Source organism: Chitinophaga sp., from assembly GCF_035761305.1.
Classification (GTDB): Bacteria; Bacteroidota; Bacteroidia; order Chitinophagales; family Chitinophagaceae; genus Chitinophaga.
This window is the reverse complement of the sequence record NZ_DASTRI010000120.1, coordinates 1-57,671: the sequence shown is the minus strand read 5'-3', so window position 1 is coordinate 57,671 and position 57,671 is coordinate 1. Positions and strand designations below refer to the sequence as shown.

50 protein-coding genes (1 of these 50 running past the window's edge) are annotated in these 57,671 nt (G+C 49.1%); 7 read left to right on the top strand and 43 right to left on the bottom strand.

What is annotated here, in order from left to right; translation table 11 throughout:
- The 4 genes from VFS25_RS10485 to VFS25_RS10470 all read right to left on the bottom strand — a co-directional run.
- Positions 1-3,106, bottom strand: the 5' portion of a protein-coding gene (locus VFS25_RS10485) for a SusC/RagA family TonB-linked outer membrane protein (RefSeq protein WP_326462088.1). Its footprint begins 146 nt before the window's first position; the window shows 3,106 of its 3,252 coding nt (coding positions 1-3,106); it begins with the start codon at positions 3,104-3,106; its stop codon lies off the left edge, out of view.
- Between the two features lie 290 nt (positions 3,107-3,396).
- Positions 3,397-4,575, bottom strand: coding sequence for a FecR family protein (locus VFS25_RS10480; RefSeq protein WP_326462087.1), 1,179 nt, complete (start codon positions 4,573-4,575; stop codon positions 3,397-3,399).
- Between the two features lie 59 nt (positions 4,576-4,634).
- Positions 4,635-5,216, bottom strand: a complete 582-nt coding sequence (locus VFS25_RS10475; RefSeq protein WP_326462086.1) for an RNA polymerase sigma factor — start codon at positions 5,214-5,216, stop codon at positions 4,635-4,637.
- A gap of 218 nt (positions 5,217-5,434) precedes the next feature.
- Positions 5,435-7,525: a glycoside hydrolase family 76 protein gene (locus VFS25_RS10470; protein ID WP_326462085.1), complete on the bottom strand. Its 2,091-nt coding sequence runs from the start codon at positions 7,523-7,525 to the stop codon at positions 5,435-5,437.
- A gap of 608 nt (positions 7,526-8,133) precedes the next feature.
- Here VFS25_RS10470 and rpsF point away from each other — a divergent pair.
- Genes rpsF through rplI form a run of 3 tightly spaced genes read left to right on the top strand, consistent with a single transcriptional unit; the run spans position 8,134 to position 9,214 of the window.
- The gene (rpsF, locus tag VFS25_RS10465) at positions 8,134-8,487 is read left to right on the top strand and encodes a 30S ribosomal protein S6 (RefSeq protein WP_326462084.1); all 354 of its coding nucleotides are present in this window, start codon (positions 8,134-8,136) and stop codon (positions 8,485-8,487) included.
- A gap of 4 nt (positions 8,488-8,491) precedes the next feature.
- A complete protein-coding gene (gene rpsR / locus VFS25_RS10460) occupies positions 8,492-8,758 on the top strand; it encodes a 30S ribosomal protein S18 (protein WP_089906128.1) in 267 nt (88 codons plus the stop codon).
- Positions 8,759-8,767: 9 nt separating this feature from the next.
- The gene (gene rplI / locus VFS25_RS10455; RefSeq protein WP_326462083.1) at positions 8,768-9,214 is read left to right on the top strand and encodes a 50S ribosomal protein L9; all 447 of its coding nucleotides are present in this window, start codon (positions 8,768-8,770) and stop codon (positions 9,212-9,214) included.
- 286 nt (positions 9,215-9,500) lie between these two features.
- Here the strand turns inward: rplI and VFS25_RS10450 are convergent, their stop codons facing one another.
- From VFS25_RS10450 to VFS25_RS10350, 21 genes are all read right to left on the bottom strand, one after another.
- Positions 9,501-10,574: a dipeptidase gene (locus VFS25_RS10450; protein ID WP_326462082.1), complete on the bottom strand. Its 1,074-nt coding sequence runs from the start codon at positions 10,572-10,574 to the stop codon at positions 9,501-9,503.
- Positions 10,575-10,623: 49 nt separating this feature from the next.
- Positions 10,624-11,727 (bottom strand): D-TA family PLP-dependent enzyme, encoded by a 1,104-nt coding sequence (locus VFS25_RS10445; RefSeq protein WP_326462081.1) that lies wholly within the window; start codon positions 11,725-11,727, stop codon positions 10,624-10,626.
- A gap of 208 nt (positions 11,728-11,935) precedes the next feature.
- Positions 11,936-12,397, bottom strand: coding sequence for a RidA family protein (locus VFS25_RS10440; protein ID WP_326462080.1), 462 nt, complete (start codon positions 12,395-12,397; stop codon positions 11,936-11,938).
- Between the two features lie 115 nt (positions 12,398-12,512).
- Complete coding sequence (locus VFS25_RS10435; RefSeq protein ID WP_326462079.1) at positions 12,513-13,790, bottom strand: ABC transporter permease; 1,278 nt, start codon at positions 13,788-13,790, stop codon at positions 12,513-12,515.
- A 237-nt stretch (positions 13,791-14,027) separates the two neighbouring features.
- Positions 14,028-15,401: an NADH-quinone oxidoreductase subunit N gene (locus tag VFS25_RS10430; RefSeq protein WP_326462078.1), complete on the bottom strand. Its 1,374-nt coding sequence runs from the start codon at positions 15,399-15,401 to the stop codon at positions 14,028-14,030.
- Between the two features lie 153 nt (positions 15,402-15,554).
- Positions 15,555-16,991, bottom strand: coding sequence for an NADH-quinone oxidoreductase subunit M (locus tag VFS25_RS10425; RefSeq protein WP_326462077.1), 1,437 nt, complete (start codon positions 16,989-16,991; stop codon positions 15,555-15,557).
- A gap of 27 nt (positions 16,992-17,018) precedes the next feature.
- Positions 17,019-18,926: an NADH-quinone oxidoreductase subunit L gene (nuoL, locus tag VFS25_RS10420; protein ID WP_326462076.1), complete on the bottom strand. Its 1,908-nt coding sequence runs from the start codon at positions 18,924-18,926 to the stop codon at positions 17,019-17,021.
- A gap of 92 nt (positions 18,927-19,018) precedes the next feature.
- Positions 19,019-19,336, bottom strand: coding sequence for an NADH-quinone oxidoreductase subunit NuoK (nuoK, locus tag VFS25_RS10415; RefSeq protein WP_326462075.1), 318 nt, complete (start codon positions 19,334-19,336; stop codon positions 19,019-19,021).
- Between the two features lie 130 nt (positions 19,337-19,466).
- On the bottom strand, positions 19,467-19,961 hold the full coding sequence (locus VFS25_RS10410; RefSeq protein ID WP_326462074.1) for an NADH-quinone oxidoreductase subunit J: 495 nt from the start codon (positions 19,959-19,961) through the stop codon (positions 19,467-19,469).
- A 42-nt stretch (positions 19,962-20,003) separates the two neighbouring features.
- Positions 20,004-20,513, bottom strand: a complete 510-nt coding sequence (nuoI, locus tag VFS25_RS10405; protein ID WP_326462073.1) for an NADH-quinone oxidoreductase subunit NuoI — start codon at positions 20,511-20,513, stop codon at positions 20,004-20,006.
- 18 nt (positions 20,514-20,531) lie between these two features.
- A complete protein-coding gene (nuoH, locus tag VFS25_RS10400) occupies positions 20,532-21,566 on the bottom strand; it encodes an NADH-quinone oxidoreductase subunit NuoH (protein WP_326462072.1) in 1,035 nt (344 codons plus the stop codon).
- Between the two features lie 89 nt (positions 21,567-21,655).
- A complete protein-coding gene (locus VFS25_RS10395; protein WP_326462071.1) occupies positions 21,656-22,756 on the bottom strand; it encodes a 2Fe-2S iron-sulfur cluster-binding protein in 1,101 nt (366 codons plus the stop codon).
- A 24-nt stretch (positions 22,757-22,780) separates the two neighbouring features.
- Entirely contained in the window at positions 22,781-24,142 is a 1,362-nt protein-coding gene (gene nuoF, locus VFS25_RS10390; RefSeq protein WP_326462070.1) for an NADH-quinone oxidoreductase subunit NuoF, read from the bottom strand.
- 32 nt (positions 24,143-24,174) lie between these two features.
- The gene (locus tag VFS25_RS10385) at positions 24,175-24,660 is read right to left on the bottom strand and encodes an NAD(P)H-dependent oxidoreductase subunit E (protein ID WP_326462069.1); all 486 of its coding nucleotides are present in this window, start codon (positions 24,658-24,660) and stop codon (positions 24,175-24,177) included.
- A 133-nt stretch (positions 24,661-24,793) separates the two neighbouring features.
- On the bottom strand, positions 24,794-26,011 hold the full coding sequence (locus VFS25_RS10380; RefSeq protein ID WP_326462068.1) for an NADH-quinone oxidoreductase subunit D: 1,218 nt from the start codon (positions 26,009-26,011) through the stop codon (positions 24,794-24,796).
- Between the two features lie 107 nt (positions 26,012-26,118).
- A complete protein-coding gene (locus tag VFS25_RS10375; protein ID WP_326462067.1) occupies positions 26,119-26,622 on the bottom strand; it encodes an NADH-quinone oxidoreductase subunit C in 504 nt (167 codons plus the stop codon).
- Positions 26,623-26,653: 31 nt separating this feature from the next.
- Positions 26,654-27,217, bottom strand: coding sequence for an NADH-quinone oxidoreductase subunit B (locus tag VFS25_RS10370; RefSeq protein ID WP_326462066.1), 564 nt, complete (start codon positions 27,215-27,217; stop codon positions 26,654-26,656).
- 84 nt (positions 27,218-27,301) lie between these two features.
- A complete protein-coding gene (locus VFS25_RS10365) occupies positions 27,302-27,673 on the bottom strand; it encodes an NADH-quinone oxidoreductase subunit A (RefSeq protein WP_326462065.1) in 372 nt (123 codons plus the stop codon).
- Positions 27,674-27,952: 279 nt separating this feature from the next.
- A complete protein-coding gene (locus VFS25_RS10360) occupies positions 27,953-29,689 on the bottom strand; it encodes a tetratricopeptide repeat protein (RefSeq protein WP_326462064.1) in 1,737 nt (578 codons plus the stop codon).
- Between the two features lie 158 nt (positions 29,690-29,847).
- Positions 29,848-31,566, bottom strand: a complete 1,719-nt coding sequence (locus VFS25_RS10355; RefSeq protein WP_326462063.1) for a tetratricopeptide repeat protein — start codon at positions 31,564-31,566, stop codon at positions 29,848-29,850.
- A gap of 37 nt (positions 31,567-31,603) precedes the next feature.
- Positions 31,604-32,518 (bottom strand): substrate-binding domain-containing protein, encoded by a 915-nt coding sequence (locus VFS25_RS10350; protein ID WP_326462062.1) that lies wholly within the window; start codon positions 32,516-32,518, stop codon positions 31,604-31,606.
- A gap of 585 nt (positions 32,519-33,103) precedes the next feature.
- Here VFS25_RS10350 and VFS25_RS10345 point away from each other — a divergent pair.
- Positions 33,104-33,562: a low molecular weight protein-tyrosine-phosphatase gene (locus VFS25_RS10345; RefSeq protein ID WP_326462061.1), complete on the top strand. Its 459-nt coding sequence runs from the start codon at positions 33,104-33,106 to the stop codon at positions 33,560-33,562.
- A gap of 25 nt (positions 33,563-33,587) precedes the next feature.
- A complete protein-coding gene (gene hisS / locus VFS25_RS10340; RefSeq protein ID WP_326462060.1) occupies positions 33,588-34,937 on the top strand; it encodes a histidine--tRNA ligase in 1,350 nt (449 codons plus the stop codon).
- Between the two features lie 109 nt (positions 34,938-35,046).
- Here the strand turns inward: hisS and VFS25_RS10335 are convergent, their stop codons facing one another.
- From VFS25_RS10335 to VFS25_RS10315, 5 genes are all read right to left on the bottom strand, one after another.
- Positions 35,047-37,056 carry a protein-disulfide reductase DsbD family protein gene (locus VFS25_RS10335; protein WP_326462059.1) on the bottom strand — a complete coding sequence of 670 codons (2,010 nt, stop codon included), beginning with the start codon at positions 37,054-37,056 and terminating at the stop codon, positions 35,047-35,049.
- A gap of 86 nt (positions 37,057-37,142) precedes the next feature.
- Positions 37,143-37,598, bottom strand: coding sequence for a protein-disulfide reductase DsbD domain-containing protein (locus VFS25_RS10330; protein ID WP_326462058.1), 456 nt, complete (start codon positions 37,596-37,598; stop codon positions 37,143-37,145).
- 44 nt (positions 37,599-37,642) lie between these two features.
- A complete protein-coding gene (gene purQ / locus VFS25_RS10325; RefSeq protein WP_326462057.1) occupies positions 37,643-38,335 on the bottom strand; it encodes a phosphoribosylformylglycinamidine synthase subunit PurQ in 693 nt (230 codons plus the stop codon).
- Positions 38,336-38,488: 153 nt separating this feature from the next.
- Positions 38,489-39,466, bottom strand: coding sequence for a hypothetical protein (locus VFS25_RS10320; protein ID WP_326462056.1), 978 nt, complete (start codon positions 39,464-39,466; stop codon positions 38,489-38,491).
- A 15-nt stretch (positions 39,467-39,481) separates the two neighbouring features.
- Positions 39,482-40,999: a hypothetical protein gene (locus tag VFS25_RS10315; protein ID WP_326462055.1), complete on the bottom strand. Its 1,518-nt coding sequence runs from the start codon at positions 40,997-40,999 to the stop codon at positions 39,482-39,484.
- Between the two features lie 379 nt (positions 41,000-41,378).
- On the opposite strand from VFS25_RS10315, the gene VFS25_RS10310 reads away from it, so the two are divergent.
- Entirely contained in the window at positions 41,379-42,305 is a 927-nt protein-coding gene (locus VFS25_RS10310; protein ID WP_326462054.1) for a TIGR01777 family oxidoreductase, read from the top strand.
- Positions 42,306-42,376: 71 nt separating this feature from the next.
- On the opposite strand, the gene VFS25_RS10305 is transcribed toward VFS25_RS10310, so the two are convergent.
- From VFS25_RS10305 to VFS25_RS10275, 7 genes are all read right to left on the bottom strand, one after another.
- A complete protein-coding gene (locus VFS25_RS10305; RefSeq protein ID WP_326462053.1) occupies positions 42,377-43,606 on the bottom strand; it encodes an anthranilate synthase component I family protein in 1,230 nt (409 codons plus the stop codon).
- Positions 43,607-43,717: 111 nt separating this feature from the next.
- On the bottom strand, positions 43,718-44,164 hold the full coding sequence (locus VFS25_RS10300; protein WP_326462052.1) for a hypothetical protein: 447 nt from the start codon (positions 44,162-44,164) through the stop codon (positions 43,718-43,720).
- A gap of 183 nt (positions 44,165-44,347) precedes the next feature.
- Positions 44,348-45,628: an adenylosuccinate synthase gene (locus tag VFS25_RS10295; RefSeq protein WP_326462051.1), complete on the bottom strand. Its 1,281-nt coding sequence runs from the start codon at positions 45,626-45,628 to the stop codon at positions 44,348-44,350.
- A 135-nt stretch (positions 45,629-45,763) separates the two neighbouring features.
- Positions 45,764-48,010, bottom strand: coding sequence for a RelA/SpoT family protein (locus VFS25_RS10290; RefSeq protein WP_326462050.1), 2,247 nt, complete (start codon positions 48,008-48,010; stop codon positions 45,764-45,766).
- Between the two features lie 19 nt (positions 48,011-48,029).
- Positions 48,030-48,791, bottom strand: coding sequence for a 2'-5' RNA ligase family protein (locus VFS25_RS10285; protein ID WP_326462049.1), 762 nt, complete (start codon positions 48,789-48,791; stop codon positions 48,030-48,032).
- 45 nt (positions 48,792-48,836) lie between these two features.
- Positions 48,837-49,580, bottom strand: a complete 744-nt coding sequence (locus tag VFS25_RS10280) for a response regulator transcription factor (protein WP_326462048.1) — start codon at positions 49,578-49,580, stop codon at positions 48,837-48,839.
- Positions 49,581-49,815: 235 nt separating this feature from the next.
- Positions 49,816-51,249 carry an alpha-L-fucosidase gene (locus VFS25_RS10275; RefSeq protein WP_326462047.1) on the bottom strand — a complete coding sequence of 478 codons (1,434 nt, stop codon included), beginning with the start codon at positions 51,247-51,249 and terminating at the stop codon, positions 49,816-49,818.
- Positions 51,250-51,382: 133 nt separating this feature from the next.
- Here VFS25_RS10275 and VFS25_RS10270 point away from each other — a divergent pair, with 133 nt between their 5' ends.
- A complete protein-coding gene (locus VFS25_RS10270; RefSeq protein ID WP_326462046.1) occupies positions 51,383-51,550 on the top strand; it encodes a DUF6728 family protein in 168 nt (55 codons plus the stop codon).
- Between the two features lie 54 nt (positions 51,551-51,604).
- On the opposite strand, the gene lpxB is transcribed toward VFS25_RS10270, so the two are convergent.
- From lpxB to VFS25_RS10240, 6 genes are all read right to left on the bottom strand, one after another.
- Positions 51,605-52,720 carry a lipid-A-disaccharide synthase gene (lpxB, locus tag VFS25_RS10265; protein WP_326462045.1) on the bottom strand — a complete coding sequence of 372 codons (1,116 nt, stop codon included), beginning with the start codon at positions 52,718-52,720 and terminating at the stop codon, positions 51,605-51,607.
- Between the two features lie 162 nt (positions 52,721-52,882).
- Entirely contained in the window at positions 52,883-53,197 is a 315-nt protein-coding gene (locus tag VFS25_RS10260) for a hypothetical protein (protein ID WP_326462044.1), read from the bottom strand.
- A gap of 19 nt (positions 53,198-53,216) precedes the next feature.
- Entirely contained in the window at positions 53,217-53,993 is a 777-nt protein-coding gene (gene surE, locus VFS25_RS10255) for a 5'/3'-nucleotidase SurE (protein WP_326462043.1), read from the bottom strand.
- 52 nt (positions 53,994-54,045) lie between these two features.
- Positions 54,046-54,822 (bottom strand): ABC transporter permease, encoded by a 777-nt coding sequence (locus VFS25_RS10250; RefSeq protein WP_326462042.1) that lies wholly within the window; start codon positions 54,820-54,822, stop codon positions 54,046-54,048.
- A 5-nt stretch (positions 54,823-54,827) separates the two neighbouring features.
- Positions 54,828-55,715 carry an ABC transporter ATP-binding protein gene (locus VFS25_RS10245; protein WP_326462041.1) on the bottom strand — a complete coding sequence of 296 codons (888 nt, stop codon included), beginning with the start codon at positions 55,713-55,715 and terminating at the stop codon, positions 54,828-54,830.
- A 34-nt stretch (positions 55,716-55,749) separates the two neighbouring features.
- A partial coding sequence (locus VFS25_RS10240) for a 3-hydroxyacyl-CoA dehydrogenase family protein (RefSeq protein WP_326462040.1) occupies positions 55,750-57,671 on the bottom strand: 1,922 nt, incomplete at its 5' end.

Here is a 57,671-nt window from a genome sequence, read left to right as displayed (position 1 = left end):
CTTTTTGCAGCCAGGCCTTTGGCAGGTCGTAAGAAATGCTGAGGTTGCGCAGCCGCACAATGTTATAGTTGGTCCAGAAAATATCGGATTGTGAATAGAACCTTGCATTATAGGTAGCGGCGGATGTAGTGAACTTAGGCCTGCTTGTAAAGGCTTCGTCACCCGGTTTTTGCCAGCGGTCCAGCACCTGTGTTAAAGGGTTCACGCCTATTGCGCCTACACGGGATGCGCTGATGGAATTGTCAAAATTGCTGATATGCGTGTACTCTATAAAAAAGCTCAGGCTAATGCCTTTATAGCTGAACTCATTTGACATGCCGCCAAACAGAGGATTATTGCTGCCTATGATATAGCGGTCGTCGGAAGAAACCGCGCCGTTCTTGTTCATGTCGTCCAGTACAGGTACGCCCTTGTTGCTAAGCCCCAGGAAGCGGTAAGCCTGCCTAACGGTTAAAGGCTGCCCTACAAAGTACTGGCTGGAGTAGGAGGTTTGCTCAATGTTCGGGAAATCGAGCAGCTTGTTGCGGCTGATAGAAAAATTAAACAGCGTACGCCAGGTAAAGTTCTTAGTGGCAATATTGCTGCTGGTAGCCTGAAACTCCCAGCCTGTATTTTGCAGCAGCGCCGGGAAGTTGGCCGGGTAGCTGCCGTAGCCGGACTGCGGGGAAATAACGTAGTTAATGAGCTGGTTATTGGTACGGTTGCGGAACCAGGCTACACTGAACAAAAAGCGATCATCCTTAAAACCTGTTTCCAGCGCGGCTTCCAGCTTACGGTTCTCTTCCCAGCGATAATCGGGGTTGGCCAGGTTGGTAGGGAACAATGTATTAGACTGGTACGGCTGCCCGCTGGCGTAAGTGGTAATGTAGCCGTAATCATTGATCTGGTCATTCCCGTTAATGCCATAGCTGGCGCGCAGCTTACCAAAGCTCATAAAAGGCAGCGCTTTCTTCACAGCGCCATTCTGTGTGAATATCCAGCCAACGCCGGCAGCTCCAAAGTTGCCAAAACGTTTGCCGGGTCCAAACCGCGAAGAACCATCACGGCGGAAGCTCAGGTTTGCCAGGTACTCCTGGTTCCAGTTATAGCTGATGCGGCTGAAGAAAGAGTTGTATGCATAGCTGGAGCTGTAGTTATAAGTATAAATGCTGGCAGCAGAGCTGATGTTATCCAGCAGCGCATCATTGGTAAAACCTGTACCGTTGGCGCCTAATGAGCTGGTAGTGGTTTTTTGCCAGGTGCCGCCTACCAGTACCTTCAGGGTATGCTTGCGGGCATAAATAGTATAGTCTGCCTGTGGCTCCGCAATCCATGTTTTCACATTGCTGTTGCGGATATTCAGCCGCGCATCTGCATTATTAGCCTGCGAAGCAGAAGGGAATTTCAGCGTCTGGTCCAAAATAGCATTGTCCAAACCGGCTGTTAATTTCAGGTTCAGGTGCTTAACGGGCGAATAGCGTATTGCGATATTACCGTTGTAGGTGTTAGTGGTGTTATCTGCCGGCTGCATCAGGTAAGCCAGCGGATAGCCGGAAGGCCCGTTAAAATTGGGAGTACCATCTTCATTATACATAGGGTAGCTGGGCGGCAGCGAAACGAAAGACATCAGGTTACCTGAAATAAGCCCCAGGTACGTGTTGGTAGCGGCAACAGATGCATTTACGCCCAGCTTACCGCCCATGGCATGATGATCAATATTTAAACGTATTGATTTACGGTCGGCGCCAAGGTTGCCGGGAAATACAGTACCATCTTTATGATAGCCGCCATTTATAAGGAAGGTGGTATTGGCATTACCGCCGGAAATGGAGGCATTTATATCATGCGTAACAGCAGTACCACCAATAAATTCCTCCTGCCAGTCTTTAGTGTGCAGGGTGTCCCAGGTAAACAGGTCCGGCGCGCTGCCGGCAGTAGGCGTATGGCCATCGTTGGCAAAGGCTTCGCGGCGCATAGCGTTGTACTGGTGCACATCCATAAAAGGCAATCGGCGGGCAACGGTACCTACGCCGGTGTATGCATTTACAGAAAAACTGGTTTTGCCGGCTTTCCCTTTTTTGGTGGTGATCAACACTACGCCATTGGCGCCGCGTGATCCGTAAATGGCGGTAGCTTCCGCGTCTTTCAGCACATCAATGCTTTCAATATCTGCGGGGTTAATGTTCAGCAATGTGCTGATATTCTGCACAGGGCCTCCCAGGTTAGCCTCATACTCCCGTAGTGGAATACCATTCAGGATGTATAAAGGAGAAGTGCCCGCACTTATAGAATTGATACCGCGTATAGTTACCTGCGGCACGGCACCGGGCAGGGAACCATTGCTCATATTGATCTGCATACCGGGCACCCTGCCCTGTAAGGCCAGCAGCACGTTGTTGACCGGTTGCCTGGCAATTTCTTCTGCGCGGATGGTGGTAACATCACCCAGGCCCATACGGCGCGTGGTTTGCCCGTAAGCAATTACCTGCACCTCATCCAGCGGCGATACTGATTTTCCCAGCTGCACTATCAGCTGCCCGTTGGTAGTAGTAATAAACGAGCCATGCATTGGCAGGCCGGTTGGATGTATTTTGCCATTGCTTACCCGCAATGTCATAGGAGCATAGCCTACCGCTGATATTTCAAATACAAAAGGATCTTCCACATCGTTTATAGAAAAATAGCCTTCGTCATCGGCCAGTATTACCTTACCAATTCGCTTAATGGAAATAGTGGCACGTGGAATAACTTCGTTATTATCGCTCATTACACGCCCCGATATGCTGATACGGGCAGCGCTGGCTGTATCAACGGCACCGGCAGCAGGTGGCGCCGGCTTCAGGGAAAGCACGATGGTCTTTCCTTCTATTATATAGCTCAGCGGCTGGTCTTTCATTACTACATCCAGGAAAGCTACCAGCGGCATGTTCTGCACATCCAGGCTTACCGGCCGGGCATCATCCAGGTCGCCGCGGTTTGAGAATACTACATACCCTGTTTGCTGCTCAATGGTGGTAAACACCTGTTTTAAGCTCAGGTGCCTGCCGGAAAGCGTTACCGACTGCGATAAGCCGGTGGCATGCACGCCCATGAATGCAACAGTTAATAAAACGAAAGTCAATTTCATGACTAACAGGATTTTGGCTATTGCCCGGTTCCCCTCCTGCCTGCTCTTGTACATAGGTATAGCAAGCCCGGGCCAATTAGCAGTTTTTTGCATAATTTGCATTGGTTTGGTTGATAATAAATGAATGTTTAAGCAACTGTCATTTGGATGAACCAAACTACCGCCGGGAGTGGGTCGAAGCACTCCCGGTTTCGTTTTATGGTTGGTCAATCCTCTGGCTGATCTATTCGCAGGCCTGCGCCCGCATCTGTTTTATTCCCCCTTGTTTTAATGTATGTTCAATGGCGGCTTTATGGCATAACAACCAGCTTGCGGCCCTGTTCAATACGGAAATGTACCCGGGTAGCCTCCAGCACTTTTAATAACCCGGAAAGCGGTATATCCCTGCTTACCTTACCATAAAAATATTTGTCGGGCACGCCTTTTTCATATACAACCTCAATATCATACCAGCGTTCCAGCTGGCGCATTACTTCCTGCAGACTGGCATCATTGAAATTAAAGATGCCGTTCTTCCAGGCCATTACCTTATCTATATCGGCCTGCTGTACACGAATAGGTGCGCCGGGCTGTAACCGGCCCTGCTGGCCGGGCTGCAGCACAACCGGTGTAACAGCGTTATTACCCTGCAGGCGTATGCCGCCCTGCAGCAGCGTGGCCTTTAAAGCATCTTCATCATCGTAGGCATTTATGTTAAAGCCTGTGCCCAGCACCACTATTTCAGCGCGCCCGGGTATATTTACCTTAAAAGGCTGTGCGGCATTTTTAGCTACTTCAAAGTAAGCTTCGCCGGTTAGCTCCACTACCCGCTCTTTACCTGTAAATGCAGTGGGATATTTCAGGGAGCTGGCTGCGTTGAGCCACACCTTAGACCCATCCGGCAACACCAGGCTAAACTGCCTGCCTTTGGGTGTAGCCATTGTATTATACACCCAGCTGTTTTTGCCGGATGGGGTGTAAGACAATTGCCCGTTTTGCATAACTACCTGTGCACCCTGCTGTAATGCGATTATACCGTTACCCGCGCTATCCAGCACCAGCCGGCTGCCGTTAGCCAGCGTTAATACAGCGCCGTTTTTACCGGGTGCAATATCAACAGGGAGGGTATGCGCCTGCTGCTGCGGCAATTGCCGGTGCGGCCAAAAGTAAACAGCGCCTGCCGCCAGCAACAGCAGCACTGCCGCCGCCCAACCCCAGCGGCGCATAAAGTGTATGCGGTGCGCCACTTTTACGGGGCCGGCATTAATGCGTGTGAGTATTTCCTGCAGGTTTTGCTGCTGCCGGCGGTTACGTTGCGCATAGCGGGCCAGCATGGGCATGAGCTCATTACCGGTGGTAAGCTGCCGGTACTTTTCCCGGTTGGCGGCGGATGCCTGCAGGTACTGATCAAGCAATGCCTGCTCCTCCTGCGTAAGCGCAGCAGCTATTGATTTTAAAATGATCCTGGCCAGCTCCTGGTCCTGTTCCATAAACCCGCTTTGTATATACTACAACTCCCGCATGCGTTTCAACCACAAGCCGGAAAAAATTATTTTAAAAATATTAAAAGCCACAGCAGGGATCGTGCTTTCAGCTGTTTGCGGATGAAGGCAATGGCGCGGCTGCGCTGGTTTCTGACGGTTTGTACGCTCAGCTGTAAAAGGTTGGCCACCTCCTGGTAGTCCAGCTGATCCTTATATAGCAGGTTAAATATTTTTTTGCATTCCCCGGGCAGGTCTTCTGCTATCTGGAAAATAAGCTCCAGGGCGGCTGTTTCCAGCTGCTCATTCTCAAAGTTGGCGATGTTCAGGTCTATCATCTCGCCATACTGCCGCAGGTGTTTGGCGTAGCGGCCCTCCCGCTTCAATACGTTCAGGCTCTCGTTTTTTACAGCTTCAAACAGGTAAGCTCTCAGGTGTGTGTAAGTGCTAAAGGAAGGATGTGCTTTCCATATTTTTACAAAAACATCAATCACTATTTCCTCCGCTGCCTGCCGGCTCAATACCAGCTTTTCCGCAAAATAGCATAGCTGCCCGTATAAACGGGCATGCAGCTGTGCAAGCGCTTTTTCCTCCTTATTAAGAAACCCCGCCAGTATCTCCGTATCGCTGTATGAAACCGGATTATCCAATTGGTAGATTTTCAAACATTTTTCATGACATCCCGGATCAAAATACGGGAACCAGGCATCCTAAAATAACATCAATCCAGCAGGATAACAAAATGTAAGCTCATAAATACCAGCTGAAATGAAAGTTAAGCGCAGCAGATACTATGCTGCGCTTAACTTTTACATGCAGCATTTGAAATTTGCATTTTGTTGCCTAAACCCGGAAAGCCCTCTTATAATTAATGCTTCAGCAGCTTACGGGTAAAGGTGCGGCCGCCGGTGCGTACCTGCAGAATGTACATGCCTTCGGGCAAGCCGGAAAGGCTGGCCTGCTGCCCGTTACCGATGTACTGCGCCTTTACCTGTACGCCGTTCAGGTTATACAGCCGCACCTGCAAACGGGCGGCTGTGCCGGCGCCTGCCACCTGAATACGTACATGATCGCTGAAGGGGTTGGGGCTGACAGTGAGCTGCAGCGCGGCGTCCTTTACCTCCGTTGCAGCAGCTATGGGCGCAGCTTTACGGGCGGCAGCGGGCGGCGTGTAAAAACGGTCGGCCGGTACCACTTCCCTGGCTTGTGAGGGGCTTGACCACTCCAGCTTGCAGCCGGCGCCACCGTAATTTTCAAAATACTCCAGCTTTATATCGTACAGTTGATCTGCATTAAGCGTAACAGTGGCGGTGTACTCCACATTCCAGTTATCGATCCACTGGTCAATTACCAGCTGGTTGTTGATCCACAGGCGGCGGCCGTTATCGCTGTTCAGGTAAAAGGTATAGGTTTCCGAATAGCGTGGCTTAATACGGCCTGTCCACCGCACGGAAAAGCTATCGGCCCGGATAGTGTAATCCGGAGCGCCATTACCCCAGTTAAAATTGATGTTCTCGTCATTGCGCGTCAGCTTGTAGGTATTAAAATTCATCCCCTGGTAATATTCTCCCTTCAGGCCATCGCCGCCGGTGCGGTTTATACGGATGGAAGATGTACGGTCGTTCCAGGTGCTGCCCACCCACGGCGTGTTAGCGGTAAAAGTGGCGCTGGCGCCCGCGTAATTATCATCCTCATACAGGGTAACAGAATAGCCGTCCGGCATGGTAAAGGAGGTAATATCATCATTCAGCGCTCCCCTGGCTATAATATCGTTATATGTATAGCTGCCGGGAGTAAATCCTGCGGAGTAGCCAGCGTAGTTCAGGTCTTTGTAAAAGAAGGCCTGATCCAGCGTGGCAGCAGCTTCCAGCATCATCACACCGCTTAGCTGCGTAGCGTAATCAGTAGTGGCGCCGGGTTGTGTGGTCCAGTTGGGGCTCACCAGGCCGTTGGAGGGATTAATACCCTGCCCGTTCAGGGCCTGTGCGCTGCTCTTCAGCGCATTAATATAACGCTGCCGTGTGGCTGCAGGCAGATTGCCTTCCCTGGCCAGCAGCGTAAAGTAGCGGATAAAAATGCCTTTGAACAGGCCTCCGTCGCCGCCGCCGGTTTCATTGGTGTAAAACACGCCGTTGTACAGGCGGTTGGTCATGGCATATTCCGCGGTTTTTACCGCATCATTCATGTAGGTGCTGTTGCCGGTAACCTGGTACAGCTCCAGCGCAGCGCCTATCCAGGTGCCTACGTTATAGGAAAATACCCAGCCGGGATTGGTGTTCACGGTATTAGTACCGGCATCATAGCTGTCGTACACCTCCCCGGTAGTTGGGTTTACGAGCACGCTTTTCATCCAGCTGTAAATGTTTTGTGCAGCGGTAAGCACGGCTGCATTGCCGTTCTGCTGGTACAGGCGGGCGGCAAATATTACGGCAGGCGCATTGGCGCAAGCATTAAAGGAGTTAGGCGTATTCTTGTTCCATTGAATGGCCCCGTTCCTTTCTGCATGCATACCGGTTTGAATGTCGGTCCACAGGATATTGGCGGCATTCATAAAAGCCGTGTCGCCGGTATGCTGGTAGGCGCGCAGGGAGGAAATGGCCAGCCATTCCATGTCGTCATAAAAAGTATTGATGTAGGTATTGCCATTGGTGGCTTTAATACCGTACAGCAGGTTTTTCATCCTGGTTTTGTAGGTGTTGCTGCGGGTGCGCAGGTAACCATCGGTAAGGGCATCGATGCCATTAGCGTTCCACCAGTAGTTAAAACCGGTGTTGCCGCCGTTGTTCTGGATGTAATACTTTCCGTTGGAGGAAATAAAAAGATTGTGCATGCTGTTTTGCAGCATTTCTGCCGGGCCGTTAAAAACGGACGATTGTGCGCTGGCCAGCGGGGCATAGCCGCACAGGAAAATAAGCAGCAGGGCACACAGGGCCGTGCGGTTGGGTAATAACATTGTCATGCTTCAGTGGAATTTTAGGGTGAGCGATGAGGTTCATGGATTATGAGGGTTTTCCGGGCTTTCCCTGCAAAGATAGTGAGGGAAGACATAGGTTGCACGGTTAGGCTACCCGGGGCCAGCTGGTAGTGAGGAGGCATTTAAAAACACTGCTGCAATGGTATTTCCGCCGGCCGGCAGCGGTATAAATGCATCATCCGCCCGTACAGCCGCTTGCAGCCGCTAATTTATGTACCGGGGGCAACTGAAAGCGTTTAAAAGCGCCGCGGCAATAGGTGAACAATGCCGCAACGGTTGCGTAAAATGCCCATAAGCCGGCTCCCCCTGATATAAAATAATTGCCGGTAGCCATTTTATTTTGGCGGGAACAGGTTTAAAACACTTATTAATTACTGTATAAACTTATAACTATCAAATCATTATAATTATCAAAAATTCCTGAATCGAAATTTACCGCCCATAAAAGGCATTTCCGGCGCCGGACTGCCCGGAATCCCCGGAAAGTGGCGCTAATTCGGGCTTGGGAATTGAAAATAGTATTGTATCTTTGCCGTCCCAATTTTATTGGGTATTTAAAGTAAATTTTTAAACAACTTTCAAAAAACAGGGAAATGAACAATTACGAATTGATGGTGATCTTTACCCCTGTGCTTTCTGAGGACGACTACAAAGCCGCCCAGAAGAAATTCGCTGATTTCGTTAAAGAAAACGGCGGAGAAATAGTGCACGAAAATCCCTGGGGATTAAGATCACTGGCGTACCCAATCCAGAAAAAGACCACGGGCATGTACCTGGTACTGGAGTACAAGGCGCCATCCGACCTCAATGAGAAGCTGAAGATTCAGCTGAACCGCGACGAAAATGTATTACGCCACATGATCACAGCGCTGGACAAGTATGCCGTTGAATACAATGGCAGAAAAAGACATGGCGTGAGTGCTGATTCTAAAACCGTAGAAGCTTAAAGTTATGGCAGTAAAACAAGAAATTAAGTACTTAACCGCCGTTAAGACCGAGAAGCGCCAGAAGAAATACTGCCGTTTCAAGAAAATGGGCATCAAGTATGTGGATTACAAAGACGCGGAATTCCTGAAAAAGTTCCTCAATGACCAGGGTAAAATGCTGCCCCGCCGTATTACAGGTAACTCTCTGAAATTTCAGCGTAAAGTAGCCCAGGCTATTAAGAAAGCTCGTCAAATGGCTTTATTGCCTTATGTTACTGACCTTTTAAAGTAAGAAAAAGTTATGCAAATTATCTTAATACAAGACGTTGATAACCTGGGCCAGAAAAATGAGCTGGTAACCGTGAAAAACGGCTATGCCAGGAACTTCCTGATCCCGCAGCGGTTTGCAGTAGAGGCCAGCCCTTCCAACATGAAGCAATTACAGGAACGCCTGAAAGTGCAGAAAGTGAAAGAAGAAAAGCTGCTGTCTGAAATTGCAAAAGTGGTTGAAGTGCTGAAAGCAGCGCCTGTTAAAATTGGCGCTAAAACAGGTACTTCCGGCAAAATATTCGGTAGCGTAACCGGTGTGCAGATTGCACGCGCTATTAAAGAGCAGAAAGGTTATGAAATTGACCGTCGCCGCATCCACATCCTGGACGATGTAAAAGAACTGGGCACTTACAAGGCAAAGATCGATTTTGGCAAAGGCAATGAAGCTGAGCTGGAATTTGAAGTAGTAGCGGAGTAGTCCTGCGGTTCCATATTTTTTAAAAGAGGGTGTATCAAAATCTGATACGCCCTTTTTTTATGCAGGCGCCTGACGGAGCAGGGTTTCAATTACGCGGCGCTTGGCCCGCCGTCGAAACGCTTTTTATACTTCCCCTGTTTTTATTTTATACAGGCTGTTTGTGCCGACATTCCTCTGCTGTTAGGCCAAAAGCAATGGCCATAACCCGTGCTTTTATTTGCTGAGATGCTACAAATAACATGCGCCAGGATATGGCCATTTATGTGTCACTTATTTCACAGGGGCTTTACTTCCACGCATTGCGTAAAAAGCGCAGCCAGTTGCCGTGCATTACATTTTCAATATCTGCTGCAGCATAGCCGCGTTTTTCCAGCAGCGCAGGCACGGTTTGCAGGTCGGCAATGGTTTCCAGGTCATAGGGGCACTGCTCTTTACCAAAGGCGCCATCCAGGTCGGAGCCAATGCCCACGTGCAGCGCATTGCCGGCCAGCTGGCAAATATGGTCCAGGTGGTCAATCATAACTTCCAGTGAGCAGTTCATGGCCTTAGGGTCTGATACCCCTCTTTGCCAGCCCGGCACCATCATCCAGGCATCCAATGCACCACCAATTACTGCATTACGTGCAATCAGCTCTTTTATCTGCTCATCGCTGAACTGGCGGTTGTGATTCACCAGTGCGCGGCAGTTATTATGGCTGGCCCATACAGGACCGTTAAAATGGTCCAGCGCATCCCAGAAGCTGTCGTCGCACAAGTGGGTAGCATCCAGGATGATATTCAGGCGCTCCATTTCTTTCAGCAGCTCATGCCCCATGGGCGTCATTTTACCGGTAGCATCCGTACCCTGGGCATAGCGCCCGGGGCCATAATGTGCAGGGCCAAGCGCACGTAACCCGTATTCGTATGCCCATTGGAGGTAGTAGGTGTCTACAATAGAGTCGGCGCCTTCCAGGCTCAGGATATAGCCTACCGGCTTTTGCGCATTGGGTTGTTTGCTGTTGTTCCAGAGCGCCAGGTGCCTCTCCAGTGAAGACAGGTCTGTAATGGCTACCATTTCCCCGGCTTCTTCCATAGCCTGGTACCAGGCCAGCTGCCCCTGTGTTTGGGCCCAGGCCTGCTCGGGCGAAAACCAGCCCGGCAACGGATTATCCGGCGCTACAAAACGGGCAATCTGTGTGGCTACCACCAGGCCTATATTTCCTTTGCGCAGCTCGGGCAGGGCAACCACGCCTTTACCACGGTCCGGCTTATCTGTTAAGCCCTGTTCTCTTGCCCTTATTTCGTTTACAGGTAACCGCAGGTTGCGGTTCCATTCCATGGCATTCATGCTCAGGTCCAGGTGTGCATCTATTACAAACACGAGTTGATGTTTTAGTATGGGCTAACTGTTTTAAGCGAGCCGCATATTATTAAGCTAATATAGTTCTGTTTCTTGCTATTACCGGCCATTGACCATTGGCGGCATTATGTACAACAGTGTATGCTTTATCGTACAGGGCCACAGTGGGGCATATATGATAAGGAACGCCGTATAATGCAGTGCCTACCGGGTATGCGGCAGCATCGGGCACCTTTACAACCAGGTGCTCTTCGCTTTGCGATACCGGTACAGCTTCCGGCGCATTCAGGAAGTGTATGCGGTTGGTTAGTATGTTTTCCGCGGCTACGGCCTTATGTCCCACATCCAGGCAAAGCAGCCCTTCTGCAGGATGGGATATTACACGTGTAAGCACCAGCGCAGCAAGGTTGTAGGTTTGATCCGGCAGGTGCTGCCGGTAACCCCAATCCCAAAACACAAAGGTGCCCGGGCTGCATTCTATTCCGCTGCGCTGCGCATGTATGGGAAAAGTAGGTGTGCCGCCGGCCACAATTACAGGCGCCGGCAAACCTTTATCTATAATGGCCTGCGCCAGCGCCGCTACCGGCTCATAGGCCAGGTTGCAGCGTTGGGTACGTATTTCAATGGCCTCATCGTGCAGGTGCCCGTCATATGCATGCAGGCCCACCGGTGTAACGCCTTCCATTGATGCCAGCTGTATATATAGCTCCAGCGCCTCACTACCGGGTGCGATACCGGTACGCTGCTGTCCTACATTCAGATCCAGGTACACAGGTATGCTCAGCTTTTGCGCCTTGAAATAGCCGGCAATAGCGGTTGCCGCATCCAGGTTATCTACCAGGCAGGAGAAAGACGTTTGCGGGTACTTTTGCACCAGCGCTGCCAGTCGAGCTATTTTAGGGCCTACAGGCTGGTAAGCCAGCAGCGCATCCGCTGCCTTTACCATCCCCAGCATTTCGGCTTCTGCTATGGTGGCGCACTTGAATTTGTGAATACCGGCATCCTGCATCAGCTGCACCACTTCCGCTATCTTAACCGTTTTTACGTGTGGGCGTAGCCGTTGTACATCACCTACCCTGCTTTTTACCAGCGCAATATTCTCCTTTATCCGCTCCGGGTAAACCAGCAGGGCCGGGGAGTCGATCTGGGGCTCATTTTGAAGTGTGTACCACATTGGAATTAAGAATTAAGAATGAATAATTAATAGATTGTGTTTTGCTGATTAAATACATTATGCCTAAAAAGAACGAATAAATAGCACGCTTCCTTCATTATTAATTATTCATTGTTCATTATTAATTAACCTGCATTGCTGATTGAACAAACGAATAAATAGCACACCTTTCTTATTATTAATTATTCATTGTTCATTATTAATTAGCTCAGTGGAGCTCAAACAGCGCCTCTATTTCCACGGGAATATTATCCGGCAGGGAGCCCATGCCTACAGCGCTGCGTACGCCAATACCATTCTCCTCTCCCCATACTTTGGCAAACAGCTCGCTGCAGCCATTGATCACATATGGGTGACGCGCAAAATCCGGCGTACCATTTACCATACCCAGTACTTTGATCACACGTTTAATTTTATCCAGGCTCCCCAGGTTAGCTACCAGTGTTGAAAGAATGGTTAAGCCTACCTGCCGGGCCGCCATTTTGCCCTGCTCAATATCCAGCTGGTCGCCAATGCGGCCAATAATCAGGCTTTTATCATCCTGTACGGGCCCGTGGCCAGACACGTACACATATTTTCCATCCATCAGTAACGGCTTGTAAACTCCCAATGGTGTTGGCGCTGGTGGCAGGGTTAAACCCAGCGCTTTAAAGTTTTCTGTTGCACCCACAGTAAAATAGTTTTAAGGTTTTACCAATGCGATAAAGCTATGAATAAAAAAAATTTTCAGCCCGGTTAATTTTCATGTACCGGGCTGATAGTTATGAGGATAATAAATCTAATATTTACTCGTAGCGTAACGCTACAATGGGATCCAGGCGTGAAGCCTTAATGGCCGGATAGATACCGGAAATTAACCCTACCGTTGCGCAGAGGGTAATGCCCAACGTAATCCACAACCAAGGTACTACAAAACTGGTTTTTAATAACAGCGACATTACATTGCCGATGATCATACCCAGGAAAACACCCAGCAAACCACCCGCCACACTAATAATAATGGCTTCGTAGATAAACTGTTTGCGGATGGTGGGCGCTGTAGCTCCCAGGGCCTTGTTCACGCCTATTTCACGGGTGCGTTCCGCTACAGATACCAGCATAATGTTCATTAGCCCGATGGCTGAACCAAAAAGGGTTATAAACCCTATTACCGCCGCTGCAAGGGTTACCGTGCTTAAGCTGCTGAACAGCATTTCCGCCAGGCTGTCGCTTTTGCTGATGTAAAAATTGTCGCTTTCATTCAGCTCCAGGTGCCGTATAATGCGGAACAGGCCAGTGGCCTCCCCTACTGCGGCATCCATCTGCTGCACGCTAAGCACCTGCACTCCAATCTGGTAAGAAGCGTTGGGCCGGTCAAACACGCGGCGGGTATTGTTTACTGTAGTTAGCACAATATTATCCGCGCTCATAATATTGCTGCTGCCTTTAGAGCCTAACACACCAATTACACGGTAGCGCACATCACCTACACGTATGGTATTATTTACCACATTTTTCAGGTTGCGGCCAAACAGCTTTACAGCCACATCATGCCCCAGTATGGCTACGTTGCGGCCGGAAGACACATCCAGGTCATTAAAATTACGGCCCTGCTCCAGCGTATAGTTGGAGAACGATACATAATTTTCATCACCGCCTATTACCTGCACATTGGGATTGGTTTTCTTATCATCCTTATACACCGTGGCAATGCCGGTGGCATTAAAGGAAATACTTACCATGGAAGGAAAGGTGAACCGTTGTTTAAAATCCATGGCCTCCTCATAGGAGATGCGTTTATTACGGTTAGAGGCTTTTATTTTTTTCTTCTGCTTGTTATTGCCTTTGGTGGCATTATCTCCCCCACCCATGCGGATCATCATTTCCCGGTTGCGGATAGAAAAGCTGTTGGCGCCCATGCTGGCAAAGCTGCTGTACAAGCTGCCCTTAATACTGTCAATAGCAGTAAGAATGCCTACCAGGGCCATAATACCAAAAGCAATAATAGCTACTGTAAGACCGGTTCGCAGGCGGTTGGCAGTAACGGAGCGGTACGCCAGGGAAAAAATGTCACGAAATTGCATAGTAAAGGGTTCCACACTAAAGTTAATGTAAAAAGGCGAAGGGTCAAAGTTAGCCAGGGGGAAACGTGAAGAACGGCGAAACCACCCGCGCGAAAGGTGTAAACAGCGCCGCGAAACAGCCACGGCATGATAAATATATGCTGCGGCTGAAAGCAGCGAACAATTCCATGGCCTGTGGCAAAAAAAAACGGGATGATGCTGTGCTCACCCCGCCTTTTCTTTTTTATATTCAATTACTTATGCCCACTGCAGCAATATGCCGGGATATACGCCCAGCACAATTACAATAATAACAGCAATAACCAGCGCCGTTTTAAAGGCGGGCGTATAAGGCAGTACCTCCGGCTCCCCGGCTTTGAAATACATAGCCATAATAACACGGAAATAATAGTATACGCTGATAGCAGCACAGATCACAGCCAGTATTACCAGCCAAAGCAGCTGCCCCTGCTGCACTACAGCAGCCAGCACAAAATACTTGGCGAAAAAGCCCGCCGTTAAGGGAATACCTGCCAGCGAGAACAGGAATATAGTAGCTGACAGCGCCAGCAGCGGCTGTTTGCGGGCCAGGCCGTTAAATCCTTCAAAAGTATAATCCTTTACCTTCATTAACACGGCAAACATGCCAATGGTAGCTACGCTGTAAGCAGCTGCGTATAAAATAATGCCCTGGGCGGCAGACTCATTCAGCGCAATTACAGCCAGCAGCATAAACCCCGCCTGCGCAATACTGGAATAGGCCAGCATACGCTTTACACTTTGCTGGAACACTGCAGTAAGGTTACCCAATATGAGGGTAGCCGCAGCAATAATGGCCAGCACCAATAGCCAGTGTGTGCTGATAGCGCCGCCGGTAAAGCTTACATGGAACAGGCGCAGGAAGGCAATAAAGCCACCTGCCTTTACCACTGTAGCCATAAAGGAAGTAAATACGGTAGGCGAACCATCATACACATCGGGCGTCCAGAAATGGAACGGCGCGGCAGACACTTTAAAAGCCAACGCAAATATCAGCAGCATAATACCGCCAATGATCAAAGGATGCAGCTCGCCGGTGCCTATTGCCAGGTCTTTAATATTGAACGTACCGGATGCGCCGTAAATGAGCGCAATGCCCATGAGCAGAATGCCGGTAGAAAAAGAGCCCATTAAAAAATACTTCAGGGAAGCTTCATTGCTTTTCAGGTTTCTTTTATCAGCGCCGGCCAGTATGTATTGCGGAATGGAAATGATCTCTATAGCCAGGAACAACATCAGCAGGCTGCTGAAACTGGTGGCCAGCATAATGCCTGACAGTATAAAGAATATTAACGCAAAATAATCTGCCACATGCTCCCCCACCTTTTCAAATTCACTGCCCGAGAGCAAAAAGTACAGCAATGTAGCGCCCAGCACCACTGCATTGAACAGGATGCTGAACCTGCTTATTTCCAGCATGCCATACAGGCTATGGGGGCCGCCCTGTAAGGTAGCTACCTCCAGCACGTTAGCCACAAAGGACACCATCACCAGGACGATAGCAAAATATTTAATAAGCTGCTTATTGCTAACGAATAAACCAACAAACATCAGTACAACACCCGATAAAGCAGTAGAAATTAATGCGTTCATATTGCGGTACAAAAAATTTTAAATGTAAAATGTAAAACCTGAAATATAAAAGTCCGCAGGCAGCATATCTGTTATAGCAGTAACACTCCCGGTAAACTTATCCATCAACTTTTACATCTTACATTTTGCATTTAGCATTTTACATTTTAGATTCTAAAATACTTTATTCACAATCTCCGTTGTGCTGCCTACCAGGTCCAGCATGGGTTTGGGATATACGCCCAATACCAGTATCACAATAACAACCAGGCTCAGGGCCAGCAGCTCTGAATTCTGCAGGTCGGTAGTAGTGGCGGTTAAGGCATTGCCTTCGCCGAATATTACCTTTTGCAGCATATTCAGCGTATAAACCGCTGCGAGTATAATACCCAGGCCAGCTACAGCCATTAACCATATATTGTACTGGAACAACCCGCTGAACATCAGGAACTCGCCCACAAAACCATTGGTAAGCGGCAAGGCAATGTTGGCCAGTGCTATAATTACCAGGAAGATGGACATACGCGGCGCATATTGTGCAATACCGCCCAGCTGATCCATGTTTTTCACCTGCAGCCTTGACTGGATAATTTCTACCACAATCCACAACCCGATAATGTTGATGCCGTGGTTGAACATCTGAATTTGTATGCCCTGCAGGCTTTGTTCGTTATTGGCAAATATGGCGGCGCACATTAATCCAATGTGCGCTATGGAAGAATAAGCGATCAGGCGTTTAAAATCCTGCTGCACAATGGCAATGCAGGAAGCGTAAATGATGCCTGTTACAGCCAGCACCATTACCACATCGGCCCACATAAAAGCACCCTGGGGCAGTACCGGCAGCAGCCAGCGGATAACGCCGAACAAGCCCATTTTCACCATTACCCCGGAAAGGATCATGGTTACCGGCGTTGGGGATTGCTCATAGGTATCGGGCTGCCAGGTATGAAAAGGGAAGATGGGCATTTTTATGGCAAAAGCCACAAACAGCAGCCAGAATAACCAGGACTGCTCCTGCACCGGCAGGTTCAGGTTAGTAAAGGTGGTATAGCTGAAAGACCGGTCGGGTGATTGCAGGTACAGGTAAATAATACCCACCAGCATCAGCAGCGACCCGGTAAAAGTGTAAACAAAGAATTTAAACGTAACGGGTACACGCTTTTCACCGCCCCACATAGAGCACAGGAAATACACCGGTATTAAGGCCAGCTCCCAGAAAACGTAGAACAGCAGTGCATCATAAGCGGTAAACACGCCTACCAGCCCGGCCTGCGTTAACAGCATTAAGCCGTAAAAGCTGCCCGGGTTTTCATAATTGCGGTTGTAGATAGTGATAAAAACGAGCAGGAACGCAATAGCAGTGAGCAAACAAAGCATTACTCCCATACCATCCAGGCCTACATTAAACTGCGCGCCCAGCTGCGGGATCCAGCTGGCGGTTACATGCAGGGTTTCCGGGGCTGCCCGGAACTGGAACAATGCGCCTGCCACTACAGCTAAAGACGCCAGGGACGATATGAGGCCCAGCACCTTCGGTCCTGACCCCTTCAGGCCAAACGCAAGCAGGCCTGTTACCAAAGGGATCAATATTAGTAAAACTGTCAACATAATTTTTTTCGTTCGCTTGTCTATCTATTATAACAACAATCCTATCACAAATAATACGATGATGCCAATTACCATGGCAAAAACATAAAAGCCTACCTGGCCGTTTTGCAGGCGGCGTGCCTGCTGGCTGCCCCAGGTTACCCCGCGGCCCACGCCATTCACCAGGCGGTCAATACCGGCTTTTTCAAGCCCATCCCGGAAAAAGCGTGACAGCATGCCCAGCGGCTTTACGATCACGGCGTCATACAGCTCATCCACATACCACTTGTTCTCCAGCACTTTGGTAAGACCCGTAGCTTCGCGGCCGGTATTTTCATAGCGGATGTATTTGCTGCGCGCCAGGAAAATAAAGACGATCACCAGTATGGAGCTGATGCCCATTAACAGCCATTCCATGCTGTGCTCCAGGTGGTGCGCTTCTGCAAACGGGGCAGAAGGCGCAAATATAGGCGACAGGTACTCTGCCAGCCAGTGCTTTACGCCAAATACTTCCGGCAGGCCAACATAACCGCCTACTATAGACAGCACTGCCAGTATCACCAGTGGAATGGTAACAGCAGCGGGGCTCTCATGCAAATGATGCTCCTGCTCATGCGTTCCGCGGAAGCTGCCGCAGAAAGTAATGTAGTATAAACGGAACATGTAAAAAGCGGTCATTAACGCGCCGGCTAATGCCAGTATGTACATGATCTTATTATCTGCAAATGTGTGGGCCAGTATTTCATCTTTGGAGAAGAAACCGGAGAAGCCCGGTATACCTGATATGGCCAGGCAGCCTACCAGGAAGGTCCAGTTGGTGACCGGCATAAATTTCTTCAGGCCACCCATTTTACGAATATCCTGCTCGCCGCCCATAGCATGTATTACGGAACCGGAGCCCAGGAACAGCAGGGCTTTAAAGAAAGCGTGCGTCATTACATGAAACACGGCGGCGGTATAAGCGCCCACGCCCAATGCCAGGAACATATAACCCAGCTGGCTTACCGTGGAGTAGGCCAGCACCTTTTTAATATCATTCTGCGCCAGCGCAATGAAAGCTGCCAGCAAAGCAGTAGCCAGGCCTATAACCGCTACTACTGTTTGTATTTGCGGGGCCAGTGTATACAGCACATTGCTGCGGGCCACCATATAAATACCGGCAGTTACCATGGTAGCCGCGTGTATAAGGGCCGATACCGGCGTAGGACCGGCCATAGCGTCGGGCAGCCAGGTGTACAGCGGTATCTGGGCCGATTTACCCATGGCGCCTATGAACAGCAGCGTGGCAATAATAGCTATCTGCACGCTGTAATTGCTGTGTGCTCCCAGGCCGGCTGTTTTGCTGAACACCTCAGAGAAAGTAACGCTTTTGAACATTACCACCATTCCAAAAATACCCATCAGGAAACCCAGGTCGCCAATGCGGTTCATTACAAAAGCTTTTTTAGCAGCCTTGTTAAAGGAGGTATTTTTGAACCAGAAACCGATCAGCAGGTAAGAGCATAAGCCCACCCCTTCCCAGCCAATGAACATCAGCACATAGTTGGCGCCCAGCACCAGCAGCAGCATGGAAAATACAAACAGGTTCAGGTATGCGAAGTAACGGGCAAAGCCTTCGTTACTTTCATCATGCATATAGGAGGTGGAGTAAATATGTATCAGGGAGCCTACCCCGGTAATGATCAACAGGAACAGGGCGCTCAGCTGGTCTACCTGGAAGGCAAAGGGAATATGCAGGCTGCCTACGCTAATGAAGTCAAACAACGTTACTACCTGCGTGCTGAAACCAGGCTGCCGTACCTCCAGGAATATCATTACACTAACAGCAAAAGCAGCCAGTATAACACCGCTGCCTACAATACCTACCTGGGATTTGGATAAATATCGCCTTCCTAATCCATTAATCAGGAAACCTAATAATGGTAAAACTGGTACCAGCCAAACGAGATTGATCATTTATCAGTTACGAATTACGAATTACGAATTATGCTGAACGCCGAATGCTGTTTTTTTGCTTTATGCTTTCCGCATTTTGCGTTCCGCGTTCTTTAGTTTTTAAGTCTGTTTAAATTATTAATGTCCACCGAGTGGGTATTCCGGTACACCATCACAATAACAGCCAGGCCCACTGCTACTTCCGCTGCCGCCACCACCATAATAAAGAACACAAATATCTGGGCTGCCGCCGCATCTGCACGGCCGGCATCGGCCCACATTTTTGAAAAAGCCACCAGCAGCAGGTTCACGGCATTCAGCATCAGCTCTATACACATGAATATGATGATGGCGTTCCTGCGCATCAGCACGCCCATAACACCTATACAGAACAAGGCTATGCTAAGAAATATGTAGTATTGAACAGGCATATTTATTAATTACGATTAGTCAATTACGAATTACGGATGATGAGAGCGATTTGTACATTATACACAGCACATATACCTGTTGGCACGCTATTGCATTCATCTGCACATTTGCACATCTGCACATTTAATACTATTCCTTTTTGCCGATTACCACTGCGCCAACCATAGCGCTCAGGAACAGCACGCTGCTTACCTCAAACGGCACTACATACTGGTGAAACAGTGTTTTACCCAGGTTGGCAATCAAACCAATGTCTGTTGCACCGCTTTGCAGGGAAGGCATGCTGGCGTCGCGCAGGGCAGCTACCAGTATTACCAGCAGGGTACCGCCACTGATGGCGCCTGCGTATTTTAACCAGTTACGCTTTTGCGGCTCTATATCTGCATTCAGGTTCATTAACATTATCACGAACAGGAACAGCACCATAATGGCGCCGGCATATACAATAATATGCACTACTGCCAGGAACTGGGCGTTCAGCATCACATAATGACCGGCTATGGTAAAAAAGGTGAGGATCAGGCATAATACACTGGTAACCGGGTTTTTACTCAGTATCACCCCCATGGCAGAGGCCAGGGATATTGCGGAAAGTACCAGGAAAATGATTTGTTGCGTACTCATTTATTTGGTTGTATTGTTGGATGGTGGTGGCCACCCTGCCATTTAAACAGTTTTCTTTTCTTTAGGATGAGGGATCAGCAGATCTTCCTTTCCATATATAAATCCTTTACGGTCGTAGTTAGACGGTGCAAAGGTTTCTGTTAAATAAACAGCATCCTTGGGGCAGGCCTCCTCACAAAACCCGCAGAAAATGCAGCGCAGCATATTGATCTCATAGCTGGCAGCATATTTTTCCTCACGGTACAGGTGCTCTTCACCCGGCTTTCTTTCCGCAGCTTCCATGGTAATGGCTTCTGCAGGGCAGGCTACGGCACACAAGCCGCAGGCAGTACATCTTTCACGACCTTCCTCATCCCGGTTCAGGATATGCAAGCCGCGGAACACGGGGCTGAAAGGGCGTTTTTCCTCAGGGTAGTTCACCGTAGCTTTCTTTTTAAAGATGTGCTTAAAGGTGACGCCCATACCTTTTAAAATTGCCGGCAGGTATAGCTTTTCCACGAAGCTCAGCGGCCTGCGGTCTACCGGTTTTACTCTATCTGTTAATGCTTGCATAATTCAAGTTAGTTTTTATCATCCCTGTTGAAACAAAATCCACGCGCCGGTGATCAGCATATTCACTAATGCAATCGGGATCATCATGTTCCATCCCAGGCGCATCAGCTGATCATAGCGGAACCTTGGAATGGTCCACCGTACCCACATAAAGAAGAACAGGAATACTAGTATTTTGATGAACAAAGCTACAAAACCGAGAATGGTGATTAAATTGGGAGCCAGGCCCAGGCTGTCCATACCCGGGAAGCTGTAACCGCCGAAATACAGGCTGGCCATCAGCGCTGAGCTGATGAACATGTTAATGTATTCTGCAAACAGGTAAAAGCCCAGCTTCATGGAAGAGTATTCCAGGTGGTAACCGCCGTTCAGCTCATTTTCCGCTTCGGGGAGGTCGAACGGGGTGCGGTTACATTCTGCAAAAGCGCATACCAGGAAAATCAAAAAGCCCAGTGGCTGGTAAATAACGTTCCAGTAGCTGTGGCGCTGCTGCTCCACAATATCTTTCAGGCTCAGGGAGCCGGTATGCATCAGCAACGCTATTAAAGCCAGGCCCATGGCCAGCTCGTAGGAGATGATCTGCGAAGCGGCGCGTACAGAGGCCAGCAGGGAGTATTTGTTATTGGATGCCCAGCCGCCTAACATAATGCCGTATACGCCCAGGCTCACTACGCCAAAAATGTACAGGATGCCGATGTTAACGTCTGCAATCTGCAGCGAGATTTGCCTGCCTGCAACGGTAAGCGTATCGCCCCAGGGAATAACCGCGCTGGTCATACAAGCTACCAGCATGGCTAGTGACGGCCCCAGGATAAACAGGAAACGGCTGGAGTTGGTGGGAATGATCTCTTCTTTAAAAAAGAGCTTACCTCCATCTGCCAGCGGCTGCAGCAGTCCCATAAAACCTGCACGGTTAGGCCCGCGCCGGTCCTGTATAATGGCGGCTACCTTTCTTTCTCCCCAGGTTGAATACATGGCCACTATCAGCGAAAGCGCCAGCACTCCTGAAATAAGCACTATTTTCTCCAGTATAAAGAACCAATCTATGTTCATCAATTACAAATTGTCAATTACGAATTACGCATGAAGGCGTGGGCTGATTACGCTTTGAGCCTTTAACCGTTGCTTTTTGCTTTCTGCTTTTAGCTTTCCGTTTTCTGCCCTTTGTTAAAATCATCCGAGTGCGCCGGTCCGTCTATTTGAGATAGGTGTATCTCCGGGCGGTTCACGTTACTTACACTGTGAATGTCCATGAGCAGGCGTGGCTGCCGGCCATCCAGCACATCGGTAAGAGTATCTTTCGGTTTTACAGTACCTACATAATGGCTCTGGGATATTACGCTGTGACGGTCAATCCGGCGCGGCCCTTCAATGGTCCAGGCGCTGGCCTCCTTGGTGTGGAAGCGGCAGGTATCGCAAATAAATTCCTCTACTTCACCGTATTTATCCTTACGGGCAGTTACACGGAATATTTCATCGCCCCGCATCCACAGCACGGTTTTACCGCAGCACTTATCGCAGTTGCGGTGCGCATCCATGGGTTTCAGGAACCATACGCGGTTCTTGAAGCGGAAAGTTTTATCTGTTAACGCGCCTACCGGGCATACGTCAATTACGTTGCCTATGAAATCGTTGTCCAGCGCCTTGTGTATGTAGGTGCTTATTTCTGCATGCTCGCCCCTGCCCAGAATACCGTGCTCACGGCGGTTGGTAAGCTGGTCGGCGGTGTATACGCAACGGTAGCAAAGTATGCAGCGCGTCATGTGCAGCTTAATGTTATCGCCAATATCTATCTGGTCAAATGTTCTGCGTTTGAACTCATAGCGGGTGCCATCGGCGCCATGCTCATAGCCCAGGTCCTGCAGGTGGCACTCCCCTGCCTGGTCGCAGATGGGGCAGTCCAGCGGGTGGTTCAGCAGCAGGAACTCCACCACGCCTTTGCGGGCTTCCTGTACTTCGGGAGAAGTAATGTTGGCCACTTCCATACCATCCATTACATTGGTGCGGCAGCTGGCTACCAGCTTGGGCATGGGACGGGGATCGGCCTCAGATCCTTTGGTTACCTTTACCAGGCAGGTACGGCATTTACCGCCGCTGCCCTGTAACTTGGAATAATAACACATTGCCGGCGGCACTATATCTCCTCCTATCTTACGGGCAGCATTCAGGATGGTGGTACCCGGCTCCACTTCCACGGAGATATTATCAATCTTAACCTTAAATAGTTTCTTTTCTTCAGCCATGTTTATATGTTTAAAGCTGTGGCATTACACTGCTGCAGCTGCAACAGGTAAGGGATCGGCGTAATGGGCAATACCAAAATTACGTTGCTGGGCGGCATTCGGGTTCTTCACGTGCCATTCAAACTCATCACGGAAGTGACGGATGGCAGCCGCAACCGGCCACGCAGCCGCATCGCCCAGCGGGCATATGGTGTTGCCTTCTATTTTACGTTGTATATCCCACAGCAGGTCTATATCACTCATCTTACCTTTACCATACTCAATGTTATGCAGCACGCGTTTCATCCAGCCGGTGCCTTCGCGGCAGGGGCTGCATTGTCCGCAGCTTTCGTGATGGTAAAAGCGGGCCAGCGTTAAGGTATTGCGTACCACGCACTGGTCCTCATCAAATACTATAAAACCGCCGGACCCCATCATGGAGCCGGAGGCAAAACCGCCATCGTTCAGGCTTTCGTACGTCATCATACGGGCTTCGCCTTTGGCTGTTTTCAGCAGCAGGTTAGCGGGCAGAATGGGTACGGAAGAACCGCCGGGGATGCAGGCTTTCAGGCGCTTGCCTTTGGGAATGCCCCCGCAGTATTCATCGGAATAAATAAACTCCTCAACGGAGATGGTCATATCAATTTCATACACACCCGGCTTCTTAATGTTGCCGCAGGCGGAGATCAGCTTGGTGCCGGTAGATTTGCCGATACCTATTTTTGCATATTCTTCCCCGCCTATATTAATGATGGGTACTACCGCTGCTAATGTTTCCACGTTGTTCACCACAGTAGGGCATTGCCACAAACCTTTTACCGCTGGGAACGGCGGTTTGATGCGCGGGTTACCGCGTTTGCCTTCCAGCGACTCTATAAGCGCGGTTTCCTCACCGCAAATGTAAGCGCCGGCGCCGCGCTGCACGTATATTTCTAGGTCAAAGCCGGTGCCCTGTATATTCTTGCCCAGCCAGCCGTTCAGCTTTGCTTCTGCAATAGCCTGCTCCAGGATGTCCGGGATCCAGGCATATTCACCGCGTATATAAATGTACGTGCGGTTAGAGCCCAGCGCAAAGCTGGATATAAGCAGCCCCTCTATTAACAGGTGGGGCAAAAATTCCATCAGGTAACGGTCTTTAAAAGTTCCCGGTTCAGACTCGTCTGCATTACATACCAGGTAACGGGGCACGCCTTCCGGTTTGGCCAGGAAGCTCCATTTTAAGCCGGTAGGGAAACCCGCGCCACCACGGCCGCGCAGGCCGCTCTTTTTCACCTCTTCCACCACCTGCTCAGGGCTCATGGTCTTTAACACTTTCCCCGCTGCTTCATAACCGCCATTTTTCCGGTAGGTATCGTAATACCGGATGCCCTCTATATGTGCTTTGTCTAAAAGTAATTTGCGTCCCATTGTCTAATTATATTATCCGCCTTACTTGTTCGTTAGTTTGCTTTTGACCTGCATTCTTCAATAATGGCATCTACCTTTTCGGGGGTCAGGTGCTCCCGGAAGTGTTTGCCCAGCTGCATCATAGGCGCATAGCCGCAGGCGCCCAGGCATTCCACTGTTTTCAGTGTAAAAAGGCCGTCGGGCGTGGTTTCGCCTACATCAATCTTCAGCTTTTGCTTAATGTATTCAATGATCTGGTCAGAGCCGTTAAGCATACAGGGACCGGTTTGGCATACCTCAAACACGTATTTGCCTACCGGTTTCAGGTTAAACATGCTGTAAAAGGTGGCCACCTCATAAACTTCAATGGGCGTTAGCTGCAGCAGGGAAGCAACGTAATCCATTGTTTCCACGCTCAGCCAGCCGCCAAACTCCTCCTGCGCCAGGTGCAGCAGCGGTATCAGCGCACTTTTCTGCTTCCCTTCCGGGTAGCGTGCAATGATCTCTTTTACTTTAACCAGTTTATCTTCTGAAAACATATTCTTAAAATGTAAAATCGTAAATGTAAAATGCTAAATGTAAAAGTCCTATGATGCTTATCATGCATGCTGTAAAATGGTTTGATCACTTTTACATTTTACATTCAGCATTTTACATTTAACATTCTTTTTCCTAAGCATCCAGCTCCCCTGCTATGAGGTTCAGGCTACTCAGGCAAATGATCGCATCGCTCAGCATAGCGCCTTTTACCAGCTCCGGGTAGGCCTGGTAATAAATAAAGCACGGCCGCCGGAAATGCAGGCGGTACGGGCTGCGGCCTCCATCGCTGATAAGATAAAATCCCAGCTCGCCGTTAGCGCCTTCTACAGCGTTGTACACCTCACCGGGTAAAATATCCGACTCGCCCATTATGATCTTGAAGTGATAGATCAGGGCTTCCATTTTCGTATATACATCCTTTTTATCCGGCAGGTAATAAGCCGGTACATCGGCATGGTATACATCGTCCGGCAGGTCTTTGAGCTTATCCATTGCCTGCTGTATAATGCCGAGGCTTTGCCACATTTCGGCGTTGCGCACCAGGAAACGGTCGTAACAGTCGCCGGTGGTGCCTACGGGTATGGTAAAATCAAAATCTTCATAAGAGCTGTAAGGATGCGCCACCCTTACATCATAATCTACCCCGGCGGCCCGTAAGTTGGGCCCGGTGAAGCCATAGCTCATAGCCCTTTCCGCGCTGATAGGCCCAACACCCGATGTTCTTTCCACGAAAATGCGGTTACGGGTCATCAGGGTTTCAAACTCCTTCAGGGCTTTGGGATATTCTTTCAGGAATTTTTCTATTTTCTGGAAAGCGGCAGGGGTAAAGTTTCTTTCAAAACCGCCTACGCGGCCTATGTTGGTAGTTAAGCGGGAGCCGCATACTTCTTCATAGATCTCGTAAGCCAGCTCGCGGTACTCCATCAGGTACAGGAAGCCGGTAAAAGCGCCGGTATCAACCCCTACTACCCCGTTACAGATCAGGTGATCAGTAATACGGGCCAGCTCCATAATAATCACACGCAGGTAATCGACCCGCTTGGGCGTTTTAATACCCAGCAGCTTTTCTACTGTAAGGTGCCAGCCCATGTTATTGATGGGGGAAGAACAGTAGTTCAGCCGGTCTGTTAAGGGCGTGATCTGGTAATAGGGACGGCGTTCCGCTATTTTCTCGAAAGCACGGTGTATATACCCTACGGTAGATTCTGCGCTTACCACCCGCTCACCGTCTATTTCCAGGATATTCTGGAACACTCCATGCGTAGCCGGGTGCGTAGGACCCAGGTTCAGCGTTGTGGTGAGCTTTTCTACACCTCCTTGCGGCAGGTTTATATGTTGATGCTCGGACATAATTCAATGAATAATTAATAATGAATAATTAATAACGAATAACGGATATGGCGTACTAAACTGCAATGTTGCTCATACTTAATTATTCATTATTAATTGTTAATTATTTAGCGGCCAAACATCTCGTCATCCTTATCAATGCGGGTCTGGTCTTCCAGCGGAAACTCCTTACGCAGCGGGAAATAGGTCATTTCATCCACGTTCAGAATACGTTTCAGGTTCGGGTGGCCTATAAACTCCACCCCGAAGAAATCGTAGGTTTCCCTTTCCATCCAGTTGGCGGATTCAAACAGTTTGGTAGCTGTAAATACCTTGGGGGCTGCAACAGGAACAAATACCTTAAAACGCAGCCGTACTTTTTCGCGGAAGTTATAAAGGTGGTACACTACTGCCAGTTCCGCATCTACCTGGTGAGGATAGTGCACCGCGGTAAGGTCTGTTAAAAAACGGAATTGCAGCTCCTCTTCATCATACAGGAACTGCATTACTTTCAGGTTGAGGGCGGCAGGTGCTGTAAAGGACAGTATGCCAAAAGATTCTTCAAAACTTGTTAAGGCCTCTCCAAACTTTTCAACCAATCTTTGCTTTATATAGTCGTTTGTCAAAGACATCCGATTCAGGTTTACGATTTACGATTTTTAATTACTGGATGCCATATTCATTCATCAGTTCCTGGTAGCGTTGTGAGTGACGGCGGCGCATGCTTTCCTGGCCTACCAGGTCCTGGATGCGCATAAAGCCATCCAGGATAGCCTCCGGCCGGGGCGGACAACCCGGTACATACACATCTACCGGTATTACCTGGTCAATACCCTGTAATACGGAGTAGGTATCAAACACACCGCCGCTGCATGCACAGGCCCCTACGGCTATTACCCACCGGGGTTCGGCCATTTGCAGGTACACCTGGCGTAATACAGGCCCCATTTTTTTGGCAATGGTGCCCATTACCATCAGCAGGTCGCACTGGCGGGGCGTAAATGCCATACGTTCAGAACCAAACCGCGCCAGGTCATAGTGTGCGGCTGCCGTAGCCATAAACTCAATACCGCAGCAGGATGTGGCAAACGGAAGCGGCCATATGGAATTTTTGCGTGCCAGGCCAATAACCTTATCAAAAGAGGTAGCAAAAAACCCCTCACCGGAATACCCTTTGGGTATTTCCACCATCTTCACTTTTGTATTATGCGAAACCGGACGTGCCATATACGAGCCCTCCTAAAGATTTTTAATACGTTTACAATTTGTTTGCTACGCTGCTATTTCTTATCGGTCTTTTTGCTTTACCAATCAATCTTCCCACTTCAGGGCGCCTTTTTTAACAATGTAAAAGAACCCGCCCATAAAGAACGCTACAAACATCAGCATAGCAAGAAATCCTTCCCATCCCAGCTCCCTGAAATTAACGGCATAGGGATAGAAGAATATTACCTCCACATCAAACAATACAAACAAAATGGCAGTCAGGAAATATTTAATAGCAACGGGTTGCCGCGCATTCCCGATCTGTTCAATTCCACTTTCAAAGTTAATGAGTTTGTCTTTGGTTTTCCTTTTAGGACCGAGGAAGTGCGTAGCCACCATAGTGATACCTACAAAGCCCAGGGCAGCCAACAGCTGCAGAACAATAGGAAAATAGCTGAAAGGAGTAGTTGCTGACAAGAATTCAATGTCTAAAAACATAAGCTTCCCAATAAAACGTTCTCGCGAATGTGCAAAAATACTGCAACAAACGGCAAAATACAAATCTATGAATGTCTAAAATATTATCTTTTTTTACCAATCGGAAACAGGAAAACCCCGTCGGTACACGGTGGCTACACTTAATGTAGTGGTACTGAATGCGCGCTAACCAGGTTTTAACGGCTAAAAATAAAGTGAGCCGCCCTTTTTGCGGGCGGCTCACATCGTTAACCATTCATTGCGAATGAATTATATCTTTTACCGCCCGGATTTTCCGGCCTGTGTCCTGGTTTTATTGGCGTTAGACATATTTTCCTTGATCTGTTTGGCAGCCTGGCTGTTGGGGTCCAGCTCCAGCAGCTTGGCCATATACTTGTCTATATTCGGCTTATCTTCCTTGTTGTAATAATATACCAATATATAGGTGTAGGCTTTTATAAGACCTACCTTGTTTTTTTCCGCATCTGACTCAGCCATGGAAATATACTTCTGGTAATAAGGAACCGCCAGCCCCTTTTTGGCTTCGGCATCCTTTACGGCATTTACCGATCCCTGCCAGTAGTAACCGGTGGTAATGTCCGGGAATTTCTCCGACAACGCGGCAAAGGCGCTATCGGCCCGGTTCAGCAGTACCGTATCAGCTGGCGTGGTAGCGCCGGCGGCCCGGAAATAGTTTTGCCCTACATTATAATAGTCCAGCGCGCTGGGTGTTTGTTTGAGCTGGGTTTTCAGGTCTATCATTTTTTTATACCAGTCGGCGGCTTTGTCATAAACACCGGCATTAATATAGGCCTTGGCTACTTCCTCATAGCGGTCCACATCTTTGGTGGTATCTGCTTCGGCATATTTTTCCAGGTAATTGATCGACTGTTTGTCAATGGCAGCCTGCTGGGTAGAGTCCGGCGCCTTAATACGGCTGTAAATAGCGCTGAGCAGCTTATAGTCGTTCATTTCCAACGCGCTGTCGGGTACGCTTTTTACATATTCATCCATGGTTTGCTTGGCTGTCATGGAGTCGCCCTTTTGCAGGTACGCATCTGCTATCAGGCGGGTAAACTTGGCTTTATAGGCGTCTTTGGCCTGGGGCAGCATGCTTTTGGCCTTGCTGATGGCGGCATCGTAATTCTTATTATAGAAAGAGATGGCGGCCAGGTTATATTCATTTTCCATTTTACCAGCCCCGGTGCCTACCACATCTATATACTTTTGCAGGTATTTGGCGGCATTTTCCAGGGAAAGCTGGTTTTTGGTGGGAGTAATATAAAACTGGTACAGCTCATAATATGCGGGACCATAATTAGGGTCCATGCTGGCGGCTTTGGTCCAGTCGTTTACTGCTTCCTGCAGCAGCTTGGCATTATAGTTTACAATTCCCTGCTTGGTGACTGCTTCTGCCCGGTTTGGCTCCAGTTCCAGGGCCTTGTCGTAGGCGCTGATAGCTTTACCGCCGTTTTCACCGCCCAGGGCGCGGTACGCATCGCCCAGCTCAATATAGTCGGCGGCAGTGGGGGTATACATTTCCTTTTTCCTACGCCCCTCATTATTCAGCAGCTTTTCCATTACAGCCAGTGCGTAGCCGCGGTCGCCGCCTTTAATTTCCGTATTGGCGTCGGCAATGGCCCGGGCCACATCGCCGTTACGGCCTTCTGTGGCGGTGCTGGCTGCCTCAAATTTTTGTTTGGCGGCGGCAGCATTGCCATTTATGAGGTCTAAACGCCCCATACCCACCTGTAGCAGGGGTGAATTGGGAACGGCCTGCAGCCCTTTCTGAAAGTCGGCTGCAGCAGCGGCCTTGTCTTCCATTTCCAGGTCGGCAATTCCCAGGTAATAATAGGCGCGTTCGTCCGGCTTGGAAGCTATTACCTTATTAAAGGTTTGTTTGGCAGATTCGTATTTGTTATAGTACAAATCCTTAAGCCCGTCTTCTACGGATTGGGCCATTAAGCTGTTTGCTGCACCTGACAACAGTGCTATAATAACGAGTTGTTTTATCATACCGTCTGATTTTGTGGAAATAACCAGTAATCTACTTATCCTCTACGTTTACTGTAATTTAACAAAAATCGGGCTGAAGTGGAACTATTAAAAAGTTAAAAAGGGGAGCGCTTTTGGCAAGCGCTCCCCTTTTCAGGCAGTAATGATTTTATGGCTGCTTATTTCTTGTTCTGTGTAGCAGGTTGGGCTTTTGTACTGGCTTTTGCCGTACTTGCCATATTTTCCTGGATCTGCTTGGCGGCCTGGTCATTCGGGTTCAATGCCAGCACTTTATCCATCCAGGTTTTCAGGTTCTCCTTGTCTTCCTTATTATAGTAATAGATCATCATGTACTGATAAGGGTACATCAGGAGGTTGCTTTTCATTTTAGACTCGCCGCCTACTTCAAAGAATTTCTGGAAATACGGTACGGCAGTGCCTTCCTTGGCTTCCCGGTCGTTCAGCATGTTGGCCCGTCCTCTCCAGTATAGCCCCAGGGCTTCCTGGTTCGGGTATTTGGCTACAAAAGCGCCAAAGGTTGAGTCGGCGTCGGCCGGTTTATTTGCATAAATTTCCATGGTGCCTTTCCAGAAGTAATCCTGGATTTTGCCGGGGTTCTGCTCATCGGTAAAGTCGGTGGCCAGCTTGCCATACCATTGGGCGGAACGGGCATAGTCACGCAGGGATTTAAATTTCTCTGCTACTTCACGGTAGTGGTCCACATCTTTAGTGGTGTCCAGCGTTGCATATTTTTCCAGGTATACAGAGGCCAGCGAGTCGGTGATGGCAGCCTGTGCGCTGTCCTGTATTTTTACGCGGCCGTAGATTTCGCTTAACAGCTTATAGTCGTTGGCTTCCAGCTTGCTGTCGCCTACAGCTTTCACATATTCATCCATGGTTTGCTTAGCGGTCATGGAGTCGCCTTTCTGCAGGTAAGCATCTGCTACCAGGCGGGTGAACTTGGCCTTTTCTTCAGGCTCAGTAACGGTAGGCATCACGCTTTTAGCTTTAGTGATGGCGGCTTCATAATCTTTCTTGTAGAAAGAGATTGCGGCCAGGTAGTATTCGTTCTTCAGCTTATCAGCAGGATCGCCTACTTCCATATACTTCTGCAGGTAGGTAGCTGCGTTATCCCAGGAGAGCTGGTTCTTTTTAGGAGTGATGTAGAACTCGAACAGCTCAAAGTATGCAGGTGCATATTTAGGATCAACGTTGGTGGCTTTTGTCCAGTCGTTCACCGCTTCCTGCAGCAGCTTGGCGTTGTAGTTTACCAAACCCTGTTTCATGATCGCTTCTGCATTGTTGGGGTCCAGCTCCAGCGCTTTATCATAGGTGGAAATGGCTTTACCGCCGTTTTCACCACCCAGCGCGCGATAGGCATCGCCCATTTCAATATAGTCGGCTACGGTAGCGGTATATTGTTCTTTTCTTCTACGGCCTTCGTTGTTCAGCAGCTTTTCCATTATGGTCAGCGCATAACCGCGGTCGCCGCCTTTAACAGAAGTGTTGGCGTCTGCAATAGCACGGGCAACATCGCCGTTACGGCCTTCTGTTGCGGTGCTGGCTGCTTCAAATTTTTGCTTGGCAGCTGCGGTGTTGCCGTTCATCAGGTCTATACGGCCCATACCTACCTGTAACAGGGGAGAGTTGGGCACAGCCTGCAGGCCTTTCTGGAAAACGGCTGCCGCACTGTCTTTATGCTCCAGGCTCAGTTGTGCAATACCTTCATAGTAGTATGCTCTTTCGTCTGGTTTGGCTGCGTTTACTTTTTCAAATGTTCCGATGGCAGATCTGTATTTGCCATAGTAAATGTCTTTTAATCCATCTTCTACAGATTGAGCCATAACGCCATTCGCGACGCACAGCAATGCTACAATTAAGCTTTTCCGTCTGTTCATGAGCAATCTGGTTTTAGTTGTGTTGTGTTTTTTTAACTTATTGAATATTGGCTTCCCTGAATACTGCATTGATTCTGGCCGGGAATAATCTGAATCTTTTGATCACCAACTGGCCTTCATAACTGCCGAGGAAGGTTGCAAATCCCGTGCCCAGGCCCCTGTAAGGCTCTCTGAGCACAAAGAAGCAGCCACGCTTCAGCTGATAGGAACCAGTAGCAATATATGCCTGGTAAGGCTTCACAAATTCCGACCCGTAATCGGCCCGCACCTTTACCACTGTTACCTTGTTGGTAAATTCGATTGAGGTGGAGTCATTGGGATCAGATATCCAGTTCACACCGATCACGCCAATGGCGGCTTTGTTTCTGGCAACGTAGTCTACCACCTCCGGGTTGGTTTTAGCCGCCATGGTATTGGGCGGCAGCGGCTTTCCCTTGTTGAGGGAATCGCGTATATACCTTACCGTGCTGGAGTTTGGATTATCAAAAACAATCTGCCATTTGCGCTCTTTATCTGTGCCGTCCATGATGTTACGCACCTGGTCCATTGTTAAAATGGAGTCGGGGTTTTCACGGTTGGTAACCAATGCCAGCGCATCCCAGGCCAGCAGCATACTTCTCGGAGAAATCTTGATCTGTTTGAAGTAAGCGTTTTCCTGGGCGTTCAGCTCGCGCGTTGCAATGATCAAACGCGCACTATCATTTAAAAGATCTTTAAAACATTCTGCTTCCGGTTTGTAATCCGCTATTATATGCGTATTCGGATACAGGGAATGGAACACTTTCAGCTCCGCCTCTATTAACGGCTCATAGGTTTCATCCACACTGATATGAATGGTGCCTGATGTTGGCGTATCTGTTGGCCGGTTACTGTTTCCGGTATTGCACGCAGACAGGCAAGCCGCTAACACTGCCAGCCAAGCCGTCTTATGCTTTATTACTTTCAAAAACATAATATAGCTCCTCCGGTTAGTTTTCTTCTGTTCGTTTATTAAAAAATAAGTGTTTTACACCCCTGTATACACGAAATAACCCATACGCCACCAGTACTGCACCAAAAATGTTCATAACCGTGGGAGATAACTGAAAGTCACCCCAGCCCAGCTTTTCAGCAAAAAAGGCGAATAATCCAAAGAGCAGAAAAAATATACCTCTCAACAATTCCCCCAATGGGCGGTAAGCTACTTGTATCCGCCTTCGACTTGATCTTTCCTGTTGCATTAGCATTGTTAGTAAGTTACAATTATACAAAAATTATTTTTTTAATCTCATACATTTGGGCGCAGTAAAATGTTAAAACTTGCCGGCCCTAAGTGGTCAAATGGCCAGTGCTGCTGCTTTTGCAGGTATAAACTTTTTTATCGCCTTATTTATTGATAATATATTTATCAATTGTTAATGAGATAGTTAAGGTTTTGCTGACCTCAGCGGTTTTGCAGGAACCATTTGGTAAATAGATGCAGCGGGGCCTTATTTTCCATATATGCACTTCCCGCAAAATCTTGTAGGTTTGCGGTCCCGGCCAAACCGGCTTTCATATGAAAATATTAATGGTATGCCTGGGCAATATTTGCCGCTCGCCGCTGGCAGAGGGCATTTTGAGGCACCTGGCGCAACAACATGGGTTAAATTGGGAAATAGATTCCGCAGGTACCGGCAGCTGGCATATCGGCGACCCGCCGGACCACCGCTCCGTTAAGGTGGCGCGCCGGCATGGGGTGGATATTTCGGGGCTCCGTGGCCGGCAGTTCAGTGTGGCCGACTTTGAGCGGTTTGACCACATTTATGTAATGGACCTGGACAACTACCGCGATGTGCTGCGCAAAGCCCACAGCAAAGCGCAGCAGCAAAAGGTACAGCTGCTGCTGGCCAACCAGCAGGAAGTGCCCGACCCCTGGTATGACGATGCGCTTTTTGAACCGGTATATAATATGATATATGCAGCCTGTGAGCGGATTATTCAACAAGCGGCAACCAGTGCTGCCCACGGCAATTAATTCTTAATTCTTAATTATTCATTCCATGATAAAACCCAGCATTCCCAAAGGCACCCGCGATTTTGGGCCGGCGGTGGTGAAGAAACGGCAATATATTTTTCAGACCATCCGTGAAACGTTTGAGCTGTTCGGCTTTCAGCCGCTGGAAACGCCAGCCATGGAAAACCTCAGCACACTTACCGGCAAATACGGGGAAGAAGGTGATAAGCTGATTTTTAAGATCCTGGACAATGGCGATATACTTGGCCGCGCCCAGCAGGCAAAGGACAGCCGCGAGCTGGCCACCCTGATCTGCGAAAAAGCGCTGCGCTATGACCTCACCATTCCCTTTGCCCGTTACGTGGTAATGAGCCAGCACGAGCTGGCCCTGCCCTTCAAACGCTACCAGATGCAGCCCGTATGGCGGGCCGACCGGCCGCAGAAAGGCCGCTACCGCGAGTTTTACCAGTGCGATGCGGATGTGGTGGGCAGCAACTCCCTGCTGAATGAAGTGGAGCTGCTGATGATATACGACCGCGTATTTACAAAGCTGGGCATGCAGGGCTACGAAGTGCGGGTTAACAACCGGAAAATATTAAGCGGCCTGGCGGAGAAAATAGGTAAGCCCGAGCTGCTGACGGATATTACCATTGCCATTGATAAATTAGACAAGATAGGCGAAGCCGGGGTGAATGAGGAATTGCTGGCCCGCGGCCTTTCCCGGCAGGAGGTAGACATCATCAACAACTTTCTGCGGATTGAGGGCAACAACCATGAAAAGCTGCAGCAGTTGCAAGTACTGTTGCAGGGCTCTGCTACAGCGCAAAAAGGCATTGAAGAATTAACCTTTGTGCTGACCAGCGGGTTAGGAGGTTTTCAAAGCGAACCGGTTGTAGACGTAACCCTTGCGCGCGGGCTAAATTATTATACCGGCTTGATCGTAGAGGCTAAGGCGCCGGCTGCAGTAAAAATGGGCAGCATTGGCGGCGGCGGCCGTTATGATGATCTTACCGGGCTGTTTGGCCTGCCGGGATTATCCGGTGTGGGCATTTCGTTTGGGGTAGACCGTATTTACGATGTGCTGGAAGAGCTGCAGCTGTTTCCTGCTACTGCGCAACAGGGCACCAAAGTGCTGTTCCTGAACCTGGGCGAAGCCGCCTTACCCGTTGCTTTTAACCATGTAATGCAGCTGCGCGACAAAGGCATTGCGGCAGAGGTTTTTCACGAGCCGGCCAAAATGGATAAGCAAATGAAGTATGCCGATAAACGGGGTATTCCATTTGTGGTGATCATTGGCGAAACAGAGCTGCAGGAAAATACGCTGAGCATTAAAAACCTGCAAACCGGCCAGCAGCAGAAGATTGCGGCAAACGAGCTGTTGGGATTTGCGTTTTAGGACGGGATAAACCTACCTAACGCATTCTCTTTTAAATACCTGGTATAGAAAGAGGCGGTCTGAAATTTCAGCACCGCCTCTTTCTCTTTATATCAGCAATATGTTACACTTACTTTTTCCCGATAGCGCCACTGGTGCTTTTAAAGGCCTCCAGCCCGCATTTGAGCCAGCTGGCATAAGCCTTGGCATCCGGCGTATAGCCAACCGGGCGGGTGAGCAGCTTTTCATCCGGGCTGATTAACACATAAAAAGGTTGGGAGTTGTTGGAAAAATTCTCTGTTTGCATGGTGGCAAACTTATCTCCCACGGTTTTTATTTCCTTCTTATGCCCGTTGGCGGTAGTGAACAGGAACTGCGCATCTTCCGGCAGCAGCTTACGGTCATCCACATACAACGATACCAGTATGTAATCTTCCCGGATCAATGTTTTTACCTCATCTTTTGGCCACACATTTTCCTCCATCTTACGGCAGTTTACACAGGCCCAGCCGGTAAAATCCACCAGTATAGGCTTATGCTGCTCTTTGGCCAGCTGCAGCGCTTTCTCATAATCGTTCACCACATTGGCCTCCACACCCTTTGCGGCATCATTGCCATATATGCTGTAGGATAACGGCGGCGGGAAACCGCTGATCAGGGCACGGTTGGCATAAGAAGTATTGGTAACGCCCGGTACCAGGTACAGCGTAAACGCCAGGAAAATAAGCGCTGCTATCATACGGCCGGGCTTCAGCTTTTTCAGCGGCGCATCGTGCGGAAAACGGATCTTACCGAACAGGTACAGCACAATGCAAAAACCTATAATGATCCAGATGGCAAAAAACACTTCCCTTTTCAACAGGCCCCAGTGCATCACCAGGTCGGCGTTAGAAAGGAATTTGATAGCCATTGCCACTTCGGCAAAACCCAGCACCACCTTTACAGTAGTAAGCCAGCCGCCGGATTTGGGCAGTGACTTCAGCCAGCCGGGGAACAGCGCAAAAATTGCAAAGGGCAGCGCCAGCGCAAAACCAAAACCGGCCATGCCCATGGTAAGCTGCATGGCCCCACCATCTGTTGAAAGGGAGCCTGCCAGCAATGAGCCCAGTATAGGACCGGTACAGGAAAAAGATACCAGCGCCAATGTAAGCGCCATGAAGAAAATACCCACAATACCGCCTACGCTGGTTTTTGCATCTACCTTGCTGGCAAGGCCGCTGGGCAGGGTGATCTCAAAATAGCCAAAGAAAGAAATGGCAAATACAATGAAGATCACAAAAAAGAACAGGTTCAGCCACACGTTGGTGGATATATTATTCAGTATTTCGGGGTTCAAGGAAGTCAGAAAATGAAAGGGCAAACTTAACAGCACATAAATCAGGAAAATGAAAAAGCCGTAGATAACAGCGTTCATTACGCCCTTGCTTTTTTCTTCGGATTTTTTGGTGAAGAAAGAAACCGTAAGCGGTATCATAGGAAACACGCAGGGCGTAAGCAGCGCAATAAAGCCGCCCAGCAGCCCCAGTACGAATATGCCCCACAGGCTTTTTTTACCTTCGTGTCCAATGCCGCCGCAGGTGTTGGCCGGGTTATCCAGCGTAATGCTGCTGCGCTTCAGTGACTGCGCGGCGCCGGCAGACTCCTGCAGGCCGGCTGCCACACTGGCCAGGTTGCCGGCTGCATCCAGGCTGAACTTGAACGGCACTTCTTCCGGTCCTACCACCTCCTCTCCTTTAATGGCCATAAAGTTCACGCTGCCGGCTACTTTATCAGCGCCGGGTTTCAGCTGCACAGTGGCCAGCAGCTCTACCTCATTCTCAAAGTATTTAATATTGATGTTGTCGAGCAGCGGCTCTTTCCGGCTGTTTACCTTACCAGCCTCTGTTACGCCGGTTAAGGTAGCGGTGCCGGCTTTGGTTGTGTCCAGCACCACACGGGTATTGGGCTCATCATCGCTCATGGTGGTGGAAAAAAGCTGCCAGCCTTTATCAATGGTGCCTTTCAGGTGCAGCACATATTTACCGTCTTCTTTTTTCTCGGCAGCATACTGCCATTTAACTACAGCAGCGATGGAGTCCTGGGCATGCGCGGTTGCAGCGGCGCCCAGCATGTATATTAAAACAGCGAGTAAGTACTTCATGGTGGTTTATCATGGGCTTAAAATAGAGAAAAGGCAGCTTGCTGACCTGCAAACTGCCAGTTACAAATGACTTGCTAAACAGGGGCTCACTTTCCGCCAACGCCTATTGCAAACTCAATTTCCTTGGGCGGCAGGCATTGGTGATCGTCACACACCATAAACTCAACGGAGCCCTTCACTTTGGTAGCCGCTTTACCTTTTACGGTAACGGTTTGAACAAAGTTTACCTGGTTCTCGTAGTATTTCAGCTCTGAATCGAAGTTCTTATCAAAAGCTTTGTGCAGTTTACCGTCTTCCTTTACCCTGCCGGTAGTAACTATCAGCGGATTTTTGGAGAATTTGAATGAGGTGGGTACCGGTCCTTCCCCGGCTTCCTGCGCATACAGGTGCCAGCCGGGCTCTATGGTAGCTGTCATATGCAGCTCATAGGTTTTGTCATTGATCTTTTTGGAAACGAAGCTCCATTTTACCGGATTTTCAATCTGTGCACTTGCCAGCACGGGTGCGGCAAATAAAAGCAGTGCGATGAACAATCTCTTCATAATCAATTTTTCTTTTTTTAAATGGTTGGTTTGGTTCTGGTGTTTTAATTATTGGCGATCAGGCTCTGGAATATAAGCTGACCGTCTGTATTACCCAAAGCGCGGCTGGTAGCCCGCTCCGGATGCGGCATCATGCCAAAAACGTTTCTTTCTTTATTGCAGATGCCGGCTATGTTACGGATAGCGCCGTTTGGATTGGCGGGTTCCACAATATTACCAAATTCATCGCAATAGCGGAACAATACCTGGTTATGCTTTGAAAGGCTGTCCAATGTAGCATCATCTGCATAATAACGGCCTTCGCCATGGGCTACCGGTATCATCAGCGGCCGGCCGGCTACATCTTTGGTAAGGGATGCGGCTGTATTTTCACTTTTCAGGTAAACATTTTTACATACGAACTGCTGGTTTTGGTTACGCAGCAGCACGCCCGGCAGCAGGCCGGCTTCGCACAGTATCTGAAAACCATTGCACACGCCTATTACGCGGCCGCCTTTACCGGCAAACTCTATTACGCTCTGCATCATAGGGCTAAACCTGGCAATTGCGCCGCAACGCATATAATCGCCATAGGAAAAGCCGCCCGGCAGCACAATACAATCCCTGGTAGTAAATGCGCTCAGGTCTTTATCCTTATGCCACAGTTCAATTACTTCCTGTCCCAGGTCGTTGCGCAGGGCATCAATCATATCATGATCACAGTTAGAACCGGGAAAGGTGACAACACCAAATTTCATGTGAAAATCTTTAATCAATAATACGGGTAAATTGCAAAATTAGGAAGCCGCCTGCACATTTCAATAGCCGCCTGTACCAATATACACCACTGCTGGCTTAATAAGCTGATAGTGTGATGCATATATATATCATTCTTATAATCCATTCACTTATCAGCTGAAATACTGCATTACAATTACGTAGCCCAGGGTAATAAAGTGTATAATGCCCGCTACGGTTTCATTGGTAATGGTCCAGTACACGTTACCGATGAACAGCGACATGGGCATAACGGCCAATACCCAATAGTCGGGCGAAAAATGCACATTGAACAACGGCACTACAATGGCTACCATCACATACACGATCTGCACGGCCCAGGTTTTGCGGGTTTGTATGAGCATTTTCATAAGCGGGCGCTGCAGCAGCAACCATCCTACAACGAAAAAGAACACACTTGCTATTAAGGCGCCCCAAACCTTGTAATCATTAATAACAGGCAGGCTAAGGCCTATGCGGGGTATGTTTTTCAACAACGCCCCATGGTTGGTAATAAACAAGTAAGTGCCCAGCAGGTACAGCGGGCAAATAAGCCCCAGCAGCGCAATAATCCACTCTGCCAGCCGGAAAGGCCGCATAATAAGCAGGCTTATGAGCAGCAGCACGCAAAACACAATAGCCGGAAAATAGAACAGGCCGGCTACGCCCAGGGCAAAGCCGATATTAAACACCACATCCCTTGCTGATGTGCGGGTGTACAGCTCTGTTGTGCTGGCAAATACCCACAGCATAATGCAGTTTACCAGCAGGGCCGGTGAAAACACATTCCACCCCTGCCATAAGGAGGTAAACAGCAGGTAGCTCATGGCCGGCAGGTAGGTAGCCTTCGGGAACAGGCGATGGTGGTTAATAATGCGGGTAAGCAGCAGGGTTTGCAGGAACAGCAGCAAAATGGCTATGGAAGTAAAAAAAAGCGGGCTTTTGCCCACCAGCGCCTGCAGCCATTTTACCAGCAGGTCATATAAAAGCCCTTCTGATCCGTCGGCGATAAAGGTTGACGGATGTAGCAGGTAAAAAAACTTAACCAGTAATGTATATATTAACAGCAGCAATACCGTTAGCGGATTGCCGGAGCGGAAAAATCTTACCACAGTGCAAAGGTGTAATTAAAAGTCAATTTTTGCAAAGCAAATATAGCTCCGGTAAATGCAGGGTATTAACACACTGCGGCTGCTGATCTGTTTCCCGTAACGGGGCATCCAGGTAAACCCTTTGTCGAGGTTGCGCAACGTGGGCATACGGCTGATCTTTCCATCGGGCTGTATGCTGTTGTCTGTTAAGATATAGTTGCGGCGGTCCAGCTCATTATACAGGAAACGCAGCTCGCTGCCAATGTTCACCATCATGTACGACAGGTACAGGTCGGCCCCGTCGTCGAACTGGCTTTTACGTACAAAGTTGCTCCACTGCAGGTCGCCGGTATCGTCAAACGACAGGATGGCTACATTATCATAGTGATAGCGGTTGCCCTGGGAGTTGTTCCATCCCCAGGGGCTGTAATACCAGGGGGAGTACGGCGAATAGTAGTAGGAGTACGGGTAACCCATACCGCCGTAGGGGCCGTACATATAATTCCAGCGGTTCCAGGGCTGGTAACGGGAGGTGGTATAAAAAGATTCTGCCGTTACCAGGAAACCGCCGTCTTTGGTATTAATGATCCGGCGAATGAAATAGTCGTTGAAAGCTGCATTGGTAGAGGATTCGCCCCGGGCATTCATCTTCAGCTCATTGGAAAAGGGCACCAGCTTTTCGTAGATCAGCTGGTTTTGGTCGTAATCGAATTTGCTGATGTAAAGGCCATCCACGTTGCCCCGTTTCTGCTTATAATAGAAGGCCGTAATAAGGGCGCGGTGCTGGTTATTATCCAGCTTCATCTTCACCTCATCCAGCAGCTGGTTTTCCAGCTTCAGGGGCGTTATTTCAAAAGAGTCTACGGCAGACCTTTTAATAACCAGGTCGCCTTTTACCGTATAATCCCGGTTGTTGGTGCGTTCCAGCTTTGTAAATATTAAGTCGCCCGCGTTGGTAAGGGTAAAATTGCTGAGGAAAGACTTTTTTTCCATGGGCAGCGACAGCCGGCTGTTATTCACAAAATTAAAGGAGCTATCGTACTGGAAGGTGTAGAACACGTTATTATCCTCCTTATCCTGGTTAATCTTATAAACCAGTATGCGGCCTTTGTCTTCTGAATATTCTACGGAATACACTTTATTTTCCTTGGAATAATAGCCAATACGGGTAGAGTCTATTACAATGGGCGACTGCTCAAACTTAGCTTCAGGATCCATGATGGCGCATACGCTGTATACGGCATCCTTACGCTGGAACTGGTAAATCATGAATACCTTGCTGGGATATGCTATAAAATCTATGCTGATGATCTTCCGGGGTAAAAAATCCAGCTTTACCCGCTGTTTCAGCTGCATGGCGTTATCATATACAGACACCGCATTATCGCCCCGGTCACTTTTATATACCATTATATTACCGGCTACCCGGCCTATAATCTCAAATTCAGTGCTTTTATAATCGTCCCGTTCCGGTTCTGAGTAAGATATTTTTTGCGCCATGAGGGTTCCGCCACAAAAAATCAGGCAGGCCAGCAAAGAAATTCGGTATAGCATCGGTATAATGTTTTAAATAATGTGGTAACGTAAATTCATTCTATATTGTTGTAGGCTACGGGCCATACCTCCGGGAAAATTTTACAGTCAAACCTACACGAAAATTTGCGTTTCGCAAAGTGGAATAAGGGCGGGGCCTGCGGGGCATTATCAGCGCTGGCGGGGTAAAAAGCGCCCGCCGGATCAACGGCCGGGGATCGGTTTGTACGGCGGCCGGTCTTAAAATGCCGCCGGCGCTATTGACGCCGTCAGCGCATACGGTTTTACCCCGGCTGCAAGCGCGGTAACGGGTTTCAACCATAATAAACTGTGTACAGCACAGTATTTGCTTTTATTCAGTACATTTAGAAAATTTTAATTCAGAACCGTTTTTAGCCTGATGGAAACAGTGTTAATAACCGGGGGTACGGGATTTGTTGGTCAAGCGCTTACACACTTGCTTACTGAACATGGTTATCATGTAATCGTCCTAAGCCGTCAGCCACATACGCACACAAATTCCGGCAACAGCCTGCTTACCTATGCCCGCTGGGACCTGCGGCAACAAACCATAGATATTGCTGCCGTGCAGGCAGCTGATTTTATTGTACACCTGGCCGGCGCCAATGTGGGCGCCCATCGCTGGACAGCTGCCTACAAAAAAGAGATACTGGAAAGCCGTACCCAAAGCAGCCAGCTGTTATTCAACACCTTACAACAGCACCCCAACAAGGTGCGTAAGTTCATCAGCGCCTCCGGCACAGGCTATTACGGGGAAAACCCGGGCGCTGCTACACCTTTTACAGAAACCGACCCGCCGGCCGATGATTTCCTGGGCAGCACCTGCCAGGCCTGGGAAGCCGGCGCGCTGCAAATGCAGCAGCTGAATAAAGATGTGGTAATATTCCGTACCGGCATTGCCTTAAACCGTAACGGCGGCGCCATGAAAGAGTTTTATAAACCCCTGCGGTTTGGCTTTGCCACTATATTGGGCAGCGGGGAGCAATGGGTTAGCTGGATTCACCTGCACGACCTGGTACGCCTGTATTTTAATGCTATTGTTAACCCTCAGCTAACCGGCATTTTTAATGCCGTGGCGCCGCAGCCCGTACGGCACAAGGAGCTGATCATGACCATGGCAAAAGCCGCCAAAGGCAACAGCTTTATTCCCGTACATATACCGGCCTTTGCCCTGAAGCTGGCCGTGGGCGAAATGAGCACAGAGGTACTGAAAAGCACCCTGGTATCGTCGCGGAAAATACAGGAGCTGGAATTTCAATTTTCTTACCCGGACATACAACAGGCAATGGAGCAGCTGGTGCAGTGATAATTAGGAATTTATCAATTACGAACGGGGGCGAGCCCCCAAACAAGCCCCGCCTCCAATTCGTAATTACTTCAGATCACTTTCATCATGGCTTCTGCTTTCAGCAAACACTCCTCCCACTCTTTTTCAGGACTGCTGTAAAACGTAATAGCGGAGCCGGTAGGAAAAGAAAGATGCCGGCTGGCTGCGTTGTACAGGATGCTCCGTATCACTACATTCAGATCAAAATCGCCGGAAGGGGTTATATAGCCCAGCGCCCCGGAAAATAAGCCGCGGCGTACCGGCTCATACTGGTCAATAAGCTCCATCACCCTTAGTTTAGGCGCGCCGGTCATTGAGCCCATGGGAAAGGCATGCTGTATTACAGCGGTGAAAGGCATATTTTCCTGCCGTGTAGCCTTTACAGTAGAGATCATATGATGCATATGCGCAAAGGAGTATATGCCAAACAGCTCGGCTACCTGCACGCTGCCCTGGGTAGCGGTATGCGCCAGGTCATTACGCACCAGGTCAACCACCATTACATTTTCTGCACGTTCTTTGGCGCTCCGGTACAGATCGGCGCGGGCCTGCGCATCCTGCGCGGCATCCGCAAAGCGCCGGGTGGTGCCTTTTATGGGCTGTGAAATAATGCTATGGCCCTGCTGCTGCAGGAACCGCTCAGGGCTGGAGCACAGCAGGTACTGGTCTTCCAGGCGGTAATAGGCGGCAAAGGGGGCAGGCGACAAGCGATTCAGCCTGTCAAACAACGTTAAGGGATGTACGTTAACACCGGAGATAAAATTGTCGCGGCAAAAATTCACCTCATAGCAATCACCGCGGTGAATATGCTCCTGCAGCGCTCTTACGGTTTTGAGGTAGGCAGCGCGGGGCAAATGGCTTTGGGGCCGGCTGGTAATGGTATGATGCCGGTGCTGTATGTTAGCCGGCATTTGCAGGCAGGCCTCATAAATTTCACCGGCCTGCTGCCTGGTAAAATTCTCCCCTCCTATGCGCACCTGCTGCCCCTGCAGCAGCATCACTACCTGGGGCCTGAAAAAATACAGGTCGGGAAAGGCAATGCCGTTGCTGCGGTTATTCTTAAATGTTACAAGGGGATTGCCGTTGCCCGGCAGCAGCTGGGTTGTTTCCTGTTTCAGATCGTAAGACAGGTGGCCGAACAGCCAGTCATGGCTGGTATCATGAAATTGCTGAAGGGCGGCAAATGCGCTGCCGGCGGGCAATGCAATGTATTCCAGCACACCGGCGCCGAGCAACGCTTCATAGCGGTTATACGGTGAGTGATAATCATTGCTGTCCAAAAAACAACAAATGTTGAACCGGTTAGACCAATTCAACATTTGCTGTTTAAAAACTTTAAGATTGACTACTGGAAAATCGTGAAATATCCTGATAATGCTTTGTTTTAACGCTTAGAAATCATCATCGTCATCATCAAAGCCCCTGTCGTTAAACAGGTCCATGTCTTTGAACTCATCGTCAAAGCCCAGGTCATCGTCATCATCGCTGGATTTTTTACCCGGGCGGCCACGGCGTGCTTTAGGTTTGGGCATATCAAACTCTTCGAAGTCAGGATCATAATCCTCATCTTCTCCCTTCTCCCATGCGTCATCATCATCATCTATATCATCGTCGTCATCGTCTATATCATCATCATCATCGTCGTTCCTGCTTCTTTTGGAGGCTGGCTTATCTGATTTTTTTGCAGCAGATTTCTTCGGAGTTTCCTCCTCATCATCTTCCTCATCCTCATCGTCTACTTCTTTTTTGGGCTTGGCAGCAGCCTTGGGAGCTCCTTTGGTTGGCTTGGGCGAAGTAGGTTTTTTGTTCTCTTTTTCGTTATCAGATTTCGATTTCATCTGTAAATAGTATTTAATTTTTATTGGCCAGATGGAACCTCGCACTAACATGCCTCTATGTAAGAAGCGTTAATCATGCTCGGTTTCATAATAGGTTCACTTATTTCGTTAGCGTAAAGTTTTAACAGTTTTTTTTATTCGCCAAATTTTTTTTCTTCTCTTTTTTTTGTAATTTTTTAAGTTCTACTGCTCCAGTATCTGATCCCTGCCAGGCCCGTTGGAAACGTATTTTACAGGTACCTGCAGGTATGCTTCCACCTCCTTTACAAAAGCTTTCATTTCGGCCGGTAACTCACTGTATTGCTTACTGTTGGCAGCAGCTTCATTACTCCATCCGGCATATTTTTCCCATACGGGTTTTACATCCAGGCTGGTTAACTGAAACGGCATTTGCCTTGTTTTAGCGCCATTTACTTCGTAGGCGGTACAGGCGTACACTTCATCAAACGCATCCAGCACATCACTTTTGGTCATTACCAGCTGTGTTACGCCGCTCAGCATGCAGGTATAATCCAGGGCTACCAGGTCAATCCATCCGCAACGGCGGGGCCGGCCGGTAGTGGCGCCAAACTCGCGGCCAACTTCACGCAGCTTTTCGCCGGTGGCGTCGTGCAGCTCAGTGGGGAACGGTCCGCCGCCCACGCGGGTGCAATAGGCTTTGGTAACGCCAATCACTTCCCTTATCCATTTGGGTGCAATGCCCAAACCGGTACATACGCCTGCAGAAATGGTGTTGGATGAAGTTACGAAAGGATAGGTGCCAAAATCCACGTCCAGCATGCTGCCCTGCGCACCTTCCGCCAGTACCTGCTTACCTTCCTTCAGCTTTTTATTCAGGAAATATTCGCCGTTTACAATGTTCATTTTTTTCAGCGCTTCTATGGCTGCAAAAAAGTCTTTTTCCCAGTTAATAATATCCTGGTTAATCTCGTCCCGGGCTTCATCGTAGCCGGCCAGCAGGTGCAGGTGTTTCTCTTTCAGCTTTGCATATCTCTCGTTAAAATCAGGCAGCAGCACATCGCCCACGCGCAGGCCGTTACGGCCGGTTTTATCCATATAGGCGGGGCCTATGCCTTTAAGGGTGGACCCGATTTTTTCGCTGCCTTTAGCTATTTCAGATGCTTTGTCCAGCGCCCGGTGTGTGGGTACTATCAGGTGTGTTCTTTCTGCAATGAACAGGTTTTCCTGCAGGTTTACGCCGAGTGCAGTTACCTTTTCGCATTCCAAACGGAAGGTTACGGGGTCCAGCACCACGCCATTGCCAATGAGGTTAACGGTGTTATCATGGAACACGCCTGAAGGGATGGTATGCAGCACCACCTTCTGATCCCCGATGTATAAAGTATGACCGGCGTTGGGGCCCCCCTGGAAGCGGGCTATCACGTCATATTTACCTGCAAAGTAATCCACAATCTTGCCCTTGCCTTCATCTCCCCATTGCAGGCCTAACAAAACATCTACCATAATTTGTGTAAGTTTAGAAAAGAAGTGGCAAAATTAAGGCGAAATATGAAGATTTATAGATTTTTCTGCGCGCCTGTAAACCTTTGCGCGCTACGGTAGCGCGCTACTATGTATATACATACAACGGCTGCGCCGCTAGTCTTCCAGCCGGTTTACGGATTGTATGCCATCCAGGCGTTTCAGGCGGTCTACCAGCTCATCCAGCTCCTCCTTATCGTGCACATATACTTTAATGAGCCCTTCAAACAGCCCTTCCCTGGATTCAATGGTAAGTGCGGAAATATTCACCTTAAGCTCCCCGGAAATAATGTTGGTGATCTTATGGATCACTCCCACATCATCCATGCCTATAATCCGCAGGCCGGTAAGGAAGGATATTTCACGGTTCTTCACCCACTTGGTTTTTACCACGCGGTGGCCGTAGTTGGCAAGCAGCTGTGCGGCATTGGGACAGTTGGTGCGGTGTATTTTCAGGCCTTCGCTGGCGGTTATGAAGCCAAATACATCATCGCCCGGAATGGGGCGGCAGCAGTTGGCCAGCTTATAGGCTATTTTGTCTGAGCTTTCCCCGAAAATAATCAGCTCCGCATCTTTTTTAGCCGGCATCTGCTGATGCTTCAGGTGATCTTCCGGCTGGTGCTCCGGCAGCTTCACCACCTTAGGCGGTTCCAGCTTATCGCCCAGCACATTAAATTGTTTCAGCTCCTTCAGATCAATATTTTTGATAGCGATCTGGTAGTATAAATCCAGCGGGGAAGGTTGTTTATAAAACTGTACCAGCTCATTAATATTGTACTGGCTGGCGGATATTTTCAGATGATCCAGCTTGCGCTCCAGCTGGGCCTTGCCATCCATGGCTATTTGCCGTTTTTCCTCTTTCAGCGCGTCTTTTATCTTGGACTTGGCTTTGGCGGTGAGCACAAAGTTCAGCCAGTCTTCGGAAGGCTTTTGCTTGTTGGAGGTAATAATCTCCACCTGGTCGCCGCTGCGCAGCTTATGGCTCAGAGGCACCAGCTTATAGTTTACCTTGGCGCCAATACACTTGTTGCCAATGGCGCTATGTATGGCATAGGCAAAATCCAGCGCGGTAGAGCCTACAGGCAGTATCTTCAGATCGCCTTTAGGCGTATATACATAGATCTCTTCGGTAAACAGATTGCTCTTGAAATCGGCCAGGAAGTCGAGCGTATTGGAATCGGGATTATTGAGTATTTCCCGTATCTGGCTAAACCACTGGTCAAACTTAGACTCCTGGCTGGCAGCGCTCTGGTTGCCTTCTTTATAGCGCCAGTGGGCGGCCAGGCCTTTTTCCGCATAATCGTTCATGCGTTTGGAGCGTATCTGCACCTCCACCCATTTACCCTGGGGGCCCATTACGGTTACATGCAGGGCTTCGTAACCATTTGACTTGGGGTTGCTTAACCAGTCGCGGGTACGTTCGGGGCTTGGATGGTAAAAGTCGGTGATGATGGAGTACACTTTCCAGCAATCCGCCTTTTCCTTATCGATGGAAGAATTGAGGATAATACGGATGGCAAACAGGTCATATACCTCTTCAAAGGCCACGCCTTTGGTCTTGATTTTATTATAGATAGAGTGGATGGATTTGGGGCGGCCATAGATCTCAAAGTCAAACCCCTCCTCCTGCAGCACTTCCTTAATTGGTTTAATAAACTCGTTAATGTACCGGGTACGCTCCCGTTTGGTTTCCTTGAGCCTTTTTGCAATATCCCGGTAGGTTTGCTGCTCGGTGTATTTCATGGCCAGGTCCTCCATCTCGGACTTGATGTTATACAAGCCAAGGCGGTGGGCCAGCGGGGCATAGATAAATACGGTTTCGGAGGCTATTTTCAGCTGCTTTTCCCGGCTCATGCTGTCCAGGGTGCGCATATTGTGCATGCGGTCGGCCAGCTTAATCAGGATCACGCGCGGATCATCTGCCAGGGTAAGCAGTATTTTCTTGAAATTCTCTGCCTGGGCGGTGCTGGTACTGGAGTCTATTACAGTGGATATTTTGGTAAGGCCGTCTACGATGTGGGCAATTTCGCTGCCGAACTCGCGCTCCACATCTTCCAGGGTAACCTCTGTATCTTCTACGGTATCGTGTAATAATGCGCATATAGCCGAGCGTACGCCCAGGCCAATTTCTTCCACGCATATCTGGGCCACCGCCAGCGGATGCAGGATGTAGGGTTCCCCGGATTTACGCCGCATGTCTTTATGTGCATCGGCCGCCATTTCAAAGGCGGTACGCACCAGTTCCCGGTCACCTTTTTTTAACCTGGGCTTTAAAGCTCTTAATAATGCGCGGTAATGGCGAACGATCTCCTTTTTCTCCTGTTCTTCGTCTAAATTATATTTTTGAACTGCCACTGTTTCCATCAGCACTAAAGTTACGATTTTATGCAATACGATTAGCTGCTGGTGGCGGAACCGGCTGGCCCAGCCGGCATTTTTGCAGCACTTCCCAGGAGGCGCCGTTATGCCGCATAAAATAGAGGTTATTTACCCTGAAGGAGATGTTAAAAGGGCGTTGCTCGTATTCGGGCCAGGCCGCCTCCAGCTGCTCCCTGGAAAGATCGTTAAAGGCGACTGTAATATGCGGTTTAAAGGTATCGCGGGCCAGCATACGGCTAAAGCCAAACTCTTTTCGCAGAAAAGCGGCCAGCTGCCGGTGAATGTTCATAATAGCTTCGTCCTGCTCAACCCGGATGTAAAGGATCCGCTGGTTCTTATACTGGGAGGTGCCGAAGCCGTTCAGCGTTACTTCAAAGGGAGCGGCGCCTGCTGCAAATTCGGCCAGGCCGGCGGTAAGTGTTTTTTCGAGCAGGGGATCGGCGGTAAAAGGCACCTGCATGGTAATATGCGGCAACACCTTTAGCGCAAAGCGCGCGCCGTAGTGTTCCGCAAATTCCTGTTTCAGGCGAATGATCTCTTTCCCTGCTTCTGCAGTGGGCAGCAGTGCAATAAAATAAATCTTTCTTTCCTGCTTCGACGGTTTGTGAAATTTCCTTTTAGGTGCAGGCCGGTTGTTTTGCTGGTTAAAACGGCCGCCCCTGTTGTAAGCGCCGGCATTGTTCCTGTTACTACCGTAACCACCCGGAGCAGGCGGCCGGTTTTGTCCCACGCGGGGTCGGCGGGGTTGTTCATTTTCAAAGTTCATGACATAAAGATTGGGTTGAACCCTGTTATGTAAGTGTATAGGTATTTAGTGCTCTTTGTGATCCTTGTCTTCCTTTTGATTTTCCTTTTCCGGCTGGGGAAGGTTCAGGCGAAAGCCTACGTTATGCAGTGTTTCCAGCTGTATTTGCGGATCGGCCCGAAAATGCTTACGCATCCGGGTAATAAAAACATCCATGCTGCGGCCGCTGAAAAAGCCGTCTTTCCCCCAAACATTCAATAATATCTCTTCCCGTTTTAGTATTTGGTTGGCATTTGCTTTGAAATAGCGAATTAGCGCTACTTCCCTGGGTGTAATAACGCCTATGCGCTCACCCTTTTCATCTTTTACTTCCAAGCTTTCTGCATTAAATGTAAGCTTTCCCAACGTAAATTCACTTTCCTCATTGGAGGGCCGGGGCAGGCTCCTTTTCAGGAATACCTTCATCCTGGCCACCAGCTCATCTATGCTGAATGGTTTGGTGATATAATCGTCACCACCAAGGCGGAATCCTTCCAGACGGTCTTCGTCCAGCCTGCGGGAGGTAATAAACAGAATAGGAATAAGCCCGTTCTTTTTCCGTATTTCCTGTGCCAGCGTAAACCCGTCTTTTTTAGGCATCATTATATCCAGCAGGATCAGATCAAAATCTTCCTTCTGAAATTTCTTCCAGGCTATTTCTCCATCATAACAATGTACTATGTCGAACCCTTTAGATTCAAGATGCTTTTTGATGATGCTACCAAACTGGTAGTCATCATCAACCAGCAGTATTTTTGCGATACGATTCATCTTAAATTAACAATGGAGATATGGTTAAAGCTTTTGATTATAAGGTTCTTCACTTCAATGCAGGGGATAGTAACATCCGCAATATTGTTAATTTATTGTTTCCTTCGCGTTAATAATTCGTTATTCCACGTATTTTTTTACTAGCTCTTAAAAATGAATTAACTAAATGAAATATTCTTTTTTAGCAGCTGCCTCTCATTATCAACACCCTTCTGATCATTAGGTTTCCTAACAATCAGGAAACCTTATCTATTTTAATAGCTACCGCATGCTGCCACGCTTTTTGTTGCACAGCGGCGGGTATGCTAATCTCTACAGCATCGCCGGCCTGCTTCCAGCGCAGCTTTTCATTTGTTCCCAGCATCACCATTTTGGCGCCTTTAGCTGGCGTAATGCCTTTAAAGGAAATTGCTGCCGGCAGCTTTTCATTTTCATCCAACAAATATATAGCATATACGCTGCCATCTTTTTTCCGGGTAAAGCAAACCTTGCCGTCCTTATAAGGCGCTACCGCACGGGTACCGTAGATGGCATCGCCGTTTACATGCATCCACAAGCCGATATTATGCATGGTAGTATAGGCGGCTTCATGCAGTTCACCATCCGGACCCGGACCTACATTGAGCAAATAGTTGCCCCCTTTTGCCACAATATCTACCAGGTTGTGGATAATGGTATTAACGGATTTGTACTTGTCGTTAGGCACATAAGACCAGGAGCCGGCCATCGTCATACAGGTTTCCCAGGGATAGCTGAGCGGCTTGTCGGGGATCTGTTGCTCGGGTGTGCGGTAGTTCTCAAAAGGCCCATGCACGCTGCGGTCTACCACTATCAGGCCCGGCTGGTGCTGCCGCGCCATTTTGGTAATGGCTGCCATGTTAATGTCCTGGTCCTGCGGCTGTGTCTTGTTCCAGGAAAGCGATTCCTTGGTTTGTGTTTTACGGGGACGTACCCATCCGCCATCCAGCCAAAGGATGTCTATTTTGCCATAGCCGGTCATCAGCTCCTCTATCTGGTTGTAGGTGTACTGTTTAAAATGCTCCCAGCGCTCGGGATATTTTTTTATATCGTAGTTCACATTCCTGTCTTTGGGCGGAAAATAAGGCCACCAGTAATACGCTGTATGCCAGTCGGGCTTGGAAAAATAGGCGCCGGCGTGAATGCCTTCTTTCCGGAATGCGTCAAACACTTCTTTGGCAATATTGGACCGCGGATTGTTGCTGAAAGCGCACTGCGGGCCTGTAACGCGGTAGTCTGTTTGTTTGGTATCAAACATACAAAAGCCATCGTGGTGCTTGGTGGTGAATACCAGGTACTTCATGCCGGCATCTTTAGCGGCTTTTGCCCATTTGGAGGGATCGAACTTTACCGGGTTAAAGGTTTTGCCCAGCGCTTCATATTTCTGCAGGTATTCGTAATAAGGAATACCCTTGGGCTTACGCTGCGTCCAGCCTTCATCTTCCGGGCAAATGCTCCATGATTCTACTACTCCCCACTGGGAATAGGGCCCCCAGTGCATCAGCAAGCCAAACTTCCAGTCTTCCCATTCATCCAGCTTCTGTAACACAGCAGGGTCTGTTTCGGGTACATAGGGCGGCTCGTTGTGCTCCTGGCCACGTGCCGTAAAAAACGCCAGCAGGGCTGCTGACATGATCCATAATTTACGCATGAATCTTATTTAAGGTGTGATAAATAGGATATTGTTTCCGGGGAACAAAATAATAAATATTAGTACTATTCCCTGACTGTTCTTTAACTGTTTTCTGTACCATATTACCCCCGCCGGCGTGTATCTTTGCGTTATGAAAAGTATCTGGCAGCAAATACTACGATACCTGTATATCGGCAAGAAGGACCCATCGGCGCCCAAAACACGCTATGTGGCCATGATGCATGGCATGAACCGTATATCCATTTTACTGTTCATTATTGCGCTGATCATCATGATCATAAGGCTATTGCGACACTGAAACAATGTGCGGATGTGCAGATGAATGGTGAATGATGGACAAATGGGCTTTGTTTCATTTGCAGATTTGCCCACCTGCACATCTGCATATTATTTCTGCTGCCAGGCGGGAGGCGTTCCGCTCTCCCAGGCGATGCCATAAAGCCGCATAGTCGGTTTGCATTTGCCGGCGGGTTTGCCCGTCTTTGAGCAACAGGGTTAATGCCTTCAGCAGGTTTTCCTCTGTAAGCTGATGCTGTATCAGCTCCTTTACCACCGGCTTATCCATTACCAGGTTTACCAGCGATATGTATTTCACCTTAATGAGCCGTTTTGCAAAAAAGTAAGAGATGGGACTGCCCTTGTAGCATACTACTTCCGGCACGCCAAACAGGGCGGTTTCCAGGGTGGCTGTACCAGAGGTAACCAGCGCTGCCTGCGCCTGCCGCAGCAGGGAATAAGTTTGGTTTTTAACGGTGGTTACATTGGGGTGCTGACCAATAAGCCTCTGCATAAATTCATCGTCCAGGCTGGGCGCTTGGGCTATAACAAACTGGTATTCAGGAAAGTATTTGGCCATCGTAAGCATAATGGGCAGCTTTATACTTACTTCCTGCTTACGGCTGCCGGGCAGTATTGCAATAATGGGCTTATCTGAAAAAGGCGCATCGGCCGGTTTGGCCTTTTCTGCCTTGATCACTTCTACCAGCGGGTGCCCTACAAAGCTTACTTCGTACTGCCATTTACGGTAGAAATCCTGCTCAAAGGGCAGTATGCATATCATTTTATCTACACATTCCTTTATTTTCTTTACCCGGCTTTCTTTCCAAGCCCATACCTGCGGGGAGATGTAATATACAATGCGGTAGCCTGCCTTTTTTGCCCATTCTGCAATGCGCAGGTTAAACCCGGGATAGTCGATCAACACCAGCACATCGGGCTGAAATGCCTGTATATCTTCCTTACAGCGGTCCATGTTGCGTAAAATGGTGCGCAGGTTCATGGCTACTTCCACAAATCCCATAAAGGCCAGATCGCGGTAATGTTTAACCAGGTACCCGCCGGCCTGCTGCATCAGATCGCCGCCCCAGCAGCGTATGTCCGCTGCCGTGTCCAGCTCCTTTATTTGCCGGATAAGGTTGCTGCCATGCAGATCTCCGGAGGCTTCGCCGGCTATAAGGTAGTATTTCATGCGGCAAATGTAGAATAATTACGAATTATCAATACGATTTACGGATTGTGGGCGGCGGGGTTATTGGTGATAATTAATAATTAATAGTTAATAATTAAACATTGGTATTTGTTGATTAACAAATCATAATTGACAGTGGCCATTGTTTTCTTCGGCCGCCGGCTATCCATGCACCAGCTTCAGCAGCAGTATGGTAATAGCATACAGCATTGTTACCAGGAAAATACCTTTGGCTGTAATATCCCTTCTTTTGCGGGTATACAGGTAAAATACCAGGCCGTTTAACAGCAGGCAAATGCTGATGACTTTGGGAATCATTTGCCGGTTGGTGCGAAGTATATTAATGAACTCTCCCAACCCTATATGCTGCTTGATGGATATCAGCAGAAAATATAAGAAGAAGCCAACAACAGGTGTCAGCAAGCCTAATACGATGCCCAGGGGTAAATTGTCTTTCTTTAACATAACATAATTCATAAAGAGATATTAACGCGCATTAAAACTTCCAGGTGCGCTCCATCTCCTCTTTCATCCGGTAATTAGTAAGGTCAAACTGCACAGGCACCAGGGATGCATAGTTGTTTTCCAGCGCCCACACATCCGAATCTTCCCCCGGATCCATGTTCTTGAACTCACCGGTAAGCCAGTAATATTTTTTTCCGTGCGGGTCCAGGCGCTCATCAAATGCCTCAACATACTTGGCATTGGCCTGCCGGCATATTTTAATGCCTTTGAACGCATGCGCATCTTCTACTACAGGTATGTTCACATTGAACAGCGTTCCGGGCGGCGCGTTGTTTTCCAGCATTTTTGCCGTTACATTGTATGCTACCTTCTTACATAACGTAAAATCTGCCGAAAAACTATAATCCAGGTAAGAAAAACCAATAGAGGGAATACCTTCAATGGCAGCTTCCATAGCAGCTGACATGGTGCCGGAGTAAATAATATTGATAGAGTGATTGGCGCCATGGTTAATGCCGCTTACACAAATATCCGGCTTACGGTGCAGTATTTTATCGCGGGCCAGCTTCACACAATCTACCGGGGTACCGGAGCATTGCCAGGCCTCTACGCCTTCAAAAATATCTACCTCATTCAGGCGCAGCGGTATGCCTATGGTTATGGCGTGCCCTTTGCCCGACTGCGGGCTATCCGGCGCCACCACCACTACCTTACCCAGCGGACGCACCGCTTCTACCAGCGCCGCTATGCCGGGCGCCGTTATGCCATCATCGTTAGTGACCAGTATAATCCTTTCGTCTGTACCCACTTTTCACATTTTTACTTGTTACAAATTTAGTATGTATAATATACATTTTACGTTAATAATCTGTTTTCAGCATTCTCCTGAAAACCAGGAATATCATCAACGCGGTGTACCCGCATAACAACAGCAGGTATACGCTGTCGTCATACCGGTCGGTGCTTATCAGCTTACCTATTACGGGAAAAGGCATCAGTTCATCGCCGGTTTGCAGGGGCAGCAGGCTGCCGATAGCGCCTGCATTCCGCTTCAATAACAATACCAGCACCTGCTCAATGATCATAATGTAACCCAGGTATAACACAATGGCCAGGCCCGAGCGCCGCACCAGCACTGCTATGAGCGTAGCAATGGCCAGCGACAGCAGTACCTGCAACAGGTAATAGAACACGTACACAAAATTCTCAAAGCCAAGCGGGTGCGTGCCGTAGGCCAGGCCCAGCACCGTAGCAGTAATAACCGTGGTTACAAAGGCCAGCACGCTGAGCGCCACCCACCAGAACAGCTTGGCTATTACAAACTCGCGCCGCTCCCACCCATCGATAATATTCTGCCGGTGGGTTTTATAAGTAAACTCATTGGTAACCAGTATGATCATGGGAATGGCAAACAGCGCGGTCATATAGCTGTTCACGTTGGCCATGCTTTGCCATATGAGCGGAAAATCATACGGGCCTACCGGGATAAGCTCTTTGGTTTTGCTTACTATCTGGCTGGTAATTTCCGCTGCAATGTAGTTGCCTGCGGGAATTACAATTACAGCCAGCCCTACCATTACCCAAAAGGCGCGGTAGGGCCTTATTTTCAGCCATTCAGTATGTATGAGTCGGAGCATAAACATTAGTTGTTGGTGATTTGCAGGAAAGCTTTTTCCAGGCTTTGTTTTCGTGTATACAGGTGGTTTAGCCACAGGCCCTGGTCTGCGCACCAGGCATTCAGCAGGGCCGGGTCCACCGGCTCCTTAAACACTACCTGCAAATGCTCCTGGCTGGAAATAATGTGACCAAAGGCCGGGTGCCGGCTGATGGCGGCCATCAGCTTTGTATTATCGCTGCATGACAGCTCTACAAAATCTTCCCGTACCAGCACCTGGTTTACAGGCCCCGACAGCAGCAGCTTACCTTTTTGCAGGATGGCCACATGGCTGCACACCTTCTCCACCTCATCCAGCAGGTGGCTGGCCAGTATAATGGTTTTACCGGTTTGCGCCAGCTGCTGTATCAGCCCCCGCACTTCTGCAATGCCGGCGGGGTCCAGGCCATTGGTAGGCTCGTCCAGTATCAGCACTTCGGGGTTACCCAGGAGGGCGGCAGCAATGGCCAGCCGCTGCTTCATGCCCAGCGAGTAGGTTTTGAAGCGGGAATGCTGCCGGGCGGTTAACCCTGCAATTTCCAGCACGCGGGGAATATCCTGCCCGGATTGCTGTTTGATGGAGGCGGCTACTTTCAGATTTTGCCAGGCAGACAGGTAGTGGTAAAAGTTGGGCGTTTCCAGCAAAGTACCGATATGCTGCCTTTGCCGGGCAGTAGGCGCTTCATCCAGCAGGGTAAAGGTACCGCTGTCGGCCTTCAGCACATCGGTTACAATACCCAGCAGTGTCGTTTTACCGCTACCGTTAGGTCCCAGAATACCGAACACCGCGCCTTTGGGTACCTCAAAACTGACATCTGACAGTGCCTGTACAGGTCCATAGCGTTTGGAAATGTTCCGGAGAGTGAGAATTGACATGATGGGGATTTACGGTTTCCGTAAATCTATAAAATTAATTTCTAATTGGTTTACCGGTTTTGATTACGCTTTGCAGGCGTTCCAGTGTTTTGCGCTCTGTGGCCAGGCTCAGGAAAGCTTCGCGCTCCAGGTCCAGCAGGTATTGTTCGCTTACCAGGGAGGTTTCGCTCAGATCGCCGCCGCACATTACATACGCCAGCTTGCCGGCTATTTTTGCATCATGCCCGGAAATATATTTTCCAAACAGCATGGAATTAATGCCTGCCAGCAGGGCGCCCAGGGCGCCACGGCCCAGTACTTTAATATCCTTACGTTCCTGCGGGCGGGTATAACCTTCATCTGCCAGGGTTATAACACTGCGTTTGGCGTCTGCTATCAGGCGGTTCAGGTTCATGGTAACTTCATCTTTCCCAGGGCGCAGAATGCCCAGGTCATAAGCTTCCTGCGCAGAGGTAGACACTTTGGCCATGGCCACGGTCATGAACCGGTCTTTCAGCGGTTCTTCCTCAATACGACCTTCCTTAAATTCATCACTGGCGCGTACAGCCATTTCCTTGGTGCCGCCGCCGCCGGGGATTAAGCCCACCCCCAGCTCAACCAAGCCAATATAAGCCTCTGCCGCTGCCTGCACCTTATCTGCATGCAGGCACATTTCACAGCCGCCGCCGAGGGTAAGCGCATGCGGCGCCAGCACCACCGGTACAGATGAATAACGTATACGCATAGTGGTTTTCTGGAACAGGCGTACGGCCATATCCAGCTCGTCATACTCCTGCTCTGCCGCCAGCATGAAAATCATGCCTACGTTGGCGCCGGCGGAGAAGTTGGCGCCGTCATTCCCGATCACCAGGCCGCGAAAATCTTTTTCCGCGCGGTCAATAGCTTTGTTCACCCCTTCCAGCACCTCACCGCCAATGGTGTTCATCTTGGTTTTCCAATCCAGCCCTACTACGCCGTCGCCCAGGTCGTACAGGTTGCAGGCGCTGTTTTTCCAAACGATATTGTTGCTGAGGTTTTCCAGTATGATAAACGTACCGGCGCCAGGCACCAGCTTATAGTCCCGGGTAGCTATATCGTAATAATATTTTTTGCCGTCGGTTACCTTGTAAAAGGTATTAATGCCTTTGCCGAGCATGTCTTTCACCCAGGCAGCCACTTTAAAGCCCTTTGCTTCCATTGCCTTTGCAACCGCTTCCACGCCCAGGAGGTCCCAGGTTTCAAAAGCACCTATTTCCCAGCCAAAGCCGGCTTTCATGGCATCATCCACCTTGTAAATGTCATCTGCTATTTCGGGTATACGGTGAGAGATATACGAAAACAGGTGTGCATGAAACTGCTGGTAAAACTGGCCGGCCTTGTCACTGGCAGCCGCCAGCATACGAATGCGCTGCTTCAGGTCTTCTATGGGCTTTGCAGCTTCCAGGCTTGCAAACTTGGGCCGCTGTTTAGGGCCATACTCCATGGTTTGGAGGTTCAGTGTAAGTATTTCCTTTCCCCCCTCTCCTTTTGTTTTCTTATAAAAGCCCTGGCCGGTTTTATCGCCCAGCCAGTTGTTCTCTACTACTTTTTGCAGGAAGGGCGGTATTTCAAATATGCCGCGCGCCTCATCCTGCGGGCAATTTTCCGCCACGCCCTTTGCTACTTTTACCAGCGTGTCAATGCCTACTACATCGGCTGTACGGAAAGTAGCAGATTTAGGGCGGCCTATTACCGGACCGGTAAGCGCATCTATTTCATCTATGCCCAATCCCATTTCCTGCATAATGTGAAAGATGGCCATGATAGAGAATACCCCTATCCTGTTTGCAATGAATGCAGGCGTATCTTTACACAGCACCGTGGTTTTACCCAGGTATAGATCGCCGTAGTGCATCAGGAAGTCCACTACCTCCGGATCGGTGTGCGGCGTGGGTATAATTTCCAGCAGGCGCAGATAGCGGGGCGGGTTAAAGAAGT

Coding starts and splice junctions, on each gene's coding strand:
- VFS25_RS10480 (WP_326462087.1), bottom strand. CDS start 4,575: ATGGAACAGGACCAGGAGCTGGCCAGGATCATTTTAAAATCAATAGCT.
- VFS25_RS10470 (WP_326462085.1), bottom strand. CDS start 7,525: ATGACAATGTTATTACCCAACCGCACGGCCCTGTGTGCCCTGCTGCTT.
- rpsF (WP_326462084.1), top strand. CDS start 8,134: ATGAACAATTACGAATTGATGGTGATCTTTACCCCTGTGCTTTCTGAG.
- rpsR (WP_089906128.1), top strand. CDS start 8,492: ATGGCAGTAAAACAAGAAATTAAGTACTTAACCGCCGTTAAGACCGAG.
- rplI (WP_326462083.1), top strand. CDS start 8,768: ATGCAAATTATCTTAATACAAGACGTTGATAACCTGGGCCAGAAAAAT.
- VFS25_RS10445 (WP_326462081.1), bottom strand. CDS start 11,727: ATGTGGTACACACTTCAAAATGAGCCCCAGATCGACTCCCCGGCCCTG.
- VFS25_RS10435 (WP_326462079.1), bottom strand. CDS start 13,790: ATGCAATTTCGTGACATTTTTTCCCTGGCGTACCGCTCCGTTACTGCC.
- VFS25_RS10430 (WP_326462078.1), bottom strand. CDS start 15,401: ATGAACGCATTAATTTCTACTGCTTTATCGGGTGTTGTACTGATGTTT.
- VFS25_RS10425 (WP_326462077.1), bottom strand. CDS start 16,991: ATGTTGACAGTTTTACTAATATTGATCCCTTTGGTAACAGGCCTGCTT.
- nuoL (WP_326462076.1), bottom strand. CDS start 18,926: ATGATCAATCTCGTTTGGCTGGTACCAGTTTTACCATTATTAGGTTTC.
- nuoK (WP_326462075.1), bottom strand. CDS start 19,336: ATGCCTGTTCAATACTACATATTTCTTAGCATAGCCTTGTTCTGTATA.
- VFS25_RS10410 (WP_326462074.1), bottom strand. CDS start 19,961: ATGAGTACGCAACAAATCATTTTCCTGGTACTTTCCGCAATATCCCTG.
- nuoI (WP_326462073.1), bottom strand. CDS start 20,513: ATGCAAGCATTAACAGATAGAGTAAAACCGGTAGACCGCAGGCCGCTG.
- nuoH (WP_326462072.1), bottom strand. CDS start 21,566: ATGAACATAGATTGGTTCTTTATACTGGAGAAAATAGTGCTTATTTCA.
- VFS25_RS10395 (WP_326462071.1), bottom strand. CDS start 22,756: ATGGCTGAAGAAAAGAAACTATTTAAGGTTAAGATTGATAATATCTCC.
- nuoF (WP_326462070.1), bottom strand. CDS start 24,142: ATGGGACGCAAATTACTTTTAGACAAAGCACATATAGAGGGCATCCGG.
- VFS25_RS10385 (WP_326462069.1), bottom strand. CDS start 24,660: ATGTTTTCAGAAGATAAACTGGTTAAAGTAAAAGAGATCATTGCACGC.
- VFS25_RS10380 (WP_326462068.1), bottom strand. CDS start 26,011: ATGTCCGAGCATCAACATATAAACCTGCCGCAAGGAGGTGTAGAAAAG.
- VFS25_RS10375 (WP_326462067.1), bottom strand. CDS start 26,622: ATGTCTTTGACAAACGACTATATAAAGCAAAGATTGGTTGAAAAGTTT.
- VFS25_RS10370 (WP_326462066.1), bottom strand. CDS start 27,217: ATGGCACGTCCGGTTTCGCATAATACAAAAGTGAAGATGGTGGAAATA.
- VFS25_RS10360 (WP_326462064.1), bottom strand. CDS start 29,689: ATGATAAAACAACTCGTTATTATAGCACTGTTGTCAGGTGCAGCAAAC.
- VFS25_RS10355 (WP_326462063.1), bottom strand. CDS start 31,566: ATGAACAGACGGAAAAGCTTAATTGTAGCATTGCTGTGCGTCGCGAAT.
- VFS25_RS10350 (WP_326462062.1), bottom strand. CDS start 32,518: ATGTTTTTGAAAGTAATAAAGCATAAGACGGCTTGGCTGGCAGTGTTA.
- VFS25_RS10345 (WP_326462061.1), top strand. CDS start 33,104: ATGAAAATATTAATGGTATGCCTGGGCAATATTTGCCGCTCGCCGCTG.
- hisS (WP_326462060.1), top strand. CDS start 33,588: ATGATAAAACCCAGCATTCCCAAAGGCACCCGCGATTTTGGGCCGGCG.
- VFS25_RS10335 (WP_326462059.1), bottom strand. CDS start 37,056: ATGAAGTACTTACTCGCTGTTTTAATATACATGCTGGGCGCCGCTGCA.
- VFS25_RS10330 (WP_326462058.1), bottom strand. CDS start 37,598: ATGAAGAGATTGTTCATCGCACTGCTTTTATTTGCCGCACCCGTGCTG.
- purQ (WP_326462057.1), bottom strand. CDS start 38,335: ATGAAATTTGGTGTTGTCACCTTTCCCGGTTCTAACTGTGATCATGAT.
- VFS25_RS10315 (WP_326462055.1), bottom strand. CDS start 40,999: ATGCTATACCGAATTTCTTTGCTGGCCTGCCTGATTTTTTGTGGCGGA.
- VFS25_RS10310 (WP_326462054.1), top strand. CDS start 41,379: ATGGAAACAGTGTTAATAACCGGGGGTACGGGATTTGTTGGTCAAGCG.
- VFS25_RS10300 (WP_326462052.1), bottom strand. CDS start 44,164: ATGAAATCGAAATCTGATAACGAAAAAGAGAACAAAAAACCTACTTCG.
- VFS25_RS10295 (WP_326462051.1), bottom strand. CDS start 45,628: ATGGTAGATGTTTTGTTAGGCCTGCAATGGGGAGATGAAGGCAAGGGC.
- VFS25_RS10290 (WP_326462050.1), bottom strand. CDS start 48,010: ATGGAAACAGTGGCAGTTCAAAAATATAATTTAGACGAAGAACAGGAG.
- VFS25_RS10285 (WP_326462049.1), bottom strand. CDS start 48,791: ATGAACTTTGAAAATGAACAACCCCGCCGACCCCGCGTGGGACAAAAC.
- VFS25_RS10280 (WP_326462048.1), bottom strand. CDS start 49,580: ATGAATCGTATCGCAAAAATACTGCTGGTTGATGATGACTACCAGTTT.
- VFS25_RS10275 (WP_326462047.1), bottom strand. CDS start 51,249: ATGCGTAAATTATGGATCATGTCAGCAGCCCTGCTGGCGTTTTTTACG.
- VFS25_RS10270 (WP_326462046.1), top strand. CDS start 51,383: ATGAAAAGTATCTGGCAGCAAATACTACGATACCTGTATATCGGCAAG.
- lpxB (WP_326462045.1), bottom strand. CDS start 52,720: ATGAAATACTACCTTATAGCCGGCGAAGCCTCCGGAGATCTGCATGGC.
- VFS25_RS10260 (WP_326462044.1), bottom strand. CDS start 53,197: ATGAATTATGTTATGTTAAAGAAAGACAATTTACCCCTGGGCATCGTA.
- VFS25_RS10250 (WP_326462042.1), bottom strand. CDS start 54,822: ATGCTCCGACTCATACATACTGAATGGCTGAAAATAAGGCCCTACCGC.
- VFS25_RS10245 (WP_326462041.1), bottom strand. CDS start 55,715: ATGTCAATTCTCACTCTCCGGAACATTTCCAAACGCTATGGACCTGTA.